Origin of the sequence: Bradyrhizobium sp. INPA03-11B (assembly GCF_040446015.1) — a bacterium.
Lineage (GTDB): Bacteria > Pseudomonadota > Alphaproteobacteria > Rhizobiales > Xanthobacteraceae > Bradyrhizobium > Bradyrhizobium macuxiense_A.
Window position 1 is genome coordinate 1 of the sequence record NZ_JASGSR010000046.1, and the last position, 57646, is coordinate 57646.

Sequence of the window (57646 nt, forward strand, 5' to 3'; positions counted from 1 at the left end):
TCTGCTACTTAACCGATCGCTGCCTAGAGGGGGCGCGATTGAATGTCCATGTACGCTGGTCGGTACAACGTAAGGACAGAGCAAGCTCTCGGCGATCCCTTCACTAGCGTTTAAAGGCTTTCAAGCCGCGAGTAATCCCATGATCACCTCAAGGTTTTGATTATTTGAGGCTGGGAACAACGATTTTTCAACCGGTGGCCAACATGAGATCTGAGCATGTCCGATAATGCCGTTACTTCTTGCTTCGAAGGCGAGAACTTGCCCGATCTAGGGTGCATCGATTGCGACATCCACCCCGCCGTGGCCGGTTTAGATTGCCTTCTGCCACACTTGGATGAACCCTGGAAAACGATGGCCATCGAACGTGGGTTAAATCGCGACAGTTGGGATAGCTCCAGCTTTCCCCCTAACGTTCCAGCTTTATGCCGCCCGGACTGGCGCACAAGTGAAGGGCAGCCAGGCTCCCGACCGGAAGACTTGATCAGGCACGGGTTGGAGCCATTTAGATCCCGAGCAGCGATATTGAATCCGGTTTACGCAGTTCAATCTATTGCTGATGAAGGAATGGCGGTCGCCTTTGGTAAGGCGTTAAATGACTGGATTGCCGAGGAGTGGTTACCATTTGATCGGCGTCTCCATGCTTCAATCGTCGTGACACCGCAGAATCCGGTTGCCGCAGCTCAGGAGATTGAGCGATTGGCTCCAAATTCACGATTTGTCCAAGTTTTGATGCTTTCGTCAAGCGGGCTGCCACTCGGAAGACAGTATTACTGGCCCATCTACGAAGTAGCCAGTAAGCACAAACTCCCAATTGCGATACATTGTGGTGGCAATTATGCCTTCCCGCCGTCATCCCTAGGTTGGCAATCTTTCTATGTTGCTGAATATGTGGATCATCCTAACATTTTCCAGGCGCAAATACTTAACATAATTACTCAGGGTGTCTTCTCGAAGTTTCCAGATCTCCAGTTTGTTTGCTCTGAGTCTGGCTTTCTGTGGCTGCCACACTTCTTGTGGCGCGCTATCAAGTCCTGGCGAGGCATGCGGTTCGAGACGCCGTGGGTTCATAAGTCCCCATCCGAAATTATTCGCGATCATTTCCGTTTCACGCTCCAACCTATCGACGCGCCTCCCACGCCGGAAATATTTGAGCGTGTGTTCGAGCAAATCCGATCCGACGAAATGATCCTCTTTTCCACTGATTACCCGCACCACCACTTCGATGGGATCCGAGCATTACCAAGTGGTATTTCACAGACACTCGCGCAAAAGATCTGCGTCGATAATCCGCTAATGACTTACCCTCGTCTGCAGGAGCTGCAACGATGAATACGCCAAACGAGCCGGGCGCTATGCGGGGCACGGCAAAGAAGAGGAAAAGGATTATCGATTGCGATATCCATCCCAGGATGAAGTCATACAGAGATTTGCATCCTTACTTGAGCCAAAGATGGAAGTCGCACCTGGAAACTTATGGTCTCCGCATGCGACAGCCGTTTGTTGATGCGCCGAGATATCCGCAGGCTGTCCCCACCTTTTCTCGACGAGACGCTTGGCCGCCGGAAGGGGGCGTGCCGGGTTCTTCATTGTCGTTCATGAAAGAACACTATCTAGATCCATGCGGAGTCGAGTATGGCATCCTTTTTCTATTACATCCCATGGGGATGAACGACAGGAATTTGGAATTTGGGACTGCTCTTTCCAATGCCGCCAATGATTGGCTGCATAATGAATGGACGCAAAAGGAAAAGCGGCTCAAGGCTAGTTTGCTCGTCAATGGAGAGGACCCTCAGGGCGCGGTCGCGGAAATCGAGCGTTGGGGTGGTAACAAAGACTTCGTCCAAATTTTCATGGCAAGTCGTGCCACCGAGGCGCTTGGTCGTCAACGTTATTGGCCTATCTATGAAGCCGCGGTTCGACATAACTTGCCGATGGGAATTCACGTCAGTGGCGAAAGCGGCTTACCTGGCGCAATGGGTTGGCCTTCATTTTATGAAGAGCATCACCATGTTCAAAGCTTTCAACATCGAGAACTTCTAACCAGCCTCGTCTTCGAAGGCGTTTTCGAGCGGTTTCCAACGCTGAGAGTTGTGCTCGTGGAGGGTGGTTTTGCGTGGATTAATTCATGGTGTTGGCGCGCTGATCGTCAGTGGACTCGCATGCGAGATGAAGTGCCGCATCTCAAGATGCCACCCTCGGAATATGTCAGACGAGCGCTCTATTTAACGTCGCAACCAATGGATGAACCTGAAAGAGCAAACGATCTGCGGGACGTGGTGACATGGTTTGGTTGGGAACGTCTGCTCTTTTCATCAGATTATCCGCACTGGGATTTTGACGACCCAAGTCAAGCCTTCAAATGCGCCCTCTCGGAGTCTGAGCGCCGGGGAATCTTCTTCGAGAATGCAGCAAAGTTATATGGGTTGGAGGCGCGGGGTGTCTAAGCATGTGATTGCGCCCGTAACCGACATCCCGGACGGTGGTCGATTGGCGACAACGGTGAAAGGACGTCCGATTGTCGTCTTCAATCGGAGTGGGCAGTTCTTCGCGCTTCTTGACAGATGCCCTCACTCCGGAGCGCGTTTAAGCGACGGATTGCTGACCGGGCTGATTGAATCGGACGGTCCCGGTTGCTCCAAATTTACGCGACTAGGGGAAATCATAAAGTGCCCTTGGCATGGTTGGGAGTTCGATATTCGTTCTGGACAATCTTATTGCAGTCCGATTTCTGTGAAAACAAAGTCTTACGATGTGACGATTGAGTCCGGCGCGGCCGTTGAGAAGGGACCCCATGTCGCAGAAACGTTTGCTGTCTCAGTTGAGAACAACTACGTCGTGCTAGAGTTGTGAGCGCGAGTGTGGAAAGAAAACACGTGAGACGGAGTTTGCATTAGGCGTGGTTCGGTCGTGAACGGCGCCTCATTTGGATCCTACAGGAACTAGCGACACATTGAGTCCAATTTGTCGCGCTTGTCTTCGAAAACGTAGAGCGTTTCCTGAAGGAACAACGTCGTGGATCTGAGACGCAGCTTGAATTTGATCGTGTTCCCGTGGCGTGGTGTATTGATGGCGAATCGCCGCCCATTTTCCGGCGGGTCGGAAGGCTCAGTCTGCCACAGCGGGTAGGTCGACGATGGGATCATCGCTCAAGGGCGCGATAGTTTCCAGCGTCATGTAGCGAGCTCGTTGAAAGGCCCATTCGTCGCTCTGCTAGAGCAGGATCGCGCCAACCAGACGAACGATGGCATCTTCATTGGGGAAGATGCCGACAACTTCGGTCCGTCGGTTGATCCGTTGAGACACTCGATCGGATTGGTCGAGTGCAGCTTGGCCCGGTGCGAGCCGGGAAGCTCATATGGGCGAGCACGTCGGGCTCAGCTTCATCCATGTAGGCGGCGAGCTTTGGCAGTTTGGGACGGACCTGATCGGCGACCTTGCGCCACTGCGCCCTGGCCGCTTCGGCATCAACCTGTGCAAACGCGGTGGCAATGAAGGCGGAGACGACGCGCAGCCCGCTTTTGCCGGCATGCGCCAGGACGTTGCGCATGAAGTGAACCCGGCAACGCTGCCAAGGGGTGTTGAGCCCCTTGATAACGCGGCCTTGATGCTCTCATGGCATCGGAGATCACGAGCTCGACGCCGCGAAGCCCGTCAAGCGCGATAAAATCCAAACGCTCACCACGATGAGCAAAAAATCTTCCCCCCCCCCAACAGGTGAAGACGCCTCCGGCATTGTCGAACTAGTCGACAAGCTACTCGACAAGCACATCCCCATTTTTGAGCCCGGGAGGATGAACGCGGCGCGACCGCCACGATGCCGCTTCACAGCCTTGCTGGTCGTGTATCTCGTCCATCGGTACGGCCTGCGCGCGCGCTATGACCGACTGCGAGATGGCGAGATGCTGACAAAAAGAGAGGCGGCTGCGCGCTCAACATTCAAGGTGGGCTGAACCTGGACTCGTCACCCGGTATGCCTACAATGCGCACTATTGCCTCCGAAATTCCTGCATCGAACCCGTCGCGCAAGCATGCAGCGATGGAAGTGCCTTGTCGATCGAGTCGCCGCCTTCAAGACGGCAATGATGCTAGCATCACTGCGCCCTGCGCTCTTGGACCTACGGCTGCTCTGCTGGCGCGTCTATCACCGCCGGTACAGACAGTGGTTCGTCAACGTGCCGCGATTGGCGGCGTGCCGTCGCCACGTGAACACTTGTTGGAGTGTTAACCCATATCGCCCGGCAAGTGGAACGACCGGGCTAGTACCAGGGTCTCCTCGACAATTCGGGCCTTGTTACCCCTGGAGAATCAGCAGCGCTTTCCTGTCTCAGTGATTACTTCCGACCGGCCCGGCGCCACGTCCTTAAGTGTATGGTCAAGCATAGACACGAGCCGATCTCTTTAAAGAGATCGTGAACCTCGCCCGTCCCTCGAGCTACGAGCCGGTAACCACGGATTTTGGAAAAGCAGGTGGCGGAAGATACCATTGTCGTAGGAAAATGCCTTTCCTCTGCAGAATTTCTGCGGCTCTGGGCCAAATTTTGTGCGCTTTAAGCGTGAAACTAGCCCTACTTTTATTTCCGGAAACGCAGAGAGCCGCCTAACGCAAAGAGCCGGCCCGACTAAGGAGGCGATATGAGTTTAGAAGACGCGCACGCGATTGCGCCGCGGATGCTTTCATCCATACAAAACCCTTACTTGGAGAAGGCGGGCCTTCGCCTTAACGGCACCATCGCTCCGAACTGGCTTGAGCGACTCAACGTTGCCTTTCAAGAGTCGTTGGGATCGCTGCTTCAGACAAGCATTTCGATCTAGGTTCGGATTAGACCGCGAGCGCGCCGCCTCCAGGGCTTTTCAATTGGGCCGCGGAGGCCGCGGTATGATCAGAGTCAGTCGAGACTCGTTCTCGGGATCTGGCGGAAGGGTCGGCGACATGACCTGGAGTAGGCGGCGATGACGAACTGAATAGATCAAAGATCGGACCGTGACCGTGAAGAGATCCTTCGGCATCGGGCTTCGCGTACGGGGGCGGCGCTTTCGAAGCCTGTAAGCGAGGTCGTAAGCGCGGTGACCTCTGCCTCTAGTACTCGAGATGAGGAGTAACTCGGGCGTGATTTCGTTCCGAGCCAATGTGGCCCCGGACGGTGTTGTGACCACCAAGAGCAGCATGAAAGCGCTTGGAAACGGCGCTCTTAACCAGTTCTTTTCTTGCTCGAACGGGCGACGACGCGCTGTTTAGCGGGAGACCTGAGTCGCTGGGACAGCTCCAGCAACGGTGGAGTTGGATGCTGAGAGGGCTGTGAAAGCGGCGCGCTACTCGGACGCGCGGGCCGCCTGAGTGGCATCAAAGCCACAAGTGTGGCATCAAAGGGAGTCAAAGAATATGTCAATCGCGTTGACCGAAATGTCAGCGACCAGCGACCAGGATCACTTCATGGAGGACATTTCTCGATTCGAGCATGTGCGACGGAAGCATGTGGGCCGCTACGTCGGCGCTGCTGTGATAGTTGCGTTTGCTGCGTGGATCGCCATGGCCTTCGCGCATGGACAGATCGAATGGGCCGTCGTTTGGCGCTTCCTCGCGGTACATCCGATCCTCACCGGCCTAGTCAACACTGTCGTGATGGCCATTCTGGCAATGTTGCTTGGCATTGCGATCGGCGTGATCGTTGCGATTATGGGGCTGTCGGCCAATCCGGTCGTCAAATGGTCGGCGGCAAGTTACGTATGGCTCTTCCGCGGCGCACCTGCACTGCTTCAGCTGTTGCTTTGGTATAATCTCGCGCTCGTATTTCCGACCATCAGCATTCCCGGGCTTTTCGAGGTGCGCACTGTCGATGTGATGACGCCGTTCGTTGCCGCGTTGCTAGGGTTAGGGATTTGCCAGGGTGCCTATACGTCGGAGGTCGTGCGCGCCGGTCTGTTATCCGTCGATCGGGGCCAGTATGAGGCCGCAAAGGCTATCGGCATGTCGCCGCTGCAGGCGCTGTGGCGGATCATTCTCCCGCAGGCTATGCGGGTGATTCTTCCGCCGATAGGCAATGAATTCATCGGTATGATCAAACTAACGTCGCTCGCGAGCGTGATCCAGTATTCAGAAATGCTGCACAACGCTGAGAATATCTACTATGCGAACAACCGCGTCATTGAACTACTGATTGTGGCGACTGTTTGGTACTTGGTCGTCGTAAGTGTGCTTTCTATGCTGCAAACGCAAGTTGAGCGGTATTTCGCGCGCGGTGCTGGTAATCCCAGGCAATTGCGATGACGGGGGATATTGACATGAATCCAATCGTCAAGGCCGTCGGCGTGCGCAAATCGTTCGGCGGATTCGAAGCGCTCAAGGGCATTGATCTAGAGATCGAGCGCGGCGAAGTGCTGTGCGTGATCGGACCATCCGGCTCAGGAAAGAGCACCTTCCTCCGTTGCATCAACCAGCTGGAGGTGACTGATGGCGGTGCCTTATGGGTGAATGGCGAACTGGTCGGCTACCGTCGTGTGGGCCGCAAACTATACGAACTGTCCGAGCGCGAGATCGCGCGACAGCGTGTTGCGACGGGAATGGTGTTCCAGCGCTTCAACTTATTTCCGCACAAGACGGCACTGCAGAATGTTGTCGAAGGACCCGCTCAAGTACTTAGGCAGGATCAGAAGCAAGCCGAGACTGATGCTCGCGAATTGCTTGCGCGCGTCGGCCTTGCCGAAAAATGCGATGCGTACCCGATTGAGCTCTCGGGTGGTCAACAACAACGTGTCGCGATCGCCCGTGCGCTTGCGATGAAGCCGTCGCTGATGCTGTTTGACGAGCCAACCTCCGCGCTCGATCCAGAGCTTGTTGGAGAAGTGCTCGCCGTCATGCGCAATCTTGCGCGAACTGGAATGACGATGATTGTCGTGACGCACGAGCTCGGTTTCGCCCGGGAAGTGGCAAACCGGGTCGTGTTCATGGATCAGGGACAAGTCATCGAACTAGGGTCTCCGGCGCAGGTTCTGAGCAATCCCAATCACGCGCGCACACGAAACTTCATTTCGGCAGTGCTAAGTTGACCCGCCACCAATTCGTTCTCTGACAGGGATTTTTAAGGAGACGTAGGCATGCTTTCAAAAACCGGACTCGCAATCTGTGCTTTCGCCTCTGCACTCATTGTTGCGGTAACTCCCATCTACGCACAAGCCACAAAGACCACTATCAATGCCGCGACTACCCCCGCGTTTGCGCCGCTTGAATACAAGGATCCAACCAGCGGCAAGGTGATAGGATTCGATATCGATCTGTTTGAGGTAGTCGCGAAAAAGATGGGAGCTAAAGTCAACTGGGTTGAAACAGACTGGCAACAGTTGACGAATTCGATCAAGACGAAACGAGCTGACGTTGTCGTGGCCGGAATGTCGGATACCCCTCAGCTGCGTGAGACTCTTAGTTTTGTGCATTACCTGAACAACGGTGCGTCATTCGTGACGCTTCGTAGCAATGCGACTCAAATTCCCGACACGAATGCGCTGTGCGGCAAACGCATCGCCAATATGCGCAATAGTCTTACAGCTCGCGCGCTCACCCAATGGAGTGACAATAATTGCACTAAGGCCGGCAAGCCCGCCGTTACCGTGTTGGAGACGCAAGGCACGGCCGACTCGCGGTTGCAGCTGAATCAGAACCGTGCAGACGCGGCCGTGCAACTCACCGTGCAGATGGGCTATCAGAACACGATCGAGGAGAATCGATATATCGTACTAGGGGAGCCTTTCTTCAACGCAGCATTTGGGATCGCCTTTTCTAAGGACGATCCGCAGTTCGGGGAGACAATCAAGAATGCGCTCGCGGCAGTAATCGCGGATGGAACCTACCAGGAGCTGCTGCGCAAGTGGAGTTTGCCGGACAATTTGGCAATTAAGCAGCCCATGATCAACGGTCAGCCCTGAGCCCAGGTGGGAGTGGTTGGTCATCAAGGAACAGAACTGCTCGAGTGAACTGTGAGTAGTTCGGGCGACGCATTTGCGGTCTTCGCAACGTTTTGCCGCTTGTGGTTCCCACCTCCTACTACAGAGTGGAAGAGGGGCTGACAAAGAGAAATAGATCGGAGACAGGGCACCGGATGAAACCGTTTCTCGTGCCGCTGCTCGGGGCGGTGTATGGTCCGCTCTCCGCTTTTCTCGCCTGTTCCCCTCAGGGGGAATTGCAAATTCGACGACCTCCGGCATCGAGGCCTTTTGGATCAGCTTAAAAACGTGCTTCAATATTCCCCCGAAGGCGATTGTGTTGCCTGGGTATTCCATTCAAAGTCAACGATCCCCTCCTGATCCGGCGCGCGCCTCGGTCGAGTTGAGCATCCCTGCGACCACGGCTAAGTGGCTCGTCTTCCTGCACACATCCGGCGTCCGGCTTGAGGAAACCGGTCACGACATCCTGCAGAACGTCGTGGCGCTCGGCGCACTAGAGACGGACTACGTCTTCTGCTTCGAGGACGGTACTGAAGAGCGCGTCGAGATCCATCGCCGCCGTCAGATCGGGCCTGTGCGTCCGTTTTATGGCGAGGGCTGCACGCACGCGGTCATAGGCAGAAAGCCGACTATCGCACCAATCTCGAGAGCGAGAAGAGGACCCTCCGTGACAGCTGGGGTGTCGGCAAACCCTGGGTTATACGGGCGATCGAGGACCTTGCAATTATCTCTGGGCATTTGATCCGCGTCCGCAACAGGCCATGACGCGGCTGCGATTTGAACCGAGAGGCGGCAACACACAAGGCAAAAAGCCGTCGTCACCCTTCCTGCTGACCATTCGGGTGACATAGATCAATCGGTGCAACACGATCTGAGCCAGGTGATTTCTGTCCGGCCGCACCTGATCTATCAAGAAGCGGAGTGGTCGAGCTCTCGGCAGAATCTGCAGCTGGCCAGGGCTGCGGCAGCGCAGGCCAATCTTCATCGTGATGATGATAGCCGCCGGGTCTGGGTGGCGCTCAAGCGGTACCTTCTTGATCGCGTCGGCTGGGACTATGGGACCGGATCGTCGGGTCAAATTGCTCGCGTTTGCCGGCGCCCGTGAGGTTGGTGTCACTCGGCTACTTCGCTCCGAAATTGAAGGCCAGCGATCTTCGGTCCAAATGAAATGATGTTGGTCCAGCGATTAGCAGGCCGCCCCGTATTGGTGTGGTGAGGCAGGAGTCTGCTGCCAAGCCGGACGCCAAAAGCGAAGAGGCGCTGCAGACCGCGGTTGTGGCTGGTCGAACGCGCCACCGCGTACGTGCAGATGCCGAAGCTAGCGGGAGTTGTCAGGGATGCTTGGCGAAGCCGCTCGGTGATTATGTAATTCGAGGGGCATCAGGCGCTGGCCTGGGAGTATCGAACCCATCACGACGAGATCGCGGCAATGCTGCGGGCCCAGCTTGGATGAAACGGTCGACATTCCACGGTCGGCTTACGACGAAGCGGTGGCGATCGAGCTACGCGCCCGCAGAATGCTGGCCAACGCCTTTTGCGATTTCGATGTGCTACTAACCTTCTCGGCGCTAGGTGCAGCGCCGGAGGTGCTCGCCTCAACCGGTGACGCGCGGTTCAACAGCCTATGGACCCTGATGGGGACGCCATGTGTCAACGTTCCGGCCATCACTACCAGTGGCGGCTTACCAGTGGGTGTCCAGGTCGTGGCCCGCTATGGCGAGGACGCGACGGCGCTGTCAGCCGCACGCTTTGTAGAGGACGCGCTGCGCCGATATTCATCATAATTCGTCAATTCGGACCGGTTTCCTGCATGAGATCGGCAGCTTCGCCGCCGTTGAAGCGCGGTGGCTTTGCGAGCTACTCGCTTACGGTTGATTCCGGACCCAGCGATTAGAGGGAACTGGCAGCAGCTTGCATAGAAGCGCGATAGTCGCCCATGAAGAACCCGTAAGGCCTTGACCGGATATTCAATATCTAGAGCGAAGTGAGCTTTAGATTGCGAGTGAATAACGCGTCATACGCCTTGCGGTTGTTTCGCAACGCGCGATCGCTGTCAGGCGCGCGCCCTTGGGGCTGATGCGCGGGTCCTTCGAACAGGTTCGATTGGCTCCCGAGAAGTGCGGCCGTACGCGGGCAGCCGCCTCGCTTCTGCAACAGCACCCACCCAATCTGCCGCCGAGGAACCGGCCGATCATCCGTGCTTGATGGGACGCACATGTACCAACAAAGATGCTCTTCGGAGGCACCGATTCTGGCCATCGAGGAGAGAAAGTCATGCCGGTAGATTCGCTGGCGTTCTTTCTCGTGCTGACGCCCGAGCTGTCGAAGAGAAGTAGTTGGTTCCGCAGGCGCTTCATCCGGCCATCGGCTTGTTCATTCTAAGCTTAGTCCGTTAGGACGCGGCACCACATATCTTCATTGATGCGGCATGCAGTGGGAAATGACTAGGAGCACGCGAAGGCTATCGACTATTGTCAGGCGAGCAAGGTGTACTTCTGCGCAGCCGGCGCTTCGGTGGAAGATTATTGACTTCGTTCTGTGCTAACACATTCATCGCGACCATGTATCGGCAAGATCGCCCAGCCCTTGGACGGCCGCTGGGTGCCGAACATTTCCGTGCCTGCGCTACGTGTTCTCTAAATGGGAATATGAATCCTGACGCCCAAGTATTCGCACTGCGAACACAGACTGGGGCAATTATCGGATTCGATTTTCGCGCTCTTGAGCGTTGCGTCACTCGCGTGTGATCGAACCAGAAAAATCACGACCGCAGGGGCGCGAACAGAGGTAATCAAGGAATGATAGATGAAATCGGGGGTTACGCGGTCCGGGCCCGATGAACTTGTCGCCTGCGTGGCACCGAAGAGTTTAAAGCTCTCGCAGCTGCGCGTGCCACTTTCCTGACGAGCCGCGAATTTGCGTCTAATGGCATTTCGAAGCTCGAGCGAGCCGCGCTCGGTCCGCAGGGCGATTCGCGCTCGCGATGATTGCCCTCCCGCGAAATTGGAAAAGGGGAGGGTAGTAGAAGTTATAATGTCGTAGCGAAGTGCGCTTCTTTGCAGATTTTCTGCGCTTCCGCGTCGAACTTTCTGGCCTTTAAGCGTGAGACTACTCCTAACTTTATCCGCGGAGACGCGGAGAGCCACCAACGCAAAGACAGTGCAAAGTTGAGCCGCCACCAACTCGTTCTCTGAACGGGCATTTTCGAGAGGTAGCATGCTTTCAAAATCAGGACTCGCAATCGGCGCTTTCGCCGCAGCACTCACCCTTATGGTAACTCCCATCTACGCGCAAGCCACAAAGACGACTATCAATGCCGCGACTATCCCGGCGTTTTCGCCGCTCGAATACAAAGACCCAACAAGCGGCAAGGTGATAGGGTTCGATATTGATCTGTTTGAGGCCATCGCCAAAAAGATGGGCGCTAAAGTCAACTGGGTTGAAACAGACTGGCAACAGTTGACGAATTCGATCAAGACGAAACGAGCTGACGTTATCGTGGCCGGAATGTCGGACACCCCTCAGCTACGTGAGAGGGTTAGCTTTGTCGATTACCTGAACAACGGCTTCTCATTTGTGACACTGCGTGATAGCGGCTCTCAATTCCCTGATACGGATGCGCTGTGCGGCAAAAGCGTGGCCAACATGCGTAATAGTCTAGCAGGTCCCGCGCTTGCGCAATGGAGCGAGGATAATTGCGTCAAGGCCGGCAAGCGTGCCGTGGCCATGTTGGAGATTCAAAGCACGTCGCGATTCACGACTGCAGCTGAATCAAAGCCGCGCAGACGCGGTCGTGCAAATGGGCTATCAGAATACGATCGAGGAGAACCGCTATGCAGTACTGGGGAAGCCCTTCTTCAGCACAACACTCGGTATCGCCTTCTCAAAAGACGATCCGCAGCTCGGGCAGGCGATCAAGGATGCGCTCGTGTCGCTTATCGCAAATGGAACCTATCAGGATCTGCTGCGCAAGTGGAAGTTTCCGGAGTATTTGGCAATTGAGCAGCCCGTGATCAACGCGCAACCTTGAGCCCAGTTGGGTGTGGGCCCGCCTCAAGAAACAGAACCGCTCGAATGAACTGTTCGGTCTATGTCTTATGCGGATTTGTTTCGCAACGTTTAGCCGTTTGCGCCCCGCGTCCCACTCCAGAGTGGAAGAGAGTAGGACAAAAGAAAAATTGGGACAGTCAAGGTGCCGGATGAAACCTTCTCTCGCGCCGCTCCTCGGTGCGGTATTCTGGCTGCTGTTCGGCGTTGCCCTCTTGGCGGTCGGTAACGGCTTATTCTCGACGTTCTTTTCGCTGCGCATGCGCATCGAAGGCTTCTCGCTCGACGCGATCGGGGTCGTGATGACCGGTTTCTATGTGGGATTGGCCTTGGGCACGCAATTTTGCGATCGGTTTGTTGAAGCCCTTGGGCGTGTGCGCGCCTATGCCGTCTTCGCCGCCGTCATCACCGCGGCGGCGCTAGGAGCGGCACTTCACGTCTCGCCCGCCTCCTGGTTCATGTTGCGCATTCTGCTTGGCTTCGGCTTCGCGGGCCTATACGTCGTTGTTGAGAGTTGGCTCAATGCACTGGCAAACGATGCGTCACGCGGGCAGTTGCTGTCGATCTACTTCGTCATCCATTACGTTGCGGCGAGCGGAGGCCAGTTACTACTCGGCTTGCGCGATCCGGCAGCATCCGATCTCTTCATCATTGTTGCTCTCTTTTACTGCCTCTCGCTGGTGCCTGTCGCTTGTCACAGCGGCGAGGCGGCTTCAGCTAGGCGGCCCCCCGGTCTGGTCATCGGCGCGCTGTGCCGCCTAGCGCCAGCCGGAGTTGCCTGCTGCGTTGCCTCCGGCCTCATGACATCCGCCTTCTACAGTCTCGCGCCTGTCTTTGCGGACGAGCGGCACTTATCGGTCGAAGATATCTCATATTTTATGAGCGCAGCGGTGTTCGGCGGCGTAGTCTTCCAATGGCCGATCGGCAGCCTTTCAGACCGTATCGACCGCCGTCTCGTGAGCATCGCCATCGCGGTTTTCGCGACTCTCGCCAGCCTCGCCCTCATTGCCGATCTCCAGCTATCGCGCGGCAGCCTCATCGCAATCGCCTTCCTCTTTGGCGGCTTCACCTTAGCGATCTATCCCATCGGCGTCGCGGCCGCCAATGACCGCCTCGCACCTGAGGAGATGGTTAAGGCGAGCGGTGCTCTTATTCTGGCTGCATCTTTAGGCTCCATGCTCGGCCCGGTAAGCGCTGCGGCTCTCATGCACCGATGCGGCCCAGGCGGCCTCTTCGTGTTCACCAGCGCGGTCGCGGCTGGGCTCGCGGCCTTCACCCTGCTGCGCCTGATAAAGCGGCCCGGCAAGTCAGCACGGGTGTTGCACCGGCCCGGCGAGCAGGTTGATTTGCAATGAGGCGGAAACATTCTGCAAGCGCTGCCTCGACGAGGCGTGTTCACCCGGATCTCGTGTCGACCACCTACAATGCGGGATATCGGTACGAGGTGAACAGGGAAGTGTACTTTGTCGCGCGGTTGTCTTACTCGTGCCAGCGCGCGTGGCTTGATGGCGCGGCGCTCTTGCATGGACATGCTCTGGAGCACCGGCCGGCACTACCCGACCTATGATAACATCAGCTTGGTCAGCCATGGCACGCTTCTGGAAGACTGCTGATCAGGCGCCAGGCTCGAGGCTCACATGCCGAACCCTTCCCAGCTACACGAGCGTGTCCGCTTGATAGCCGAGAAGCGTGAAGCGTTGCCGCTTATTGCGATCTGATGAAGAGGAGGAAGAAATTCTTCGTCATCTTCAAGTCTCGCGCGTTGACAACAGCCGTTCGTTGTCCACAAGCGACCGTCCCACGCCGTGTCCATCGGCATCTCCGTCCCGGCGCTTAGCGCTGGATTTGATGCGACCCATATGTCAATTTGTCGAATTTCTGCAGGCTAGATCGATTTCCGCGGTTTTTAGTCCTCAGCGCCGCAATATATTTCATTGGGATTGCGCGCTGAAGGCTGCGCACCACTTGATGTCTGAAATGCTTAGCTGGCCAGCTTACTCGATCGATCTTTGAACCATCACCATGAGGGTAACCGCAATGCGTTCAGCAAAAAAAATGGGTGCTATCAGTGCGCTCGCCGTCGCACTCTGTCTCGCCGCAGGCATTGTTTATGCGCAGGGCACAAGGGCCGTTATCAATGCCATCACGGATCCGGCATATCCGCCGATCGAATTCAAGGCGCCAGAAACGAATAAGCTGACGGGATTAGACATTGAACTCTTTGAAGCTATCGCTGCGAAGATGGGCGCGAAGGTTAATTGGCTCGAAGGAAGCTGGGAGCAGCTGATCCCCTCGCTCAAGACGAAGCGCGCTGATGTCATCATGGCCTCAATGGGCGACGTTCCTGCACGGCGTAGTGGTGTTAGCTTCGTCGATTACCTGAACGATGGTGCTCAAGTTGTCACGTTGCGAGCTAATGCGGCCCGCTTCCCCGAAATGGATGCGCTGTGCGGCGCACGCGTGGCCATCACGCGTAGCGACGCTGACTGGGGCACCGCATTTGCAAAATGGAACGACGAGCACTGCACGAAGGCTGGCAAACCTGCAGCCGTTGTGCTGGGTACGGCCGGCACGGCAGATTCCCGACTGCAGTTGAATCAGGGCCGTGCAGACGCGGCAGTGCAAGGTGCCGTCACTGTTGCATATCGGAACACAGTCGAAGAGAACCGCTACTTTCCGCTTGGAAAGGCCTTCTACCTTCATCCCGTGGGAATCGGTTTTTCGGCCGACGATCCGCAGCTTGGACAGGCGCTCAAGAAGGCGCTTACCGCGGTCATGGCTGACGGCACGTATCAGGCGGTACTGAAGAAGTGGAACCTGACGGATTTCGCGATCCAGCAGGTTTCGATCAACGGTGAGCCCTGAGCGGGTGGAAGGACCATACGACATCGAAGTCGCGGAGACTAACGGCAGCCATTTTGCTGATCCCGGTGTCATCAACGAGGGCGACCTGAACCGCGCGGTGGGCGGAGGTCGCCCTCAGCTACGCAAGGCAGTCTTCCGGCCCGATGAAGCAAGGCCACTACTGCCTTTGCAAAAGAAGCAGGTCGGGCCGGCGCAGGCCGGATTCCCGGATGGGGATCAGCCGGTTGCAATCTTGGACGAGATGCTGCCGCGCTATGGCCAGATCGCTAGATCATCGAGCTACGCACGTGTACACGTTCGGGCAAACGCGGCGCGGCTTGCTGGCCAGTCCGACTTTCCGACCTGGACGGGCTTAGCCTTGTCCATACAGATTGACTATCGCCTCTAACTCTTCCGGCTCATCTGGTCAGCATTGATGAAAGCACCGACGCGCTGGCTAGAAACCGCGGATTGCAGTTGCCCCAAGAGGTCACGATGGATTGTTCGCGAAAGAAGCGCTGAGCAGGATTTCGATCAGAAATGACGCCGAATCTCTGTGAGTAGGTGCAAAAATGGAATTTCTTGCACAAAAAAATACTGGCGAGACCTTAAACTGGTTGCAAGCAAAACTCGATGTACAGTGATAGACAGGTTACTTATGACGGATCGTGTTGAGGCGGAAATGAACAAGCCTAAGGGCTCCACAAACCAAGATAACAGCCGTCAACCGCTCCATGGTCTCCGGGTTGTCGATCTCACGCACGTACTAGCGGGCCCATTCTGCACTACTATCCTGGGGGACTTGGGCGCTGAAGTTACAAAGGTTGAGAGAGTCGGTGTCGGCGACATGGGCCGTAAGGTCGATCCCTTTCGTAACGGGGAAAGCTACCATTTTGCCGGTCTGCACCGAAACAAGCGCGGCGTGGCTCTTGATCTGAAGTGCGAGGCAGCCAAGCCTGTTCTCGAACAACTGATCATGCGAGCCGACGTTCTGGTGGAGAATTTTCGCCCGGGTACGCTCGAAGCGCTCGGATTTGGCTATGAACGGCTTCGCGAACTCAATCCTAGGCTTATCATTTGTTCTATCTCAGGGTTTGGGCAGAGCGGACCCTTGCGGGATCAAGCGGCGTTCGACCTCGTTGCGCAGGCTATAACTGGTCTTATGAGCCTTACCGGGGAACCGGGACGGCCGCCTCTCCGAGCTGGTGTACCGATCGGGGATATCCTTGCCGGGGTTTACGCGGCTGCCGCGATCGCATCAGCCTTGGTCGGACGCGCGAGAACCGGCTGCGGGTGCGTCATTGATATGAGCATGTTCGATTCTCTTCTCTCGACGCTTACGTACTTCGCAGGTCGCTATTTGGCCGACAGGGATCTCCTGCCGCCCGTCGGGTCCGGCGATCCGAAGGTGGTCCCTTATGGAGTTTTTCCTGCCGCCGACGGCTACATTGCTATCGCGGCCTATGGTGATCAGTTTTGGCCGCCCCTGTGCCGCGCTATTGAGCGGCCAGATCTTGCTGCCGATCCGCAGTTGACCAAGGCTGCTGGTCGCGTCGAACGACGGCAGGAAATCGAGTTGAAACTTATCGAGCGCTTGAAGGACAAGGCGGTTGCACAATGGTGCGAGATCTTTTCTGCCGTCGGAATCCCGAATGCGCCAGTCTTGAATGTTGGAGCCGCGCTCGAACATCCGCACACGGTCGCGCGTCGCCTAATCCTTGAGATCGAGCATAAGAAGTGCGGAAAGGTTATGGTGGTCGGTAGCCCGATCAATATCGACGGTGAGTGCGTCACGGCATCTGCGGCACCCGGACCCATGTTAGGAGAGCATACGGAGCAAGTACTTTCCGAACTCGGATACGACGCCGCGATGATTGCTCGCCTTCGTAGCCAGGGTGCGATCGGGTCATCATGAGACGACTTAAGTGCGTGGTTTCTAGCGCGGAAAATCAACCGTCCCTCATAGTGTGTACGGTCTGCTCGACATGTCTGATCTGGTGAGCGGTTAAGCGGGCCTATCCGAAGATCATCCGTGGAGTGAGGAGACGCGGCTCGATTATATCCCGTCCGACCTCTTTGAGCTCTATTCGATTGAGCGTTCCTCGACCTGACGCTCGATATCTCTCTCTCCCGCCGGCGATGTCGGCGAGCAACTCTGTATGTCATGTCCGCTACCTATCGAAATCGGTGGGCTAGCAGCTTTTTGCTTTTTTTGCGCGCAAGCATCTTCGCTAGCGAGAGGATGCCACGACGCAGCGGCCACAACGCGCGACCATTCTGTGATGCTCCGCATCTACGGCGACGATGCTCGGCTCACCAAGCAACCACAAGCCCCGCTTCTGTGATACCAATGTCGTGCGCAGTTTGACGAAACTCAGTTAGCATTAAAATCCGATATGATATATGATACTGCTTTTCTTAGCTGATAGCATGACGCGGCGTCAAGGGAACACTACTGATGGCAAAAACATGGGACAAACGTAGCTCAAAGCGAGACGGTACGGCGTCCAGCCGGCTTGGGGGGAGGTCTACAACACCATTTACAGGGAGCTTATGTCGCTAACGATTTGCGCCGGGAGGCAGGATTTCCGTCGACAATCTCGCGCGCGAACTCGCAGACTCCGATCCGCGAGGCGCTCTCGCTTCTCGAAGCACAAGGGCTGGTGGTGAATACCCATCTAATTGGCTACAGCGCGGCCCCACAGCTGGACCGCCGGCGTTCGGCGCACCTCTACGAACTACGCCTGCGCTGGAACCTCTTGCCGCTGGAAGGGCCGCGCAGCGTGTCGACAAGGACGCCATTGCGGCTTCTTGAAGCGATCGATAAAGAAATGCGTTCCGAGCGCCAGGGTGATGCGCGCTCTGCCTATGGCGAGTTCGCTCACAGTGACGGCGTCTTTCACGACATGATCGCGCTCCACAGCGGGAACGCGCTCATCCGCGACCACGTCCACCTATTCCGACTCTACTTCCACACTCGCGCGACGGCCGATGCCAACAAGGAACATTCTCGTATCCTTCCCGCCATCCGGAAGGGCGATGCAGAAGCCGCCGAACAAGTGATGCGCAATCATATCGAACGGTTGCGCGAGCGGTTCATCGCGATCTTCGCCGAATAGCAGGCATGCCGCTCGCGGCGTTTTCGGACGAATTTCACGAACTGGAAGCCGGTTATGCAATACGATCGAACTGACGCCCGCATCCTCGAGATTGTACAAAAGAACAACCGCCTGACCTCCGAGGTAATTGGTGAGCAGACGGGACTTTCCGCTACAGCATGTCAACGGCGACTGAAGAGGCTGCGCTCAGAAGGTGTTATCGAGGCCGATGTATCGATCCTTTCGCCGAAGGTAGCCGGGAGACCTGTTCAAATGCTTGTGCTGGTGACTCTGGAGCGGGAGTGCGCCTATACAATCGATCAGTTCAAAAAGACCATTAAATCGTCAGCAGAAGTCGCCAATGCTTTTTTTGTCACTGGCCCCGCTGACTTCGTTCTATACATTACCGCGCGAAGCATGGAAGACTATGAGCAGTTCACCCGACGGTTCTTCCATAAGAACCCGGGAATTAAGGGTTTCGAGACTTTAGTCATAATGGATCGCGTAAAAGTAGGCTTTGCAGTTCCGGTAGAGGTCGCCGATGAAAATTAGCGCGGCCCGGACGTAGATCCAGCACCGTCCCGTATCGGTCTTTCCCTTGGCCAGCGCCGGACACAGTCGGGTGAGTAGGCCAGAGGGATTTCACCTCCAGCCTTTCGCAGAACCGGGCGTGAGACTCTCGCCTCGGTGGCGTCGGCTTCCAGCTCTTCGAACGTCAGCGCCAACTGCTCGAACAGCCGCGCCGCCCTCTCCGATCGTTGCCCATAGATCTGATGCTTTAGCTTGGCGATCTGCGGCTTCTGCTGTGCAATCAGCGTCTCGTCTTCTGACGCTTTCGCGCGGGCGACGCGAGTTCGACGGCGATCTCCACCTCCTCGCGCGCTCGACCGCCAGCGCCAGCTTCAGGGCAGTAACGTCATCCGGAACAGCGTCGCGGTCGGCATCCATGCGATGCAGTGAATCACAGATTGGGCGCGATATGACTCCCAAAATGCCCGCAGCCGCAGTTTCTTCGCTCAACCCGCGCTCCGCTGCCGCCAACTCAGTTGCGGATTCCGCCAATCGATGCCCTCGAGCATATAAGCCATCTGCGCCGCAGAGATCGACACCGCGCCAGCCGACGCCGACGGCCAGATGAACTTGCCGCGATCCAGACGCTTGGCGTAGAGCGACATGCCTAATCCGTCATGCCAGAGGATTTTGACCAGATCGCCGCGGCGGCCCCGGAAGATGTAGAGATCGCCAGCGTACGGATCGCGCTTTAGAATCGCTTGAACTGTAAGAGCCAGGCTTCGCATGCCGCGACGCACGTCGGTGTGGCCAGTGGCGATCCAAACCCTGACGCTGCCCGGAATCGGGATCATCGTCACCGCAGCAGCTCAGGAAATCGCTGCGGCGCCTCAACGCCCACGTCACGGTCAACGCGAATGCGACAGCCGCCGCCAAGATCGATCTCGATGATCCCAACCCTTGCACACCGCGCAGGCGGGGAAGACGCCGGTTTATTGCGTCGCTCGAGATCGGAGCCGACACCGGCGTGATCTCGACGGGAACGAGAGCTGGCACGGAGTTTCCGCCCGGCCGACCTTGGCGCGCTTGTCGACGCCAAGTGAAAAGCAGGCTGTGAGCCATCCCGTGCCGGCGCGCGACGCCGCAGACTGTCTCATCGGCCTGCGAGGTCTCTTCGACAAGGCGGACCTTCTCGTCGTAACTCCATCGCCGCCGGCGTTCGGCGCCCAACACATTAACCTGCATTCGCCACGTGACCTTAAAGCTCGACTAAGGCAAATCCTCGGCCGCCTCTCAAAATACACAAGGCGTCCGCCGGAGGGATGCGGCCAGTTGCACGAAGGCGAACTTGCTGGTGCGATCGATTGCGGCGTAGAGGTCGCGCTTGCCTTCGGCGGTCTGAAGCTCGCCGATGTCGATGTGGAAATAGCCGATTGAATAAGCCTTGAACTGTTTCTCTTCGAAGGCTTGCCGCCTTCAACCTCCGGCAATCAACTGATGCCGTGGCGCTGGAGGCAGCGATGAGCGCGTCAGATGCGCGATGGTCGGCTGCAGGGCATAGAGGCAATCGTCAAACGGCAGCAACGTATGCCGCCGGAAAGCGAAGCGACGATGATCGCCTCCTTCTCGACGGAAACGGACTGTCGACTTGGCTTCCTTGGGGCCTGTCGAACGATCGGCGACCGTCTCGCGCTGCTTCTACTTCGCGACAGTCTTCTGGTTAATCCCGTAGCGCTTGACGAGTGCTCTCAGGCTCTCTTGACATATTTTATGTTGCTCGACGGACTGCTCCGTCGTGGTGGCGCAACCGTGTAACTTTTGTCCCATAGCGCTTTCGTCCAAGAGCTGTGCCCCCTGACCCTCGCTCGGCAGTTTGTTGGAGAGACGCACCCCTCCGTCCTTAAGGAATAGCGCAAAACTCGGCATCTCCAGGATGTAATTGAACGCCTTGGCCAAGTCATGTCCACGGGAGAGCTTGGCGAGTTGCTCCCGCATATAGACCTGAAGATCGTTGACCAGGGGCCCGCTCAGCGACCGCCGCACTTGAAGGCGCTCCTCGGATGCTTGCGGCACCGCTGGCTCGGAGGCGCAACGCGTGCCCCTGTCCGAAACCAAACGCGCCGGATGTCTGGAATCCGTCAAGCCGATTGCAAACTCGACATTGGTCTACGAACCGCAAGCGCTTCCTCTGGTAGCGCGCTGGCCCAAATCCTGCTTCGCGAAAGGTCGACGGCGCAGAGTCCACGAGCGTGGCGCTGACAAGACTGGTTGCTCGCCCCGGTTAGGAATTCGAGTCGATTTCGAGCTATCAAACCACCGAAAATGACCTGGAGGAACTATGCGGATTTGCGGTATCAAACTGACGCATGACGGAGCCGTCGCTCTTGTTGAGGACGGACGGCTTGTCTTTTGCATCGAGCAGGAGAAACAGGGCAATAATCCGCGGTATCAAACCATCGACAATCTCGATGCAATTGTTGTCGCTTTGGCAGAGCACGGTCTGGATCCCCGAGATGTTGATCAGTTCGTCATCGACGGCTGGGCTGGCGAGGTAGAGTCACAGTTTCAGGTCCTAAGTGGAGCAGCAGCTATCACTCTAAAAGGGGCTCCGTATGTTGAGCGCCATCCCGAGCGCCTCCTGACTTCGCGCGAAGACGTTGGCCTGATTCTCGACGGCAAAGATTTCCGATACAGAAGCTATCCTCATGTGGTGGGCCACTTGGCCTCCGCATACTGCACCAGTCCCTTTGCCAAAACGGGGCAACCTGCCTTCTGCCTGGTCTGGGACGGGGGCATGTTTCCACGTCTCTATCATGTAGGACGCCGGGGCGCTCGGTTCATTGAATGCCTGTTCCCGATCGTTGTATATGTCTATGGTGCCGCGGGCATTCACTTCGGACCATATGAACGGGAGGACCGCAAGCAAGATCTAGGACTTGCCGGCAAGCTGATGGCCTACATTGCGCTCGGGTCTATTGACGAAGAAATCGTGGCGGTGTTTCGGGAGTCCTATGAGGAGCGCTTTGCGGCCAACACGGAGCTTGCCCGTCGCTACCGCGCGGACATCAGCAACTGGGGGTCCCTTGTTGCGGCGGTGCATGACTTCTTCGATGCCTGTGCGCTACGATTGAAGGCTAAGCCTCCCCAAGATGTGCTCGCCTCGTTTCACGTGTTCCTCGAACGTCTCCTCATCTGCGGAATGGCAAGTGCTATGCAGCGACATTCGTCTTTTTCGACGATGCGAAATTTGTGTATCGCCGGGGGCAGCGGTCTCAATATCAAGTGGAACAGTGCGCTACGTGCCAGCGGCTTGTTCGATGCCGTCTGGGTGCCGCCTTTTCCGAATGACAGCGGCTCGGCAATCGGTGCCGCTTGTTCCGCAATGGCGGCGGATCAAGGCTTCGTACCACTGGAATGGTCGGTGTACAGTGGTCCGGCCCTGCAACGCAGCGAAGTGCCGCCCGAATTGGAGGCGGCGCCGTGCAGTATGCGTGAACTTGCAATCGTCCTCGCGAGCAACAAGCCCGTGGTATTCCTCGCCGGCCGTGCCGAGCTTGGACCGCGAGCGCTGGGAGGCAGAAGCATCCTTGCGGCCGCGACTTCGCTGGAAATGAAAGATCATCTCAACGACATCAAACGTCGCGAATATTTCCGGCCAGTGGCGCCGATATGCTTGGAGGATCGCGCGCCCGAAATCTTTAGCCCTGGAACGCCAGATCGATACATGCTGTTCGATCACCAGACACGGGTGGAATGGCGGGACAAGATCCCCGCTGTCGTACACCTTGACGGATCTGCGCGATTGCAGACTATCCCTAGGACCTCTCAGCACAAAATCGCAGAGCTGCTTGTCGAATATGAAAAGCTCACGGGCATTCCGCTGCTCTGCAATACGAGTGCCAATCTCCATGGACATGGGTTTTTTCCGAATGCCGCAGCGGCCTATCGGTGGGGACGCGTTGAAAACATATGGTGCGACGGCCTGCTCTGGACCAAGACGCTCGCAGGTTAGCGATCGCCGGTCGAACGGCTTTCTTCAGGGTACTATGAACGTATCTGATCGTAGTCACCTGCTGCAAAAAACTCGGACTATCGAACTATCGCTAAGTTCTGTATGACGGCAACGATAGTGGCCAACTATTATATGCGATGGCCGCGACAGCCAAGACGGCTCTCGGGGATCGCAACACTGAACGGCGGTGGCTGATGCCGGATGCTACAACGGTGAGACGTTGGAGGCACGCGAAGCGGGTGACGCCCCCAAAAGGCTGACACAGTCCGCAGGTGGGCACCAAACTATGAGGCCGATATCGAGCTCACTAAGTTGTTCGATGAATCTGCCGTCGATTGAGCAACAGTTGGCAATCGTTATCGGTGCTGGCGACAACACATTTCGCGCCAGAACGATTTGAAGGTCATGCCGTGAAAGGAACCCGGCGGGGGGTTCTGAGAGAGGTTTTTTAGTGGCCTCACTACGCGCTTCGGCTGTGACGAGACGGATAATTGGCGCCGCCAACAGCTTCGGGGGCGGGGATTCGAGATTGCGTCTGGCTATCTAATCATCGATCTTTGCGTTGCCAGCGCCGCGCTTCGCTGAAGCGCACAAGGGCATGATCTCGGCCGGATCATTATCGGCGAAGGCTATGAGCTTGGGCCGTCAACGAGGTCGTGTCGCAGAGCCAAGCGCTAGGTAAGGCCGAACGTTGGTAGAGACGATCTGCGAGAATTCACGATGTCGCTCAATGCCTCAAATCAGGGCAGCCAGCCTGTCATATTCCTCCCTGACTAGCTAGCAAAAGTTCCGGCAGATGCCTAAGGTGCGCGGTGGTCAGCAGCCTTGGAGTTATTCCCCTCGAAGCGTTGCGCCACAGGCAATATCGTGCGGCTTTGACCATCAAAACAGCAGGGTTCAGCCCGTACCCTCTTGGTGCCATGCTTCGTGGATCGGGAGGCGCTCCAAGGTACGACACAACACCGGAATATCCAGGGGCAGGGCGTAAGGGCGGGGATCGGTGATTGCGCTATGGTCGGAAGTCGTCGGAAGGCGCAAGTCCAGTCCTAGCCACATATCGGTGAGAGCAGGCAAATCGTGTCGGCCCGTCGCCGCTGTCGCCGTGATTCTCAACGGATGGATATGCTTAGATCTGTTGTTGATGCGTCCGATCGCTTGCTCGAGTAGCTTGGTCGGGTGCTGCAGGCGGAAGCCTTACATCGCATGATTATCGTGCGATTCGTACCGATGTGGCTCAGTTTGACCACACCTCTTCAGTGCAAGCGTGGGTTTGTCCGTTCCGTTCTAACTTCGTGCACCGAATATGACAGTAATCTGGCAGCGTGAATTTCGCGAATTGCGGAGTAGTCCGCAGTGCGCGGTCACTTGATTATCGTCTGAGGGGGCCTTCCAGATCGTGAATGATTGAGGGTGAACGTGGCTCGTCTGCCTAGAGAGCGACCACTTTGGGGTGAAATAATAGGAGGGGATTAGTATGAACGTAGCGAGGAGCCTTTTGCTCAGTTCGGTCGCCGGTCTAGTCGCTCTGGGCGGAGCACAAGCTGCCGATCTTCCGACGAAGGCAAAGGCAATAGAGTACGTCAAGGTTTGCACGCTGTATGGCCCTGGATTTTACTATGTGCCAGGAACCGACACCTGCATCAAATTGGGTGGTTATGCACGCCTTTGGGTAATGCTCAACTCCAATGCCATGGGGGTCACCCCGGACTACGGTGCAGGTGGTGCAGACAATCGCTTCAGCAACGCTTATACCGCTCGTGCTCGCCAGGCTGTGAGCATTGATACGCGAACTGCAACCGAGTACGGCGCGGTTCGGACCTTCTTTCAAGCTGCGTTTAATTGGACGACCGGTAGCTATAGCGGAGTAGCAAATGGCTCGACCGTTTACCAGTCCATCGGGGGCGTTTCAGCGCCGAACAATGCTAATCCGGGAGCTGTCGCTGGCGGAGCGTTCACGCTCTGGTATGCCTTTATCCAGTTCGCTGGCTTTACGTTCGGTAGGGCGAATTCGGCATTCGATACGCCTTGGCAAGAATACCCAGGGGGAAACTACGGCGAGCTGCCGGGCAGCTCTACTTGGGACCAAGTAAACCAGATCAGCTATACTGCTGACTTCGGTCAAGGCTTCACGGCTACCGTCTCGGCCCAAGATCAAGTGGTGCATGATACATCCTACATATGGAACATGAGCGCAGCATCGGCTGGAAGTATTGCGGCTGGTGTGTACGGTGGCAACGACATCGCAGGTACGGTCGCTCCAGACTTCATTGCGAGGGTTCGCCTGGACCAGGCATGGGGCCTCGTCCAAGCCTCGGTAGCTGCACATGACAACCATGCTGCCTACTATGGCGCGACCGAACTTACCGGGCATCCGGATGACAAATGGGGCTGGGCTGGTCAGGTCGGGCTTTCCATCAAGAACATCCCCACCGGGCCTGGCGACTCGATCAACATGTCGGGCGTATATACCTATGGCGCAAGCCGCTATAACTTCCACGATTATACAGGTACTCCCGCCGCGAGGTACGGTGGTACGACTTTGCCGGGTGCTTACCAGAGCGTCGGAATTCTTGGTGTCTCTGATACCGTGTTCGCTCCAGGCACTGGACAGGAGTTGACGACTACCTACGGTTTCAACGGGGCCTTTAACCACAATTGGGACCCTCAGTGGTCAAGCAGTATCTTCGGTGGGCTTGGCGCTGTGCGATATAGCGGCACGGCCAAGAGCTACATATGCAATGCGTTCGCCGCTAGTCTTTCGTTGTCGACTGGGATTGCCGGCTGTAACCCCGACTTCAATTATGCGGTTATCGGTACAAGAACTTCGTGGACCCCGGTCAAAAACCTGACGTTCACGGGGGAAATCGATTACAGCATGTTGGACCAAAAGTACGCGAGCGGAAGCACGGTTGTGTTGCCGCAGCAATCAGGCATCGGAAAGCCGGCTGGTCTGTATGAGCTGAAAGATCAGCGCGGCTTGACATTCCAGTTTCTAGCTCAGCGGAGTTTCTGAGTTTCTGTCAAATGGCCTATGAGAAGGAATTCCACACTCAAGTTTGACCTCCAAGAAAGAGCCTCCGGCGTGCCCGCCGGAGGCTCTCAAGTCTCTGATTCAGCTGGCTGTGGAAATCGCCGGGATCAACTAGGGGGACGTTTCTCATCGCGGGCCGCGAGGAGTGAACCCGGTCGCCGTCGACTAACAGTCTCGGCCAGATATCCAAACACGAGAGCGGCATTTTCTGCCGGTAAACCGGGCGGAGCATCTCACATGACCGGCTCACGCTGAACGTACCACCTCTTCCCATCCTGCAAGTTCCGTCCTCAGCGCCAAACCTGCCGGCTTGGCGCCAAAGCTCTGCGTTTCGTTTAGGTCTATGTCGGCGTCGGCATCGGTATGACGCTGCTAGCAGATTGGTACCGTTCGCCGCTGACCATCAGTTTCCAGGCAATCCGCGCCAGCTTGTTTGCCAACGCCATGGCCACCAGATTCGGTGGCTTATGCGCGATCATGCCTTTCAGCCAAGGCCAGGACCGACTCTCGCGTCGTCGCATATCTGCGGTCACAGCCGTCGCGCCAGCCACCAAAACGGTTCGCAACATGCCCTCACCGGCGCGTGTGATCACCGAGCCGCTTCTTTCCAGCCGTCGAGTGCTTCTTTGGTGTCAGGCCAAGCCAGGCAGCAAAGTTTCTTGCCATTGAACCCGCCTACATCCACGATCTTGATTGACAGCAGCGTCGCGCCGATCGGACCAATTCCCGGAATGGCCGCCAGTCGTTGGCTCATGTCGTTACTCCGGTGGAGATGCATGAGCTTCTTGTCGAGCTCGGCAATCTGGTCATCGACGCGCGCCAGTTCTGCCACCGACGCTTCCACCAGGTCGGGCGCTAAGTCGGGAACGGTCGCGTCGGCCCGAACATCGATCAGCAATTGCTGAAGTCGTGAAAGTCCCTTGGGCGCGCTAAAGCCGAATTCTGCGGCGTAGCCTCGGATCGAATTGGCGTGCTGGGTACGCCTGCCGATGAACTGAGTGCGCACGCGCGTCAACATCTGTCGCCCTGCTGCTCAGCACTTTGATTGGCACAAAGTTCTTGCGCGGTTTCGGCCGACTCGCCGCCTCACAAATCGCCTCAGCGTCCGCGCGTCGGATTTCCCGCGCTGCACATACGGCTTGACATGTTGCGGCGGGATCATCGCCACCTCATACCCCAGCGATCGCAGCTCCCGTGCTCGATAGTGCGATGCTCCGCAAGCCTCCACCGCGACAAGCGCAGGTGGAAAACGCCTGAAGAACTCCAGAACTTGGCCGCGCCTCAACTTGCGCCGCAAAATCGGCTGCTTCGTCCCGTCAATGCCATGCAACTGAAATACACTCTTTGCGTATCCAAGCCGATGCGAACAATCGTTTCCACGGGCGGCTCCTTCGTTTGAGGTCAGCGACGACCTCATCTTGCCACGCAGAGTGGCGGAAGGGGGCCGTCCACCCCAACACGAGAGCATGCGGGCTGATCCATTCTCGGGAGCTATCTAAGCAGATCGGATCAAGCTGGTGTTCTAGGACGGAACGGGTCTCTGCCTGTTCGCCAAGCGAGTCGAGAATGGGATCTTCCGCGGGCCTGAGATCGAGGACGGCGTCAAGCTTAGGCAACGGCCAAGCTGTTCGCCGACGAGACAACGATGCCTATGCTCGATCCGGCCGCCGGCGCACGAAGAACGGTCAGCTCTGGGCCGCCTATGCGACGGACGACGAGCCGTGGGGCGGCACCGATCCGGCCGTCGTCGCCTATGTCTATGGTCCGGATCGCAAGGCCGACCGATCGCCCTTCTGGTGGGCTTCAATGCGATCCCATAGGTCGATGGTTGCACCAGTTATAGCAAGCTCGCCGAGCGAGAGGACGTTCAGCTTGCATTCTGTTGGTCGCGTGAGCCACCGCGAATCCGATCATGCCGCCCTCGCCGGCATCAAGGATAAGCGCAGGTTTGTCGTTCAATATGGTGGCGGGCGTGTCAGCATGACATGAGCTAACTCGGTCCGCGTGCGAGTGCCTTGAAGGCCTGAGCGGCGGTGATAAGCCGTCGAGCAGCGTCTGGTCTATCGCGATGAAATCTGAGGTCTATATCCGAGCAACGTAGTGATGTGGCCTCGCTCCGAGAAGAAACCAGATGGCGAATATGACAGTAACAGCCGACGAATACGTCCCGTGAACTCGTCGCGACGAGCCCCGAGAACGCCTGGCGCACCCACGTATATTGAGTGGAGGTAACCGAGAAGGTTATCAATGCTCCAGTGATGCTCGTAATAGTGACGAAACTCTGTGATCTCACTGAAATCGGAAGCGCGAAGAACTTCCCGATCGGAGGCCGATTGTGCCGGTCGAACGACGATGGGACCTGCCGGATAGCTTTCTCCCCAGAACTCTTTGATGTCACTTAACATCGCAGTACGCCATTCTCCAGGTTCGGAACCATCCCGCTCCCGGTTGATGATTGCAACGCAGCCATCTGGCTTAAGAATTTGGGTCAGCTTTGCCAACACCGTCGCTCGATCCATGTGGAGGAAAGAGCTCGCAATTGTCGCGATGTCAAATGACAACATTGATTCGTTGAGGTCTTCCGATCTCGACACTACAAATTCTATATTCTTCACTCCTGCGACCTCCGCGCGTCGCCTGGCTTCCCGGAGCATTTCGTCGCTTGGATCGACTGAAAGCACGTGCGCAACCGAGCGCGCCAGACGAATTCCGATCATTCCTGTGCCGGCACCAAGATCGAGTACGCGACTGCTGCTAGCGAGCCTACAAACCCGTATTAATGATTGGAAAATGTCTTCTGAATAAGGTATCATGTAGCGCACGTAGTAGGGGGCTGCGCCACGATACAATTCGCTCGCTAGGGTCATGCCTGCCTCCGTAGTCTCCTAGTCATTTGCCGACGAAGTTGCTCAAGGGAAGCGAGTCCTCCAAATCTGCCGGCCACTGACCGCAAAGAGGCTAGCTGCCTCATTCCGCTGCGCGTGGCCACCGCACATAGACCCTTTGAGCGCAGCGTGCTAGGCGATCGCGCCAGCGCTTTCGCGGGAATGAAGGGTCGCGGCTGCAGCAGGCTTGAAAGCACGCGGAAGTTTTTGCAGGCGACCAATCAACGCATTGATCATAGCCGTTGGAAAGAACAGATTGTGATTGATATCGCATTTCAACCTCTTCGCAACTGACCGCTAATAAGCTAATACTTGGCATGTTTCCCATGTAGATCAATCGCTAACAATGGTAGTTGACCGAGGCGCAAACTGTTGCTGCTGCTGAAGCATCGACACAAGCGTCGGCTTGGTTCAGCTTTGCAACCAGCAGGTTGTGGCGGTGCGGAAGGGCGCTTGTGTGCTCGATATGCTCCTAGGCCGAGCAGCGCCTCGATGGCGGCCAGGTCCTGGTGTTGGATGAGGTCAATGGCCTTTGATTAGCGCCGAAGTGTTGCGCGTCTCGCTCACCAGGGCCGTAGTGCAATCGCCGGATGCCCCGAAGCGTCGACAGCACCATCGAAAGCTTCGCCAGCTCCCGGCTCGAGCTGGACACGCGCCCCACTCACTCGACCTCGGATGACCCGAGGAGCTTGGTGGCCGGTGCAGCGGCCTCGTCTATGCCGGCGAAATGCGCTCGGACTTGCCGGCTATACCACCACCGCTTTCGGCACCAATTTGGATCGGGCGCGAAGCTGGGCGCCTTGCCGGCCACCGCTGCCGCAACCTTGTATTGCCACACCTTGAGCAGCCTCCGGGTTAACGCCATTGCGCCGCGCCACCTCGGAGATGTTCGCCCCTCCTCAAGCTCTCCACCACGGTCCGGGCCTTCTCCCGTCCACCCGCCGCCGCCGCTCCGCCCTTGATTACCTCGACACGACGATAGGAGTCACCTTCCTGCCTTGGTATCAAGCATGGCATTGGCGATCGTTGTGCCTCCACCGAACGGCTCATGCCAAGACTGGCATATCGGTCTTTGCGGCATGTCGAATGGCTACAGCGGAAGAATCGTCACGACCGGTCCCGACCCAGGAGTTCGAACGAAGCTTCTCGATTTTATTGTCATAGATGGAACCCGGTTAAGGGCGGCTACTCCATTTGATAGCTTGTTCGGTCCTCAGACGCGTAACATATAACTGAAATCTAAGGGCGCGCACCGACACTCGGGACAACTCCAAAGAGGCAACGCTGGAATCTCCGCATTCTCGAACTCGCTATTTTGTCATACTCGGAGTGACGCAAAATAAATCGAAAGGATCCAATGTCCCAAAGCCAGATCGACCTGCTCGCCATTCTCGACGTCGAGCCGATTGAGATGAATTTGTTTCGCGGCAAAACTCCGAAGACCGGCTCGCAGCGGGTATTCGGCGGGCAGGTGATCGGGCAGGCAATGGTCGCGGCATGTCGCACGGTAGAGGGTCGACTGCCGCATTCGCTGCATTGCAATTTCACGCTCGCCGGGGATCCAGAGGTGTCAATCATTTATCGAGTCGAACGGCTGCGTGACGGCAAGAGCTATTCAACTCGGCGTGTCACCGCGATCCAGCATGGCAACGCGATCTCCTCCATCATGGTATCGTTGCATGCCGAAGAGGAGGGCGCTTTCGATCACCAAGATAAAATGCCAGATGTGCAGCCGCCGCGAAGACTCGCCACCGAGGAGGGATTGAACCGGACGATATTTCCCGAAAAACCGGAATTCATTCGCCACTACTATGCGATCGAGTTGAGCCCGGTCGAGACCGGCCGTTATACTGGTCAGAAGATCGAAGACGGCCGCTTTCATGTGTGGATCAAAATCGCCACAAAGTTGCCCCACGATCAAGCGCTGCATCTGTGCGCGCTGGCCTATGCCTCGGATTTCTCGCTGCTAGACGTAGCTCTTGCTCGTTACGGTTGCACTCTGTTCGACAGCTGTATGGTGACGGCAAGCCTCGACCACGCAATGTGGTTTCATCGCCCGTTCCGCGCCGACGAATGGCTGCTCTATGCCCAGGATTCGCCGAGCGCGCACGGCGGGCGCGGACTCACGCGCGGTCTGATTTTCAAGTCCGACGGCACGCTGGTTGCCTCTGTCGCGCAGGAGGGCTCGGTGCGCGAGCGGCGGTGACGATGTTTCATGCGAGGGCCAGGGGTCCCGCGCAATCGTTCTGCAACATTGTCAGCGCAATAGCCGGCGGGGAATCGGGATGATGAATTTTCCTGCGGTGACGGCTAGGATCGTGCTCCAGAGATGATCCAGAGCGCCGCATCTCCTGAATCTTGCCGTAGATCAGCGGACTTGCGCTGTAGACCAGACCTGGCCATCTTCACGATGATCGAAGGTTAGGACATTTCATCCAAAATGGACGCGCTGCGAAGCCGAAAGACTCAACCCCACTTGCTGTCCGTTCGACGTCGGGGACAAACCAACTGATGACAAGCCAGTACAGTGCGCGCTAGACCAGCGCCTCGCGGTTGCTGATCCCTGCGCCTCGCTCGCCGAAGTCGAGGTTGGCCACAGTAAAGCAATGCCGCGCAACGATCGGCGTCGGCCAGTGAAGGAGTCCTCTGGTCGTTTGACACGCGCACGCAAGACGCTAGCCACCAGGGGCCGCCTGCTGGATGAACACTGCATCTGACGCGGTAACCGAGAGGACGAGCGGAGGCGGCTTTCGTCTGGCCCTGCCGTGCAGCGATAGGGAGAAGTTACGGCTGCCTTTACAATCGCATCGACCAAAGGTCGCGAAGAAGAACTTTCGACCAGTTGGAACCGACGCCGCTAGCACGAACGGATGCTACGCTCTCTAGCCTATTTGTTTTGGTAGCTGCCCGACCGACGTAGCCATGGTTTAGTCCGTTTCAACTACGGTAGCCGATCGAACCCCGGCGTACAGAAACGCCCCAGATTGGAGCAATGGCGGCCAAGCCGCGCTCTCGTGCTGATTTATCTGAGCGACCGATCGCGTATTCTTGGCAGACGTTTTTCGCAGATCAGAATCGAGATTGAAATGCAGCAAATGAAATCCAGCAGCGGATCGCTTTCTCCGGCCGTGGCACCACTAGAGCGCTTTCAGAACAATGAGCTCGGCGCGATCGACTCCGCTGCAGGAGGCAAAGCCGCACGTTCGCCCCGCCGATCAAATGCCTGAGCAGTACGCGCGGCTCCATGGTGGCGTCCGAGGCGCAAAGGATTCAGTCGTTAATTCATGTCTCCCGATTGTTCGTTACGGGGGTGACCCCGAAGGGGCCGCTAGTTCGGAGTCTTGTGCCGTGCAAGGGCTTTGGCCTTGGTGCACAGTCAATGATCAGGCGCGCCTTTCATGCGTCTTCGTATTCAGCGGCGTGGCCAACCGGCGAATCAGCGGAAAAAAGATGGCCTTCGCAAGGAAGGGGAGGTCAGCGGTTGGTCTGAGCGCGGAGAATATTACAGAAGGAAAGTTGGGGAACGCAATGCCAGAGGCAGAAAGCCGTATCCGTTGCTTCGGTTTTCGAATCTACAGGATCGTCGTTCCGGCGAAGAAGCGGCGGTGCTATGCGTGCGGTTCTCGTACTGCCGCCAGTCACAAACGCTTGCGTATCGGTGCCGATAAGCAACGCCGCGCTCGCGGTGACCACAGGCTCACATGACCAGTTGAGAATGGTCCGGAGCATCAGCGTGGTCGGGAAGGAGCCCTCGATGGAAGCGTTATCACATTTGCGGGTTGTTGAGATCGGTAGCGCGGCCGCAACCAGCTATTGCGCGCGACTGTTTGCCGATTTTGGCGCGGATGTTCAGAAGATCGAGCCGCCGGCAGGCGATCCACTTCGTCGCAGCGCGCCACTGACGCCCGGTGGCCAGAGCGCATGGTTCGCATTCCTGAACTTCAACAAATCAAGCGTCATCTTGGAACGCGATGACCCGAACGCGATCACACGGCTGACAGCACTGATCGGGGACTGCGACATTCTAGTCGATGGCCGCAATGTTAATCGCGCGGACTGCCCGACGATTGATATTGCGGCGATCCGTAAGCGGCGCCCCGAGTTGATCTGCCTCGAAGCGAGTTGGTTCAGCCAGGAGGGGCCCTATGCGGGCTTCACCGCAACCGATTCGACCATCCGCGCGTTGGCCGGGCTCATCAAGCTGGTCGGACCGGCCGAGGGGCCGCCGTTGCACGCACCGGATTTCCAGACGGGCATCCTTACCGGCCTTTGGGGCTTCATTGCCGCAGCTTCTTCGGTAATCGCGCAAATGCACGGTGGGGCCGGGCGGTCGTGGTCGATCAGCATCTTTGAATCAACTCTCACACTCAGCGAGTATCACACGTTTGAGGCGTTTGCGCACGGCGGCGTGATGCAGCGAATTGGCATTAACCGATTCTGGCCGACCTTTCCGGCCAGCATTTACGAAACCAAAAGAGGTTGGATCGGCATCACGACAGGCACGCCAGCTCAGTGGCGCGCATTCTGCGACATGCTAGGCTTGTCCGAATTGCGTGATGATCCGGCTCTGATCCTGAGCCCTGGTCGTCTGAAGCAGATCGAGCAGATCGAGCGTCATTTCATGCCGGGGTTGAAGGCGCGGACCGCGCAGGAGTGGTTTGCGGAGGGATTGAAGCGCAAGATTCCGATCGTTTGGGTACCCGAAATATCCGATCTGCTCCAGGATTCGGAGAAGAAGGTACGCGGGGCAATTGTGCCGGTACTGTTTGGCGAAGAAGAGGGGTTGACCGCTGGCTCAATGCAGCGGCTGACGTTAACGCCGCCGCGCCGGGGTGGAAAGGTTCCGGCTCCCGGCGAGCTTCAGCCTTTGGCCAATACCCGAAGACACCTGACCGGCCCGATATTGGGGGCGTCCGGCTGCATCCATGCGGATCGGGCGCCATTGGAAGGAGTTCGCGTAATCGACTTCACGATGGGCTGGGCTGGCCCATTATGTACGCGCACACTGGCTGATCTCGGTGCCGATGTTATCAAGATCGAAGCCATTCAGTACCCGGATTGGTGGCGCGGCGTTGATCGGCGCTCTGCCTACGTCGACAGTAAGATGTACGAAATGATGCCAGGTTTCTGCATCATGAATCGCAACAAGCGCGGCATCACACTTGACCTGACGCGGGTGCAAGGTCTCGCTCTTGCCAAGCGGCTCGTAGCGGGAGCTGATATTGTCGTCGACAATTACTCGGCCGATGTGCTGCCGAAGCTCGGGCTTGGTTACGACGTACTCAGAACGCTCAGCCCGCAGCTGGTCATGATGTCGATGTCGGCATTTGGCTCCAACAGTGTCCGCCGCGATTGTCGGGCCTACGGTTCTACTCTCGAGCAAGGCTCGGGATTGCCGAGCGTGATAGGAAACGCCGACGGGCCACCCGTGATGAGCCACTTTGCTTTCGGAGATGCCGTCGGTGGGTTGAACGGCTGCGCTGCAGTTCTGGTAGCACTGATTCATGCTCGTAATACCGGACAAGGACAGTTCATTGATCTTGCGCTGATTGAGTGCATGATGCCGTTTGCGGCTCCATGGATCACTGTCCATTCGATCAGCGGTATGCCGCCGACGAGATACGGAAGTCGACATCCGCAGTTCGTGCCACATGGCTGCTTCCGATGTGCGGGCGAGGACAACTGGATCATAGTAGCCGCGACCGACGATGACATGTGGCTGAGGCTTGCGCTGGTTATTGACCGACCGGACTTGGCCACGGATGAATCGCTGAAATCTGTAACAGCTCGCCGCGGCATCGAGAATGTGATCGAGAGAGCTATCGAAGCTTGGACGCTCGCCCGCGACGCGGACCAGGCCATGTCTGAGCTGCAAGCCGCAAAGGTTGCGGCCGGCGTCGCCCGCATGCCAATTGACCTGCTCAAGGACCGGCATCTTAAGTCGCGCGCATTTCTGCAACAAGTGGAACACGCATTCATGGGCCGGCATCCGCAACCCTCGATGCCGATTCGCGACGCTATGGGGCCCAGTGCGATCCGCGCAGGGGCGCCCACGCTCGGACAGCACAACAGAGAGATCCTATCGGGGCTTCTCGGGCTCTCCGACGCCGAGATCGCAGAATTGGTGAGGGAGGGTATCATCGGTACGGGCATGCTCTCCGAAGAAGATACCGCAAGACCAAAAGCGTCGTCAGGCTGATAAGCGACGACATAGGCGAGTTCTGTCTCGGACAGATAAAGCGGCTCTTTCTGATGAGGTCGGCGGAGGAAACGAACGATCCATCGTGGCGATGGCGGGTTTGCATTGAGCGATGATTTCGCCGTCGAGCACGTAGGGGGCGGCACATAGGAGGGCGTGCCGTGACGCTGGTAGTACCGGGTGACACCCTCGATGTAGCCGAGCCCCCATAGAAAGCATGGGCTGGGTTCGTTCGGGCGCCTGAAGTTTGACAGTTCTCACCGTCGCAGAGCCCCACGGCCTTATCAGGCGGATTGAGATAGAGCCCGACCACCTCGCGCGGCGTCTTTGCCAAAGAAGGGAGCGGCCTAGAGTTTGAAGCCGACGGTACGGTGAGGCTGGAGGCCGAAGAGTCGGAATAGAACGATGAGCGGTGCTTTTGGCATTCCCGTCTCTTTGATGATGGCGCGAACGCTCCAATGGGACATGGCGTTGGCTTGCGAGCGAGTGTCTTGATAATCAGTTCGGCCACATTTTCATCCTCAACCGTGCGTGGTCCGCCAGTGTGCATCTCGTCGTAGAGACCCTCGAAGCGCTCTCCGATGAAGCGATTGCGCCATTTGCCGATCGTATGGGGGCCGACACCAAGCCGCGTCGCTACGTCGATGTTGATCAGCTCACGTTCGCAAGCCAGCACGCTCTCGGCTCGCAACGTCAGCGCCGCAGCGAGCGCGATCGTGTTATCGCCGGTCGGGCGTTCGTCGCCGGAAATCGTCAGAATCGCCTTCGGACGTCCGGTACGCATCGGTATCACCTTCGCTCAGGATACCCGAAACCGATGCAACACTAGAGAGCATGTTGTTTTTTACCGGAATCGGGATTCCCATCTGGGGGGATTTCTGATTCAAACTCCATGCTGGGGAACGGGGGCCAGCATGGATGACGCGTCCCTATTCGGAAGACATTCGCGAACGTGCACTGGCTCGAGCTGATGCTGGCGAGACGGTCCGTTCGATTGCAGAAGCGCTTCGGATAAGCCCCTCCTGTGTGACGAGGTGGAAGAACCTGAGGCGGGAGACTGATGGCGTTTCGCCTGGCAAGATCGGCGGTCACAAGAAGCCGGTTTTGTCCGGCGCCAATGCCGACTGGCTGCGCAAACGCCTTCGCTCGGGGCCGTTCACCTTGCGGAAGCTTGACACAGGAGCTGGCGGCGCGCGGGATCAAGACAGACGTACGGGCGGTATGGACGTTTGTTCACGCCGAAGGGCTGAGCTTCAAAAAAAACGATGCGGCCGGTCGAACAAGACCGCCCCGACATCGCGCGTAAACGGACGCGCTGGAAGGCCCACCAGGGCAGGATCGACGCCTCGCGCCTGGTCTTTATCGATGAGACGTGGATCAAGACCAACATGGCGCCGCTGCGCGGCTGGGGGCCGTGCGGGCAGCGTCTCCAAGCATCCGCGCCTTTCGGCCATTGGAAGACCATGACCTTCATCGCGGCGCTGCGTCATGACCGGATCAGTGCGCCGTGGGTCATCGACGGCCCCATCAATGGCGAGTTGTTCACCCTCTATGCCGAACAGGTACTGGCGCCTACCTTGGCAAAGGGTGAGCTCGTCATCCTCGACAATCTCGGCAGTCACAAGGGCAAAGCGGCCCGCAACGCCATCCGCGCCACGGGAGCGCATCTGCTCTTCCTGCCGCCCTACAGTCCCGACCTCAACCCGATCGAGCAGGTCTTCGCCAAACTCAAACACCTGATGCGAGCCGCACAGCCCCGTGACGTCGAGACGACTTGGCGAAAGGTCGGCGAACTCCTCGATCTCTTCTCCAACAAGGAATGCGCCAACTATCTCAAAAAGTCAGGCTATGTTTCCGTATAAACACAGCACGCTCTAGATTGACGAATCCCTATCTGCCGATCTGTCGATCAGAAGTCGGAGCTCCGAATCGACGGCGCCGTGGCCAGCGTGTGGAGATTTATGCGGGGGCGCAAATTACAGAAGACGACCGTTCGCAGATACTAACAGCTTTAGTAGGTCCGTTGCTTCCCCGTTCTGAGGTAAGTGGAGACCCACAGGTGTAACATCCGCCGAGACCAGTGGACGTTCCGCTCGCCGTATCTACAGCTCGACACCAGATGCCTGCTTGTTCGCTGAACTATTGTAGAGGAGACCACCATGAGCGGAGGGAATAGCGAGCGGCGCAAAATGGAAGTTCTCGCGGCCCTAGAATCAAACGTTCGCTCGTGCTGCTATTCGTTTCCAGCCACTTTCAGTCGAGCGCGCGGCTCCATTCTGTTAACGGAAACTGGTCGAAAGGTTATTGATTTCTTTGCCGGTGCCGGTGCACTCAATTATGGCCATAATAATCACGAGATCAGATCAGCTCTAACAGACTATCTCGCGGCAGACGCTGTAGTCCACGGCCTTTATATGGACACTCCCGCAAAGCTCAAATTTATGGAGACGTTTAGCTCCATCATACTGCGGGGACGCAATCTTAAACACCGATTCTACTTCACGGGGCCAACAGATGCTAATGCTGTTGATGCCGCTCTAAGGTTCTCACGCAAAATAACTGGACGTCAGAATATTATTTCATTCTCTAATGGACATCATGGGATGGCCATAAGAGCGATTGCGGAAAAAGGAAATCGTCTTTATCGCGCAGCCTGCAACGCTTCTTCATCGGCCGCAACTTCGATGCCATATGATGGCTGTCTTGGAGATACTGTTGATACCGCCGATTACCTGAGAAAAATGTTAATAGAAGAGAGCAGTGGCATCGATAGTCCAGCTGCTATTCTTGTCGAAACTGTGCGAGGGAATGGTGGTGTAAGCGTAGCTAGCAAGGAGTGGTTGCAGTCAGTTCAGGCGATCGCAAAAAATGTAGGCGCTCTTTTCATCATTGACGACATCCTGATGGGGTGTGGTCGCACAGGCGAATTCTTCAGTTTCGAGTTCGCGGCACTGTCGCCGGACATTATCATAATGTCGAAGTCGCTAAGCGCCTACGGTCTTCCGCTGTCGATGTTGCTGATCAAGGAAGAACTCGATGCGTGGCGTCCAGGAGAGCACACTGACACGTTTCCTGGAGATAACCTTGCTCTTGTATCTGCGACCGCAGCTATAAATCTTTATTGGCGTAGTCCAGCTTTTTCGGATGGCATTCAGCGTATGGGACGATTTATGCGACGCCGACTTGAGGCCATCTCCTCCGAGCAAGGTGCCAGTTGTTCTGTTCGAGGACGGGGGATGGCCCTCGGGCTTGACTGCCAAATGACCGAAATCGCAGAGGCGGCTACACGCAAGGCTTTCGAAAAAGGGCTAATGGTCGAACGATGCAGATCTGCCGACCAGGTCGTGAAGTTTTGGCCTCCACTCACGATTGATTGTGAGACGTTAAGTCAAGGCCTCGAGATATTCGAGGAATCGTTATTTGAAGCACTCAGAGAGCGCTGACTTGAGAGCGCAATTATACCCAGATCGTGAAGGAGAATAACTATGACCTACGAGACCATAAAGTATGAAGTCGCCGAGCAGATCCTTACCATCACCTTGAACCGCCCCGAGAAGCTCAACGCCTTCAGCGGTACCATGCACCGGGAGCTGATGGACGCGTTCGATTGCGCAGAGAACGACGATGATGTGCGAGCAGTTATCGTTACAGGCGAAGGTCGCGCCTTTTGCGCGGGAGCCGATCTTTCTCTGGGGGCCGATATATTCGACATCGATGCGCAGCGCGGGCCAGTGAAACGTCTATCCGATGGTACAGTGGATTACAGCGACCAGAGCGTCTGCGACGGCGGCGGCCGTCTTACGTTGCGGATCTTCAAATTCCTGAAGCCTATAATTGCGGCGGTGAATGGTCCGGCGGTCGGTATGGGCATAACCATTCCGCTCGCGATGGACATCCGCATTGCGGCCGAAACCGCGCGCTTTGGCTTTGTGTTCTCCAAGCGTGGTATTGTGCCGGAGGCTGCCTCAACTTGGTTCCTCCCGCGCATCGTCGGTGTCGCGCAGGCGCTGGAGTGGTGTTACAGTGGACGCGTTTTCCCAGCGCAGGAAGCCTTGGCTGGCCGGCTGGTTAGTAAGGTGGTTCCGCCGGAGCAACTGCTGCCCACCGCGCGCGCGCTCGCCCGCGAGTTTATCGAGAAGACCGCGCCCGTATCGATTGCCCTGATCCGGCAGATGATGTGGCGCATGCTCGGCGCTGATGATCCTATGGAGGCGCACAAGATTGACAGTCGCGCTATTTATACGCGCGGCCGTTCCGCCGACTCCAAAGAGGGGGTGATGGCGTTCTTGGAAAAACGCCCCCCGATGTTCAATGATAAGGTGTCGGTTGATATGCCGGAGTTCTTTCCATGGTGGGCGGAGCGAGTATACAAGTGATAACGACGTCTGTCCGTTTGCCTCAGCGAAGCTTGAGCCGTAGAGCCGCACTTTGCACGTTGTCGGGGTCATTCTCGAAGAACAAAGTCACATGACAATCTTGCGCTCTCACTGAGATCGATAAAGGTCGAATTCCCGCTTCTCCTCAACCCGACACTCCGAACTGGGCGAGCTGCGCCCATCAGATCAGCACCTCTTCGAGGTAGCCAGCGTTGTGCGTCGTGATCTGCGCCAGTTTTGCGACATTGAGTGTCTCAACGTCCTTCATCTGATCGGGAAAGGTGCGGTGATCCTAGCACCTCTCGACTTGCTTGATCTTGGATGGCCGCTTCGGGCTCATAGCGCCTTATTTATCGAAGACGGCTGCTCGACAAACGTTACGAAGTTCTCCAGCTGGTTCGCCGACATGATCTGCTCCGGGCAGAGGTGGTGCTCAAGAGCGATCCGCTGAATGCCGAAAACTCCAACCCTACCAGAGTAGGTGGTGTCGCGATCGTGCGTTGTTGCCGTATCATCAATAACCGGTTCGTCGCATAGACTAGCTCACCGAAAATAGGAAGGTGCGGAAATGACAAGTGCAGTTAATCCGCTACAAGTCGCACGCTTCCTTCAAGTTTATGACGATGCCGCCGCCAAAAAAGGCATCAAGCTTTCGATAGGATTCGACTTTCGCGAGTACGTCTCGACCATGCGGGCAACTCCAACAAAGGGCCAGACGTATCCAACGTTCCGGCCAGATTGCTCACCAATTGAATCGGGGCAGGGGTATTGGATCATAGGCGTCGACAAGCATGATCAGGTCGCGCTTTCAGATGCTGCGCGACTATTTGACTTATCGCACAGCAACTTCGCAGAACACTTTCAATCGCTGAAAGCGTTTTACACTGATCCGGCGTTATATGCACATGCTGAAGACCGTTGTATTTGTAGAGCACCGAGCGCAACGCAGATTACCGGGAAAGTAGCCTACCATGGCGATCTTTGGGTTCGTCCCGACTTTAGAGGACAGGGCATGGCCAAGATCGCAGCGGGAATAGCGCACGGCGTCTCTTTTGCGATGTGGGCTCCTGACTTCTTGTGCGCACTTGTAGCGCACTTTTCTCTCGATAAGGGACTCGTTGCACAGTATGAGATGCTGCATCATGAACCGGGCGGGGCAGTGCTACAATTGGCAAAAGAAAAAATTGCGGAGGAGGATTGGCTGATCTGGCTAACGGGCGAGGAGTTAAGGAGTCAGGTTGAGTCTCGGGATAGAGACGGGTTTCGTTCATCGTTATCGTCTTCGCCGGTACGATCGGCACGTATTTAAGTGGTTACGCGTATTTAAGTGGCTATATGCATCTGCGCCAATGCTAGCCCTAAAACTCGGCGCTAATCGGCGAAGACCAACCTCGTCTGCGGCGCCACACGTCGCGTCATTTACGATGGCGCCATCGCAGATAAACGCACGGAAATGCGGCGCGAGGGGCCTTACTCGAGCAATGATCATCGGAGAAAAAATGCACTGGAGTCCTCGGCGCAACCGTGGCTGCTGCCGACGGGCGACGATTCGTAGACCTCAATGGCGACTTCACAACCCTAATCCATGGTCACGTCTTCAGGCCTGTCGTAGAGGTGCTAACCCAGCAAATTCAGCGTGGAAGCTGTTTCGCAAATCCAACGGAGCGCGAGATTGAACTCGCCGAACTACTTTGCGGCCGGAGTCCGCGGATTGAGCGTGTTCGCTTCGTTAATTTGGGGACTGAGGCAGTCGGCATAATCTCGTCATCATCAAATCTATCCAAGCCGCGAAGCGAAAGACCGACGAAGAGCTGCTTTCAGATGGCGCTAGGTGGCGCAATGCTCGCGACCTAGTTGTGGATGAGGTCCTAATCGGCGGAGGTATAGATCTGCTGCCCGCCGAGCCAGGGTCGAATGATTACGTCATGAAGGAAAGGATCTCTTCCGCGGTGGGCTTTCGGGAGTAAATGAGAATAGCGTGGGCAGCCCCCTACGTTAACGAACTTCGCGAGCCACTAGTTGCGTCTTGCCCAATTACTCGAAACCGTTTCGAGTACAGGGCACTTGAGCCGGGCCCACGATGGTCTCAATCACGTTCGGGAGTTGGGACCCTCAGGTGTCCTTAGCTCCGCGGTAGCCGTCAGTGAGACCAGATTGCGACATACCGAATACTTTCTAGCGCTTTATCTCCGAGGTAATTATCGCTGAAATGCGTCTGTGATCTAATTTCTGCCCCAGAAAATTAGCTGACAAATAACGTGAGTTCTGGAGGGTGGAATCGGCGGTCGTGAAGTTGCATTTTGGTGCAGATAAGATGGCGCTTTGATGAGACGTTGGAAACGAACGATGATCGCCGGACGTCGCGTTGGGTGAGAGCGCGAAGAAGCCGTCGACCTGCTCGAACCAGGAGGTGTAGTTTGGCGTGAATGTGCCAACGCGGCCGGCGGGCGAGCCATGTCCTGACTTGCGAGGCTTCTGGCTGAGCAGCTGCCGACAACGAGATGGATCTCCAGTTGGGCCGGCACACTAGCTTCGATGTGATGCAGGTAGGCGAGGAACCGTTAATGGCGATGGCCGGGTTGCATTGAGCTATGACTGCGCCATCAAGCACGTCGAGGTCGGCAAACATGAGATGCCATGACGCCGGTAGTCGGGGTAACACCTTCGATGTAGCCGAACCCCATAGGAAGCATGGGCTGGGGTCGTTCCAGCGCCCGAAGTTGGGACACAAAGCGCCACGCCCTTGTCAGGCGGGTTGAGATCGAGCCCGACCACTTCGCGCAGCTTCTCGAAAAAGAAGGGTATCGGTCGAGAGCTTGAAGCTGCGCGTACGACGAGGCTACAGACCGAAAAGTTAGAATAGGCGATGAGCGGTGATTTTGGCAAAGTCCAGTCTCTTTGGCGATGGCGAGCACGCTCCAATAGGTCGGCCTTCGGAGCGAGTGTCTTGGTGATCAGCTCGGCCGCAGCCTCAACCGTGCGTGGCTTGCCGGTGCGGATCTCGCCGTAGAAGACCCCGACACGATTTGCGATGAAGCGATTGCGCCATTTATCGATCGTATGGGCGCCAACGCCAGGTCGCCTCGCCAAGGCGATGTTACTCGGTTCACGCTCGCAGGGCAGCACGATCGACGATCGCGGTGCCAGCGCCGCCGCGAGCCCGATCGTCTTATGGCCGTGAGCTGCGTGTGTTCGCCGCTGGATTTCCTCAGCATCGCCTTCAGGACCCACAGACCGATGCACTAATTGTACGACGAACTGGCCGGACAGAACACTGGAACAATTCATGTAGGTTGGTATTTTGGTGCGGCGTAAGGGTTTGCGCGCCAGGTAGAAGTCTGGCGCCAACGTCGATGGTTATCGTCGCTGAGCACGTGCGGCGTCCATTCGCGGAAGGAATCCGTGAGCAGGATAATCTGCCGACAGTAGCATCGACATGCGTACAGTCAGAGACGATTGACAGGTCACATCGATTTGGGCGGCGTCTGTCCCGTGAGAACGGCTTCCGGGCAGCGGCGTTATCGCTACGCTCGTTAAGAAGTCTAGTCCTATCTGATGTGGTAGCTGCCGAAGCGACGTAGCTAGTGATTTACTGATTGAACTAGGGGCGCGATTGAGCTGCCCGTGAGATCTGAACCTCCGTTCGGCCGGATATCGTCAACACCCGTTTCGTGCCAACTCAGGGACGTGCTCGGGTGCCGATGCTGGTGGATGAAATGGAGAAAGAAATGCAACAGGAAGCCCAGCTCTCCAACGAAGACAGGCCCGCCGGCCGTTTTCGGAACACCGCCTACGTAGTCAACAGGTCCAGCCCGCATTTTGACGCTGCCCACGCGGCCGGTCTCATGGCTGTCCACGGCCGTTCAACGATCGGGCGCGGCATTGCTTGGGGCACCGGTCCGCTTGATAGTCGATCGCAGGTAATTGATTTCGTTCGGTGCTCCTATCTGGGGCTCGATAATCATCCCTTCGTTGTGGCTGGGGCAATGGAGGCAATCCAGGCGCATAATTCATTGCACTGGTCCTGTGCACGAACTCGGTTGAATTTTGATCTTATAGCGGAGCTGGAAACAGCCCTCTCGGAGCTCTTCTGCGCGCGCGTGCTTGCCTTTTCCACTGTCATGCTTGCAAATTTTGGTGCTATGCCTCTTCTTGCGTCAGGCCAATTGACAGGCGGTATAAAGCCGGTCGTTGTGTTTGATCGCATCGCGCATATTTCGCTCGCCTACCACAAGCCGGTGATCGCTGATGAAACGCGGGTCGAAACGATTGCGCACAATGATATCGAAGCGCTTGAACACTTGTGCCGCGAGCATCCGGTGGTCGCGTATGTGTGCGATGGTGTTTATTCAATGGGAGGAGGGACTGCGCCCGTTAAGGAATTGCGCCGGCTCCAGGAACGGTATGGGCTCTTCCTCTATATCGACGATGCTCACGGGATATCTTTGTTCGGACGCAATGGCGAAGGATTTGCTCGCTCTCAGTTTCCGAAAGTGCTGGGTCAACGCACGATCATAGCAGCCTCGTTGGCGAAGGGCTTCGGCGCTTCGGGCGGCATGTTGATGCTTGGAACAGGCGAACACGAGGCTCTGTTACGGCGCTATTCCATTCCCTACGCATTCTCCGTGGGGCCGAACCTAGCGGCGGTTGGTGCGGCGCTTGGCTCGTGCAGAATTCACCGCTCGGAAGAACTCGGCGAACGGCAGAAGCGGTTGGCGCAACGGATCGAGGTCTTTGACCGCTATGTCTCAACCGTTGAGCAAGGCAATTCTCTTCCAATCAGAATGATCTTTGTCGGATCTGAAGCCAAAGCTATTGCGATCGCCAGAGAGCTTCTTGATGCTGGCTTCTATACGTCGGTGACTTTCTTCCCGACGGTCGCGCAAGGTATGGCAGGGATTCGGGTATGCATAACTGCCGATCACGAAGTCACCGATATAGAGCGGCTATGTCATTGCATCTTGGAAAGGGTGTCCGACGCAACAGGTAAGCAGACAGCGGCATCGGTCAGTCCTTCGATGTGATACTCGCGATTCAGTGGAGGGAATTTCATGGGCTACTGAGATATGTCCTAGTTGTCGGCCAATTCATTCGGCGAAAATATCTCGTCTTCGAAGAAATGGAAAAATCAGCGATCAGGAATGGTCGTCACGTCGGTGAAGCCGGAGGAGGCGATCGACCGCTCGATCGTTGTCTCACGCTCGAACGTTCGTCGTTCTCGATCACAACACCACTCGATCTGGTGCCCGATTGGCGCGGAATCAAATTCTCTATCGGAGCGTTCGCTCGAGTGCCATTCTCAACCATTCTAGCGTCGACCTTGTATGTGATCCCGATCTGGTGCCTCATCGGAGAAGCGCAATCCATTGTTGATCTGGAAAAGGTGATGCGCACCGGGTGGAACCGAAGATCCGACGGCTCCGGCTGGGGTTCGCTATCGCGGCCCGTCAAAATGGATCGGGGGTCGACAACGACTAGTCTCGCTGTGTATGCCGGTGGGACGCGAGTCCCGGAATCAGTCTTTGCGCCGTTTGTGACCGACGATTATGCTAAAACCTGGAAAACCAACTAGTAAAAGAGATGCGCGCGTTGCTCTTGTGACCGGGGGAGCACGTGGGATTGGACTTGAGATCGTGCGCCGATTCTTGAGCGACGGCCATCAAGTGGCGTTTTTGGCGACAAATGCAGAGCACGTGGATCGGGCGCGGGACGCTCTTCGTTGTTCGCAAGAGCAGGTCTATGCCGAGGCGGTTGATGTTACTCGACCGAATGAGGTGAGAGCACTTGTCGAGCGCATTCGTGCACGTTGGGGCGAGATTGCGATTTTGGTGAACAATGCGGGCGTCTCTCCTAAGCGCGCGGATCAGGGTGCGCCCTGGCTGCCGCAGACGAGCCTGGAGGAATGGGGCCGGGTAATCGATGTCAATCTTAATGGACCCTTCAGTCTCATACGGCTTTTAGCGCCGACGATGATTGCGACGGGCTATGGACGCATCATCAATGTCGGATCGCTCGCGGGCCGCGCCATGCCAATGATCGCAGGGCCACATTATACCGCATCGAAGGCGGGGCTGGTCGGATTAACCCGCGCTGCTGCGCGAGATCTCGCTCCGCACGGTATTACGGTCAATTGCATCGCTCCTGGGCGGGTGCTGAGTGATTTGACTGGACCACCCGAGAGCCCAGTCAATCGCTCCGCTCTCAACCGGATTCCGGTCGGCCGCTTTGGAACGGCTGAAGAGGTCGCTCACGTTGCGGCGTTTCTGGCTTCGCCGATGGCGGGCTTTATCACCGGTGCAACTATCGACATCAACGGCGGCGAGTTCGCCGCCTAAATCCTGCATCGGCATTGTTAAAGAGGCATGCGCGCCAAGTTCCTTGTGGAATATCCGAGCCGCGTTTGTCGGAGCACCCGCATTGTTGATCTTGTATGAATGGTGCACGAAGACGGAGCAAGGCGAAGCTGCTCATCTCTCGTTATGACGCCGACAATCGACTTGAGAATGAGCGATCGAGTGCTATTTCCCGGTGCGGATCTCTTACGATCGCACAATGCTGCTTGCTTGCAAGTTCGCAGTGCGAGGGTTGGTTGTGATATCGTGTCCGTCCGGGTCGCGCAGACCGGTTCGCCTGTGTCTCAGTCTCACCATGTAAAGTCTTGCTGGCGGCTTCATGCACCGAGCGGCGCAAACAAATTGCTAGCAAATGATGTATCATATGCTTGCCGATATCGAAAGCTGGGTATGGGTCCGCTGATACCCCTCCTTCTGCCGATGCACATAATCGCTATGTGGTTGGCGCACGAAAGGGCTGGTTGTCGGTGAAATCGAAGAGCGGACCGTATTCCGCTACGCCTATGACGCAAGCGTGAGATCGTTAGCTGAGATCAAGCTGACGCGATTGAAAGTCCTCCAGGACTGCATGATCAAGTCGATCGGCGTGATGAGCGCGATAGGGGCATTGCCCTTTCGAATGCGCTCGATTGTTGATTCGTTTCCGCCAACAATCCCGCCGTGATCATTAAGGGCCAGCTGTGGATGCTTCCATCCCATATCACGAGGTGCAACAATCTGCGCGCGCTCGACTACCAAGACCCATAGTTGATCTAAATAGTAGAGGCATGTCACCTATCGGCTGACGAGCATCAGCTCAATCAAGCCCCATCTGCAAGGAGGTCGGCCTGCAACACCAGCGATCTATTGTCGCCGTCGCCCCTGATCTGCAGGCCTTGCGTGCTGAAGTCCAGTCTCGATCAGCCCTGCTGCAACCAGGTTGCTCTCCTTTCGCATGGAGGTGTGCGATGGCATTCCGGCGCGGCCGTTGTGAAAAGTCTCGCATTGAGGTGCGTATGCGCGAGGATAATCAAGTCCAATCAAAAGGAGAAATGGTATGCAGCGAAATGGCGAAATGAAGCTTGGATTATTTCTCGGACAGGCGGGATATCACGAGAGTGCATGGCGAGATCCGAACGTACCAGCGAAAGGCGGGGTTGATATTGACCATTATGCTGATCTGGCGGCGCTTGCCGAGGGCGCGGCATTTCACTTCCTATTCCGCGCCGATAGTCCAAGCGTAGTAGAACCAGATCATGCAAGCCTAGCTCGTGTAAGCCGAAACGACGGGTTCGAGCCAATCACGCTTTTGTCAGCGCTTTCATCGAGGACACAAGACATCGGCCTTGTCGCGACAGCGACGACGACCTACCATCAACCTTATCATCTTGCACGCATGTTCGCCTCACTTGATCACTTGTCGCGGGGGCGTGCTGCCTGGAATATTGTCACGTCGGGATTTAAATTCGAAGCGCAGAATTTCGGCGAAGCGGAACTTCCGGATCATGATACGCGCTATGTTCGGGCTAAAGAATTTGTGGAGGTTGTCAAGGGGCTTTGGGACACTTGGGAAGACGACGCTTTCATTCGCGACAAGCAAAGTGGTATTTACGCTGACACTGCTAAGCTGCATTTACTTAACCACCGGGGAGACTACTTATCAGTCAGGGGGCCACTAAATATTGCAAGGTCGCCGCAAGGGTATCCCGTATTGGTCCAAGCTGGCGCTTCCGATGCCGGAATAGAGTTCGCTGCAGAATTCGGTGAGGTTGTGTTCACAGCCGCACCTTCTTTAGAGCAGGGGAGGCGATACTACGCAACTATCAAAGAGAAAGTGCGCGCGCTAGGGCGGGAGGACAATCAGGTACTAGTCATGCCGGGCATTGTTCCGGTCGTCGGAAAGACCAAGCAAGAAGCGTTTGAGAAGCTTCAAAGACTACAATCTTATACGCACATCGATGTTCTAATTGGAGCAGCCGAGCGTTGGCTGGGATTTGTAACCGACTTACGTTCAATCAATCTTGATGCGTTAGTCCCCGAGGCGTTGCCCGAGACGAACTTAATCCAGAGCCGCCAAAAGGTGCTCCTCGACCTAGCCGCTCGCCAAAAACTTACATGGAGGCAACTGATCCGCTCTATATCGGACAGCAAAGGCCATCTCATGGTTGTCGGAACACCGGACGAAATCTCCGACGTCATGGTTGATACATTTGATCAGCACGCGGCCGACGGATTTAACGTAATGCCCGTGACGTATCCCGGTGAACTCAAGGAGTTTGTTGAGCTCGTCGTTCCCGAATTGCGCCGAAGAGGAAAATTCAGATCTGCATATTCTGGACAAACCCTAAGGGAGAACCTCGGTCTCGCGCGCCCACTCAATCAATTCGCGCGGGCAGTATAGGTCACCTGCCTGATCTGCGTCCGGCAAATTCTTGGCTAGAGTTTTCGTCCCCGAATTCCCTCGTCGATCGAGGCGAATCGTCACCGGAAGCCCACTTCCTTGCAGCCCCTTTCAAGGCAAGCCGACCGACAATGCCTTCATGGAGGGCTTCAGCGACCGCTTCCGCGCCGAATGCGTCAACGCCCATTGGTTCCTCTGCCTTGTGGGGACGCGCAGGAAAAGTAGAGGATTGGTGCAGATACTAAAACGAACAACGGACCCATGGGGCAATCGGCAATCGACCGCCGATTTTGCTGCAAACGACGTCAGCGCAACCAACCAGCCAACGTGATAGAGGCGCAAAACTCTGGTTCTAAGTGGTCCAAACTGCGGTCTCGCTTATATATCGCGCAACAACAAACATGGTGTGGTGCAAGAAACTATGGAAGGTTATTATCTTCGCGCGACGAAGAATAGTCCGTTTTGGACTCGTACGTCCGGCACATCTTGAGACAATTAGCTCTGCGGCTCTGAAGCTATTCTACGACAGGAGAGAGTCAAATTCGCGAGCTTTACTGAATTGATAGTCTGCCGCACACTTTTGAAGTGTCTCAGAATTCTTTCAGAAATAAGTGACATGAACACGTATCAACTCCAAGACACGTGATTTGAACCGTCATGTAGGATTCACTATGAGAATATACCTACTTATGGTTGTGCGATGTGGGAGCTTCACTACCCACTATGGCTTCTGGACGTTCAGGTTGGAGGAGGATGTGACATGGTGACCACACGGGAAGTGTCTGCCGATGACGCCACAACCGTGACCGAGCTGGTTGGAGCTCTGCTTGCCGAACTGGGCGGCGATGTGCTGGCCGAGCTAGATACTCAGCTGGTTGCCGATTTGCTCGCCATGAAAGAACGCGTCTACGGTTTTCTGGCTTGCGCCAAAAAATGCCCCGTGGGCATCATCATGTTATCGGAAAGTGCCTCGTTTGTTGCACATGGAACGTACGGCATTATCACTGAAATCTACGTTGTACCGGATCAACGATCGTCCGGGGTGGCGATGCGCCTCATTGAGGCCGCCGTTGGCCTTGGGAGGGCAAAAGGCTGGAGCCAGCTTGAAGTGGGCGCGCCCAGGCAACCGGCGTGGAGCCGAAGTCCCAATTCCGCCCTGTACGTGAAGGCGGGCTTTGCAGAGATCGGCCCACGCCTCAAGTTTCCGTTGCACGTTGACTCACGAGCCCAGGGCAACGCCGTGGGCCGACCGCGTTCGGATCCCCGGCGGCGACATGGACTAAGCCGCCGCATTCCGGATTCGTCCGCTGCAAGATTTGCATGACCTTCGAAGTGCGGCCGACGGACTTGAGATCGCGCACATACAGCGTACATTACCTGCTCTTAAACATCATGCGTAGCTTACGGTCGACAAAGGTGGAATATCGGATGCTCGCTCTTCCGAGGTCATCTCCGGCCTACTGTCTTCAGGGATCCCGTTCGCGAAGACTTGGTCTTGTTTTGCGCGGGCAGCAATCTGGACGACTGTGGGACCACTAGCGCTCTCGCAGCATGCTCAGTACATCAAGACGTCAAGGGGCAACTCCGTACTCTCGCTATTGCCAAGCTCGCGGAGCCAAAAGATTCTGTGCGCTATAATGAGACAATATGTTGGGCTGCACGTGTCGCAGATCGAAACGGCGATGCGTAGTCGGCGAGATGGGACAAGGGATATTCGAAGGAAAGGTCAAATGTGATCCGGTCGCGTTGACCCGCCTGCTTCGCAAGCATGCGCCTGACGCCGAGCACATCGGATTCGAAACCGGCGCGCGAGCTGGCTGGGCATGGACTCCGAAGGGGTGATCTTCCTCTAGTCTGTATCGAGGCGCAGCCCGCGCACGTAGGCTTCAGTTCGCGAGATTGAAGACGTAGGCGTGTGGCTGACCATACGCCTGTGTCGAACGTTTCGCTGCTGGAAGTTTGTCTCGGCGGCTTCTCTTTGCCTGGCGCCACTTGAAGGCTGATACGTGACGACAGTCAAGGTACCATTCTCACCAGAATCGGTAGTGTCTCCATCCGTTGTTAATTTGTACCATCGGTTAGCAACTCGCTCTACAAGTGATGATGCGGCTCATCTGAAGGGCACCGTGGTCCGCCAACACGAAGCGGCTCCTGGCGCTCCGAAATACGTGAACGCACCGGGCCATACGTCGGGAGTTGAGGACACAAGCCTAGTCTTAGCGGTTCAGCACGGGGGCAGGATCGCTGCTATGCTCAGATTGGCTCGACATCACTCCAGAGAAACGCTCCGGCGCTCCGGAGAACCCGCGAAATGGCAGGAGCGCAAAATACAGGTGGGGGCCGGCCCGCTCAGCAGAAATGGCGAAGAAAATCGATGAGGATACCATGAACTGGGGGCTTGTAAGTTCCGATACGGGGGACGGATTTCCGAGCGTTGGGCAGAGATCTAAGGACAGCTTTGCCAGAGCGCGGCTGGTTTTCCCTGACGGAACGTCACGAGCAACCATTGAGCGAGATCCAGCCCCGCTCTATGTCGAGCGTGGGATGGGCAGCTATCTGTTCGACGTCGACGGCCGCCGGTTTCTCGACCTCAATTGTAACTTCACGACATTGATCCATGGCCATGCTTTCGCGCCCGTGGTGGAAGCTCTGACCCATCAACTCCAGCGCGGCAGCTGCTTCGCGAATCCGACAGAGAGCGAGATCGAACTCGCCGAACTCCTTTGCGGCCGCATTCCGGGGATTGATCGTGTTCGCTTCGTCAATACGGGAACTGAGGCGGTGCTGTTCGCGATCAAGGCTGCGCGGGCCTTCACCGGACGTTCGAAAATTGCGAAGCTCGAGGGCTCCTATCATGGCGCCTACGACTGGGTCGAGGTCAGTCAAGCGGCTGCACCGGACAATTGGGGTGACCCAATAGCACCCAAGTCTACGGCCTTCTATCGCGGAATGCCCACAAGTGTGCTCGATGAAGTTGTTGTGCTCCGCTTCAATGATGTTGAAGGCGTCCGCCGGTTGATGTCACTGCATGCGCACGATCTTGCCGCCATCATTTTGGATCCGATGCCAAGCCGGGGTGGTCTAGTTGCGCCGAAACCTGAATTCACTGCTGCGGTGCAGGAGGCGGGTCGTATTAACGGCATTCCGGTGATTGCTGATGAGGTGCTGAATCTTAGGCAGAGTTTCCAGGGTGCTTCAGCCCGTTACGGTCTGGTTCCGGACCTCGTCACGATGGGGAAGATCATCGGCGGCGGTTTGCCGATTGGAGCAATCGGCGGCCGCGAGGACGTGATGAAAGTCTTCGATGCTTCAGCGGGGCGGCCACTGCTTCCGCAGGGTGGTACGTTTTCGGCCAATCCTCTATCTATGACAGCGGGGCTGGCCGCAATGAGGCATCTAAATCATGCGGCTTTCGCACATCTTGAGATCCTTGGAGATATTGTCCGGGACGGGATCGGACGGGCCATCTCAATCCGGGACGCGCCGCTATGCGTGACCGGAGCCGCTTCGCTGTTTCGCGTCCATCCGCGGGCACAAACTCCGAATGACTATCGCGAGATCTATCCCACGACTGCCGGAGCAACTCTCATGAAGCAGCTCTCGCGCTTCTTTGCGGAGAATGGCATTATCCTGCCGCTTGGCGCTGCCGCTTCGATCTCGACACCGATGACGCGCGCCGACGCCGAGTTCATCGTGGATGTGTTCTCGGGCTTTCTAGACAGTCATCAAGATCTGCTAGACGCGATAGAGGTGTACAGAAAGAAGACGCAATAGCTACTCAATCTATCGGCTGCACTTTATGGGGGCATGCCCTTAAGGTGAACTTCGGCCGGAGCCGGCCGTCCGCCGTGATCCCGGCTGGTGAAGCGATTATTATGCGGAAACTCGGCTAACAGAGGGAGAACATCGGCGGTGCGATGGCGATGGTTGTGCGCACGCGTCCGGTCCGATCGAGGGTGTTACACAGAACGGCGCCACCGCAGCAAGGTGCTACTCTCGCCCCGCCTTAAAGGGCCCGCGGGTGCGCGAGGTCGAAGACCAGACCGCGACTTATTACCCGCGGATCGCATGATGATGTCAATGCAGTTTCGTCCTCGTCCCTCAGGCGGCGGCTGGACCCTGCGCTCGTATTGCCGCGAGCGAGACAGCAATCGTAGCGGTTCGGGAACACCTCGTGAATCTTGGTACTGATGTAATTGATCAAACCGGGCATTCATGCGGGATTCCTGTAGCTGTCATTCCGGGTGCGGTCTTTCGGGCCGCCCCCCGAAATGACGTGACAATTTACACGCTGCGTTTCGGCGTTTGACCAAATCGGTCCTCTTCCAGGAGAGAGGCCGTCATTGTCGGGCGTGCGGCCGAAATGACCGTAGGCCCAGGTGCGGGCGTAGATCGGGTGGTTGAGGTCGAGATGGGCGCCGATGCTGCGCGGAGCGAGATCCATGGTCTGCGCGGCGGCCGTCTCGAGCACACCCTCCGGCACCTTACTAGTGGTAAGCGGCAAAGAGACCCCGTCTGGCTGAGTGGGTTAGCGATCGGCTATCGGCTGCTGAGTTTGTGAGCCGATGTGAGCTTCTATGTCTGCGCCTAGTTCTGGAACTAGAACCTTCCATATGATCGAAGCGGTCGCCGACCGTCTTGAGGGAGCGCCGCGGCAGCTTCGTCGACGCTGGTCGGACGAGTTCAAGGCGCAAGTTGTGACGGAGGCGCTGGAGCCTGGCGCGAGCGTATCGGCGATCGCCCGCCGGATCGGCATTCACCCGTCGCAGCTGTTCGCCTGGCGCCGTGACGCTCGGGCCGAGCGGCGTTATCGCTCGCGGCACTCGAGTTGTGAGGGTGTGGTGGCGTCTGTGGCAGGCCCAGTGATCGAGATTGCCATTGGCGAGGTCGTCGTGCGCGCCGGCATGGATGTCGGCGAGGCGCACGCCGAACGGACTGCCCAGATCACCCGCTTCCAGTCCATCCCATCCACCAGCGTCGGGTAAAAGCACTGCGGCGAAGTGAATCAGCGGCCTGGAAGGGCAAGAGAAGCGGAGCAAAATGTGCTCTGGTCGAGTCAATGACGCCGCCCGATCTCAGCCTCCCGAATGACGTAGAGACGCTGAAGGCCATGGTGCTTGCCATGGCCGAGAAGGCGGCCCGCGCCGATGCTCTGGAGAGCGAGGTCGCCGATCTCAAGGCGCGCAACGCCGATGCCGATGCGCGCATCGAGCGGCTGACGCAGATCCTGAAGGCCTTCGACCGCGCCCGGTTCGGCCGACGATCGCAAAAGCTCGGCTCTGCGAACGGCGACGATGAACAGCAGGCCTTGGTCTTCGAGGAAATCGAGACCGGCATCGCTGCGATCAAGGCCCAGGTCAGCAAGAGCCGTGAGCGAGCGGACGGCAAGCGTGCACCGCGTCGGCGCAAGGGCTTTGCGCCCCATCTGGAACGGATCGAAACTGTCATTGAGCCGGAAGAGCTGGCTGAGTATGCCGTAAGCAGAAGGTGCTGATCGGCGAGGACGTGTCGGAGCGTCTCGATGTGGTGCCGGCGAAGTTCCGTGTGATTGTCACGCGCCGTCCCAAGTATGCCTTCAAGAACGCGGACGGCGTCATCCAGGCGCCGGCCCCGGCCCATATCATTGAAGGAGGCATTCCGGCGGAAGCGCTTCTGGCCCAGATCGCCGTCGCCAAATACGCCGATGGCCAGCCGCTCTACCGGCAGGAGGCCATCTACGCCCGCGACAAGGTCGAGCTCGACCGCCAGTTGATGGCGCAATGGATGGGCAAGCTCGGCTTCGAGCTCGAGATCGTGGCCGACTACATCTTCAGCGAAGTCAAGAAGGCCGAACGGGTCTTTGCCGACGAAACCACCCTGCCGACGCTCGCTCCCGGCTCCGGATCGACGAAGACGGCCTACTTATGGGCCTATGCCCGGGATGACCGAACCTTTGGCCGCAGCGGTCCTCCGATGGTGGCTTATCGCTTCGAAGACGGCCGCTCTGGCGAATGTGCTGTCCGGCATCTCAGTGGCTATCGCGGTATCCGCAGGTGGATGGCCACGCTGCCTATAACAAGTTGGCGCGACCCGATCGCGGCAATGATGGCATCACATTGGCTGGCTGCTGGTCACACAGCAGACGCAAGTTCTCTGCATGTTGCAGGGAGCTCGAGAGTGGCAACGACGACGGTCGGGCAAATGGCAAAGCTCTGGCAGGTCGAAAAAACCGTGCGCGGTCAACGCCCCGACGCTCGCGTTGCCGCGCGCCAGCAAGCCTCCGCGGCGATCGTCGCAGATCTCTTCGATCTCGGGCAGCAGACCTTGCGGCGGATCTCCAGCAAATCAAAACTGGCTGAGGCGATCCGCTATGCCGTCTCGCGCCGTGCCATCTTCGGACGCTTCCTGACCGATGGTCGCATCGAGCTCGACTCCAACATCGTCGAACGCGCCATCAGGCCACAAACAATTACGAGAAAGAATAGCCTCTTCGCGGGCAGCGACGGCGGCGGACAAACCTAGGCGACCATCGCAACACTGCTGCAGACAGCGAAAATGAACAACGTCGATCCGTTCGCCTGGCTCGCCCTAACACTTCAGCGTATCGCCAACGGCTGGCCGAGCAGCGAAATCGACGCGCTTATGCCATGGAACCACGCCGTGTGACGGCCTCAGCTTGTCGCTTACTACTAGTGTCGTGGGCGTCGATGTACATCGATAGTGGCCGTGCCAAGCCGATGGTGTAGGCGAGTTGCAGCGTGCAGTGGTCGGCGAGACCCGGCCACGACGATGTTGTTGGTGGCATAGCGGGCGACGTCGCGGCCGAGCGGGCCGAATCAGAAGCGGTTAGCACTGGAATACGCAGCTGACTTAGACTGTCTGCCAGTCGCGCAGCTTGGGAGGCGGCTAGAGGCTCTCTCGCTAATTAAGAGGGACATGAGTGTTCTCGAGTAGTTTCGCGAGTGCGAGTCGACTTGCTCCTGGCGGTGCAAGGCACCGTGCAGGTTTCGATCTATCGAGAGCGCTGGGCGCTCACCTTCCCTGCGTCCACTTCCGTAAATGGCGCGAGCACGACGCGTTATAGTTCAGCAGGCGCTCTCCAAGATCAGCTATGCGATGGCGCGGTTTCGCATTTCTGACGTATGTCAATTGCTTCCATCCGCTAACGTGTCGGAACTAACTCAGTTCTTTAGTCCCTTGTCTCAACAATTGGTTTTCTCCAGCGCCGTAGCTGGTACGATAGCTCGCTGTCTCCTGTAGTGTTCTGTCCCGAAAAATTGGCTGACAAGTCGCCCGAGTTTCTGGAGGACGGTATCGGCGGTAGCGGTCCGATTGCCCGTACCGCTGCGGTCGGGATCTCTCGCTTGCCAAGACCAAGCGGCTCCATTTTCGCACTAGTTGGGTTTCCATACCTTCAATCGCAACCAAGCGCGGATGGCTATCCTGAACTCCAATAGACCCTAGTCGCGGAAAGATATGCGGCCTCAGCGCGTCTCTAATTCAGCAGCTTGCCAACCTCATGACTTCGCAGCTTGCGTCCCCGGTCAACTCAAGCAGAGCTGTCGCCCGGTCCCGTTACGGGCCGCGCGGCATAAATTGGCTTTGCCGGGAGAAGGGCTATCTCGTCTTGCGACGTGGACGCTTCGGCTTCCGACCTTTAGGCAAGGTCTTCGGAGCCGTCGCACCTTTCGTTGGCTGAACAAAGAACTCGGATAAATGAACATCCAACGTTTCAGCGATGCGCTCGAGAAGATCAATCGTCGGGTTCTCCTTTTGCTGCTCAATGCGGCCCATATAGGAGCGGTCGATCCGAGCATCGTAAGCCAACTGCTCTTGTGGAATGCCGCGACCCACACGGATCCGGCGCACGTTCCAAGCCACAAGCGCACGAGCTTTCATGCGCTAAGGCAGCCATTCGGCTGACCATCAAACCACTGGCTATAACAATCCTATTACGGTAAGTTAGGTCAGAATACAGATGAGCCGTCTCGGGGCATAAGCTTCAATGAAAAAGCCAGTGGATCCGGATGTCGCCGATGTTACGCTAAATGAGCCGTTGCTGACGACTTATGACGAGTAGCCCCTGCTGGCGTGTTGGCGACTTCTTGACGCGGAAGGCGCCGACGCCGACCCGAATGAAGGCACCGACCGCGCTGCACGCCGATGTAGATCGTGCACCAGAAGGGAGAAAGCGAAGTTGGAAAGCGACGTGCGGACCACAATTCGATTGGCTTCCGGTTGGCTCCGGTGCCGCATTCTCTTGGCGGTGAAGCACAGCGTATCGAGCGGTTCGGCAACGGTGTTCGCGAATAGGCTTCCGAATTCCGTCAATTCGCTCCGCCGGCCCCGCCGTTCCACGAGGTCTGTACCAAAGTATTCCTGCAACACAGCCAGGTAACGGCTGACCGAACTCTGCGTTGTTCCCAACGCGGTAGCAGCGCGCGTTACGCTTCTTTCTCGCGCGATGGTCACAGACGCCCGGATTGCATTGAGCGGTACTTCATCGTGTTCGGCAGCCATCTTCCTCTCCGGTAGGATTCTGAGATGTCCGTTCGTTGCCAATGCACGCCATTGTCACAATGAATGCTGCATCACAATATTCGGTGCGTATAGCCGGATTACTACTTACCATTGATATCTCGCGCGCAAAAATCGGCTTTCGGTACGATTCGTACGGTTAGGCTCACGACTTCAATTGCTGTCGCCGGCATCTTCAAGCGCGCGAATGTAGTCGGGCGCGATCAATGTTCTCGCAGTCGACAGCGCACGACTCTCGAGCGGACAAAGCCGCTTGTTCAAATCTTTCCGATAGCACGAGGATGGCGCCGGAGCGGGAGCTCGGGCGTTGAGTGGCTTCTGGAGATCTAGCTGGTTACGAGGGTGCTAAAGACGGCGTTCAGCGAAGGAAAGCGAGCTTCAGCTTTCTGAGGGCGGAAAAGCTCTTCCGATGGTTGAATGTCCTTCGCTCTGGACTGGCCATCAGCAACGATTCGGCACAAGGGTGCCAGCATGGCCGTTGCAGCAGCGCGGATGCCCTGATTGCCTTAGGTCGTGATGCGGATATTGCGCTCCGCGTTGCTCCTCGTGCCATCGAGATTCTGCTGGCGTTCGGCACGATCACCGGCGACTCCGATCCAGTCCAGGCTCGCGAAAACCGTTCGATCTTGAATCTTCGAATCGATCAGGATCATGCCGGCGCCAGCCTCTAATTGGGTTTGCGTCCGATACAGCATTGCCGCGTTGCCATGGCCTGCGATCAACGCCTCGATGCGGGCGATGACAAGAGAATCAGGAGGCGGATCATGAGGGCATCTATCTTCCCCAGAAATCCCTCAAGCGCGGCAGTTCCTGATGCCCATCGGTAACAAGGCTCGTAGCCGTTGTGAAGACCGTGACTTCGGTGACGATGGCGCCGCCGGCACGCCGCGCCTTGCGGCTGCGAACCGCGCCACGTTCTGCTCAAGCAGAACTGTCGTCCAGTGCCTTTGCGGCCCGGCGCGCCATAAAGTGGCTCTTCTGCGAGGAGGACTATCGCTTCTTGCGAGGTGGACGCACCCTCTTACGACCTTTAGGCAAGGTCTTTGGAGCCGTCGCCTCTCTGGGGGGCCGAACAAACAGCTCAGACAGATCAACACCTAGCGCCTCGGCGATTCGGTCGAGAAGATCAATTGTCGGGTTCGCCTGTTGCCGCTCGAGACCGCCCATATAGGAGCGGTCAATCCCCGCATCGTAGGCCAATTGGTCTTGCGGAATATCGCGATCGACGCGGATCCGGCGCACATTCCAGGCCACAAGCACACGAGCTTTCATGCGTCAAAGTAGCCATTTAGCGGATAATAAAACCACTGGACATAAGCCTACTATTACGGTAAGTTTCGTTCAGAGTGCTGATGGGCGAAGTCCCGCGTAAGCTTAAATGAAAAAGATCGCATTAGATCCTGGCCGACGTCGCGCCGAACCATCAGGTGCCGACGACCCGCGATGAACAACACCTGAT

The 57646-nt window shown here is 57.0% G+C and carries 37 protein-coding genes and 13 pseudogenes; 36 read left to right on the forward strand and 14 right to left on the reverse strand.

Annotation, left to right across the window (positions count from 1 at the left end; genetic code table 11):
• Window positions 1-216 precede the first annotated feature (216 nt).
• The 3 genes from QMZ05_RS20335 to QMZ05_RS20345 are packed head-to-tail and all read left to right on the forward strand — an operon-like array spanning window position 217 to window position 2850.
• Window positions 217-1329 carry an amidohydrolase family protein gene (locus tag QMZ05_RS20335; protein ID WP_353702355.1) on the forward strand — a complete coding sequence of 371 codons (1113 nt, stop codon included), beginning with the start codon at window positions 217-219 and terminating at the stop codon, window positions 1327-1329.
• Window positions 1326-2444: an amidohydrolase family protein gene (locus QMZ05_RS20340; RefSeq protein WP_353702356.1), complete on the forward strand. Its 1119-nt coding sequence runs from the start codon at window positions 1326-1328 to the stop codon at window positions 2442-2444. Before QMZ05_RS20335 ends, QMZ05_RS20340 begins: the two co-directional genes overlap by 4 nt.
• Entirely contained in the window at window positions 2419-2850 is a 432-nt protein-coding gene (locus QMZ05_RS20345; RefSeq protein WP_353702388.1) for a Rieske (2Fe-2S) protein, read from the forward strand. The genes QMZ05_RS20340 and QMZ05_RS20345 overlap by 26 nt, the downstream gene beginning before the upstream one ends.
• 255 nt (window positions 2851-3105) lie before the next feature.
• Here the strand turns inward: QMZ05_RS20345 and QMZ05_RS20350 are convergent.
• A pseudogene (locus QMZ05_RS20350) lies at window positions 3106-3650 on the reverse strand (transposase); the annotation flags it as partial.
• Between the two features lie 1781 nt (window positions 3651-5431).
• Between QMZ05_RS20350 and QMZ05_RS20355 the strand changes: the two are divergent.
• From QMZ05_RS20355 to QMZ05_RS20410, 12 genes and pseudogenes are all read left to right on the forward strand, one after another.
• Window positions 5432-6265 carry an amino acid ABC transporter permease gene (locus QMZ05_RS20355; protein WP_353702389.1) on the forward strand — a complete coding sequence of 278 codons (834 nt, stop codon included), beginning with the start codon at window positions 5432-5434 and terminating at the stop codon, window positions 6263-6265.
• Window positions 6266-6279: 14 nt separating this feature from the next.
• Window positions 6280-7044, forward strand: a complete 765-nt coding sequence (locus QMZ05_RS20360) for an amino acid ABC transporter ATP-binding protein (protein ID WP_353702357.1) — start codon at window positions 6280-6282, stop codon at window positions 7042-7044.
• A 48-nt stretch (window positions 7045-7092) separates the two neighbouring features.
• Window positions 7093-7917 carry an ABC transporter substrate-binding protein gene (locus tag QMZ05_RS20365; protein WP_353702358.1) on the forward strand — a complete coding sequence of 275 codons (825 nt, stop codon included), beginning with the start codon at window positions 7093-7095 and terminating at the stop codon, window positions 7915-7917.
• Between the two features lie 1463 nt (window positions 7918-9380).
• Entirely contained in the window at window positions 9381-9719 is a 339-nt protein-coding gene (locus tag QMZ05_RS20370) for an amidase family protein (RefSeq protein WP_353702359.1), read from the forward strand.
• Window positions 9720-11205: 1486 nt separating this feature from the next.
• Window positions 11206-11580 (forward strand): annotated as a pseudogene (locus QMZ05_RS20375) (transporter substrate-binding domain-containing protein); the annotation flags it as partial.
• A gap of 148 nt (window positions 11581-11728) precedes the next feature.
• The gene (locus QMZ05_RS20380; protein ID WP_353702360.1) at window positions 11729-11965 is read left to right on the forward strand and encodes a transporter substrate-binding domain-containing protein; all 237 of its coding nucleotides are present in this window, start codon (window positions 11729-11731) and stop codon (window positions 11963-11965) included.
• Window positions 11966-12134: 169 nt separating this feature from the next.
• Window positions 12135-13337, forward strand: a complete 1203-nt coding sequence (locus QMZ05_RS20385; protein ID WP_353702361.1) for an MFS transporter — start codon at window positions 12135-12137, stop codon at window positions 13335-13337.
• Between the two features lie 682 nt (window positions 13338-14019).
• The gene (locus QMZ05_RS20390) at window positions 14020-14847 is read left to right on the forward strand and encodes an ABC transporter substrate-binding protein (protein WP_353702362.1); all 828 of its coding nucleotides are present in this window, start codon (window positions 14020-14022) and stop codon (window positions 14845-14847) included.
• A 4-nt stretch (window positions 14848-14851) separates the two neighbouring features.
• Window positions 14852-15235: a hypothetical protein gene (locus QMZ05_RS20395; protein WP_353702363.1), complete on the forward strand. Its 384-nt coding sequence runs from the start codon at window positions 14852-14854 to the stop codon at window positions 15233-15235.
• A gap of 273 nt (window positions 15236-15508) precedes the next feature.
• Complete coding sequence (locus tag QMZ05_RS20400; protein WP_353702364.1) at window positions 15509-16741, forward strand: CoA transferase; 1233 nt, start codon at window positions 15509-15511, stop codon at window positions 16739-16741.
• A 652-nt stretch (window positions 16742-17393) separates the two neighbouring features.
• The gene (locus QMZ05_RS20405; protein WP_353702365.1) at window positions 17394-17945 is read left to right on the forward strand and encodes an FCD domain-containing protein; all 552 of its coding nucleotides are present in this window, start codon (window positions 17394-17396) and stop codon (window positions 17943-17945) included.
• Between the two features lie 54 nt (window positions 17946-17999).
• A complete protein-coding gene (locus QMZ05_RS20410; protein ID WP_353702366.1) occupies window positions 18000-18476 on the forward strand; it encodes an Lrp/AsnC family transcriptional regulator in 477 nt (158 codons plus the stop codon).
• A gap of 131 nt (window positions 18477-18607) precedes the next feature.
• Here the strand turns inward: QMZ05_RS20410 and QMZ05_RS20415 are convergent.
• From QMZ05_RS20415 to QMZ05_RS20435, 5 genes and pseudogenes are all read right to left on the reverse strand, one after another.
• Window positions 18608-18872 (reverse strand): annotated as a pseudogene (locus QMZ05_RS20415) (transposase); the annotation flags it as partial.
• Window positions 18873-18940: 68 nt separating this feature from the next.
• Window positions 18941-19288, reverse strand: a complete 348-nt coding sequence (tnpB, locus tag QMZ05_RS20420; protein WP_353702367.1) for an IS66 family insertion sequence element accessory protein TnpB — start codon at window positions 19286-19288, stop codon at window positions 18941-18943.
• Between the two features lie 277 nt (window positions 19289-19565).
• Window positions 19566-19679, reverse strand: a pseudogene (locus QMZ05_RS20425) (IS66 family insertion sequence element accessory protein TnpB); the annotation flags it as partial.
• Between the two features lie 84 nt (window positions 19680-19763).
• A pseudogene (locus QMZ05_RS20430) lies at window positions 19764-20261 on the reverse strand (IS481 family transposase); the annotation flags it as partial.
• Window positions 20260-20498: pseudogene (locus QMZ05_RS20435) on the reverse strand (transposase); the annotation flags it as partial. The pseudogenes QMZ05_RS20435 and QMZ05_RS20430, both read right to left, overlap by 2 nt.
• Before the next feature lie 274 nt (window positions 20499-20772).
• Between QMZ05_RS20435 and nodU the strand changes: the two are divergent.
• Together nodU and QMZ05_RS20445 are read left to right on the forward strand one after the other, a co-directional pair.
• Window positions 20773-22446 (forward strand): nodulation protein NodU, encoded by a 1674-nt coding sequence (nodU, locus tag QMZ05_RS20440; RefSeq protein WP_353702368.1) that lies wholly within the window; start codon window positions 20773-20775, stop codon window positions 22444-22446.
• Window positions 22447-23920: 1474 nt separating this feature from the next.
• Window positions 23921-25459, forward strand: coding sequence for a porin (locus tag QMZ05_RS20445; RefSeq protein WP_353702369.1), 1539 nt, complete (start codon window positions 23921-23923; stop codon window positions 25457-25459).
• A 359-nt stretch (window positions 25460-25818) separates the two neighbouring features.
• Here the strand turns inward: QMZ05_RS20445 and QMZ05_RS20450 are convergent.
• Window positions 25819-26857 (reverse strand): annotated as a pseudogene (locus QMZ05_RS20450) (IS110 family transposase).
• Window positions 26858-27089: 232 nt separating this feature from the next.
• Between QMZ05_RS20450 and QMZ05_RS20455 the strand changes: the two are divergent.
• A pseudogene (locus QMZ05_RS20455) lies at window positions 27090-27366 on the forward strand (transposase); the annotation flags it as partial.
• 171 nt (window positions 27367-27537) lie between these two features.
• Here the strand turns inward: QMZ05_RS20455 and QMZ05_RS20460 are convergent.
• Window positions 27538-28344: a class I SAM-dependent methyltransferase gene (locus QMZ05_RS20460; RefSeq protein WP_353702370.1), complete on the reverse strand. Its 807-nt coding sequence runs from the start codon at window positions 28342-28344 to the stop codon at window positions 27538-27540.
• 1375 nt (window positions 28345-29719) lie between these two features.
• On the opposite strand from QMZ05_RS20460, the gene QMZ05_RS20465 reads away from it, so the two are divergent.
• The 8 genes and pseudogenes from QMZ05_RS20465 to QMZ05_RS20500 all read left to right on the forward strand — a co-directional run bounded on the left by QMZ05_RS20465 (window position 29720) and on the right by QMZ05_RS20500 (window position 40791).
• A complete protein-coding gene (locus QMZ05_RS20465; RefSeq protein WP_353702371.1) occupies window positions 29720-30568 on the forward strand; it encodes an acyl-CoA thioesterase II in 849 nt (282 codons plus the stop codon).
• Between the two features lie 808 nt (window positions 30569-31376).
• Window positions 31377-31589 carry a hypothetical protein gene (locus QMZ05_RS20470; protein ID WP_353702372.1) on the forward strand — a complete coding sequence of 71 codons (213 nt, stop codon included), beginning with the start codon at window positions 31377-31379 and terminating at the stop codon, window positions 31587-31589.
• Between the two features lie 527 nt (window positions 31590-32116).
• Window positions 32117-34561, forward strand: a complete 2445-nt coding sequence (locus tag QMZ05_RS20475) for a CoA transferase (RefSeq protein WP_353702373.1) — start codon at window positions 32117-32119, stop codon at window positions 34559-34561.
• Between the two features lie 918 nt (window positions 34562-35479).
• Window positions 35480-36423: pseudogene (locus tag QMZ05_RS20480) on the forward strand (IS630 family transposase).
• 297 nt (window positions 36424-36720) lie between these two features.
• On the forward strand, window positions 36721-38004 hold the full coding sequence (locus QMZ05_RS20485) for a diaminobutyrate--2-oxoglutarate transaminase (RefSeq protein ID WP_353702374.1): 1284 nt from the start codon (window positions 36721-36723) through the stop codon (window positions 38002-38004).
• 42 nt (window positions 38005-38046) lie between these two features.
• A complete protein-coding gene (locus QMZ05_RS20490) occupies window positions 38047-38937 on the forward strand; it encodes a crotonase/enoyl-CoA hydratase family protein (RefSeq protein WP_353702375.1) in 891 nt (296 codons plus the stop codon).
• A 568-nt stretch (window positions 38938-39505) separates the two neighbouring features.
• Window positions 39506-40246 carry a hypothetical protein gene (locus QMZ05_RS20495; protein WP_353702376.1) on the forward strand — a complete coding sequence of 247 codons (741 nt, stop codon included), beginning with the start codon at window positions 39506-39508 and terminating at the stop codon, window positions 40244-40246.
• 215 nt (window positions 40247-40461) lie between these two features.
• A complete protein-coding gene (locus tag QMZ05_RS20500; RefSeq protein ID WP_353702377.1) occupies window positions 40462-40791 on the forward strand; it encodes a hypothetical protein in 330 nt (109 codons plus the stop codon).
• 735 nt (window positions 40792-41526) lie between these two features.
• Here the strand turns inward: QMZ05_RS20500 and QMZ05_RS20505 are convergent.
• Entirely contained in the window at window positions 41527-42285 is a 759-nt protein-coding gene (locus QMZ05_RS20505; protein WP_353702378.1) for a hypothetical protein, read from the reverse strand.
• A 380-nt stretch (window positions 42286-42665) separates the two neighbouring features.
• On the opposite strand from QMZ05_RS20505, the gene QMZ05_RS20510 reads away from it, so the two are divergent.
• From QMZ05_RS20510 to QMZ05_RS20540, 7 genes and pseudogenes are all read left to right on the forward strand, one after another.
• Window positions 42666-43961: an aminotransferase class I/II-fold pyridoxal phosphate-dependent enzyme gene (locus QMZ05_RS20510; RefSeq protein WP_353702390.1), complete on the forward strand. Its 1296-nt coding sequence runs from the start codon at window positions 42666-42668 to the stop codon at window positions 43959-43961.
• A 95-nt stretch (window positions 43962-44056) separates the two neighbouring features.
• Window positions 44057-44509 (forward strand): hypothetical protein, encoded by a 453-nt coding sequence (locus QMZ05_RS20515; RefSeq protein WP_353702379.1) that lies wholly within the window; start codon window positions 44057-44059, stop codon window positions 44507-44509.
• Entirely contained in the window at window positions 44484-45272 is a 789-nt protein-coding gene (locus tag QMZ05_RS20520; RefSeq protein ID WP_353702380.1) for an SDR family NAD(P)-dependent oxidoreductase, read from the forward strand. Before QMZ05_RS20515 ends, QMZ05_RS20520 begins: the two co-directional genes overlap by 26 nt.
• Window positions 45273-46326: 1054 nt before the next feature.
• Window positions 46327-47670 carry an LLM class flavin-dependent oxidoreductase gene (locus QMZ05_RS20525; RefSeq protein ID WP_353702381.1) on the forward strand — a complete coding sequence of 448 codons (1344 nt, stop codon included), beginning with the start codon at window positions 46327-46329 and terminating at the stop codon, window positions 47668-47670.
• A gap of 115 nt (window positions 47671-47785) precedes the next feature.
• Window positions 47786-47912 (forward strand): annotated as a pseudogene (locus QMZ05_RS20530) (integrase core domain-containing protein); the annotation flags it as partial.
• 518 nt (window positions 47913-48430) lie between these two features.
• On the forward strand, window positions 48431-48994 hold the full coding sequence (locus QMZ05_RS20535) for a GNAT family N-acetyltransferase (RefSeq protein ID WP_353702382.1): 564 nt from the start codon (window positions 48431-48433) through the stop codon (window positions 48992-48994).
• Between the two features lie 1061 nt (window positions 48995-50055).
• Entirely contained in the window at window positions 50056-51444 is a 1389-nt protein-coding gene (locus QMZ05_RS20540) for an aspartate aminotransferase family protein (protein WP_353702391.1), read from the forward strand.
• A 461-nt stretch (window positions 51445-51905) separates the two neighbouring features.
• Here the strand turns inward: QMZ05_RS20540 and QMZ05_RS20545 are convergent.
• Window positions 51906-52123, reverse strand: a pseudogene (locus QMZ05_RS20545) (methionine adenosyltransferase domain-containing protein); the annotation flags it as partial.
• A 160-nt stretch (window positions 52124-52283) separates the two neighbouring features.
• Between QMZ05_RS20545 and QMZ05_RS20550 the strand changes: the two are divergent.
• Both QMZ05_RS20550 and QMZ05_RS20555 read left to right on the forward strand, forming a co-directional pair.
• Window positions 52284-52655: a transposase gene (locus QMZ05_RS20550; protein ID WP_353702383.1), complete on the forward strand. Its 372-nt coding sequence runs from the start codon at window positions 52284-52286 to the stop codon at window positions 52653-52655.
• A gap of 74 nt (window positions 52656-52729) precedes the next feature.
• A pseudogene (locus QMZ05_RS20555) lies at window positions 52730-54315 on the forward strand (IS66 family transposase).
• Between the two features lie 31 nt (window positions 54316-54346).
• Here the strand turns inward: QMZ05_RS20555 and QMZ05_RS20560 are convergent.
• The 3 genes and pseudogenes from QMZ05_RS20560 to QMZ05_RS20570 form a co-directional block, all read right to left on the reverse strand.
• Window positions 54347-54461: pseudogene (locus QMZ05_RS20560) on the reverse strand (methionine adenosyltransferase domain-containing protein); the annotation flags it as partial.
• Window positions 54462-55266: 805 nt separating this feature from the next.
• Window positions 55267-55548 carry a helix-turn-helix transcriptional regulator gene (locus QMZ05_RS20565; RefSeq protein WP_353702384.1) on the reverse strand — a complete coding sequence of 94 codons (282 nt, stop codon included), beginning with the start codon at window positions 55546-55548 and terminating at the stop codon, window positions 55267-55269.
• 168 nt (window positions 55549-55716) lie between these two features.
• The gene (locus tag QMZ05_RS20570; protein WP_353702385.1) at window positions 55717-56169 is read right to left on the reverse strand and encodes a LysR family transcriptional regulator; all 453 of its coding nucleotides are present in this window, start codon (window positions 56167-56169) and stop codon (window positions 55717-55719) included.
• 329 nt (window positions 56170-56498) lie between these two features.
• On the opposite strand from QMZ05_RS20570, the gene QMZ05_RS20575 reads away from it, so the two are divergent.
• Complete coding sequence (locus tag QMZ05_RS20575) at window positions 56499-56858, forward strand: hypothetical protein (protein ID WP_353702386.1); 360 nt, start codon at window positions 56499-56501, stop codon at window positions 56856-56858.
• A gap of 319 nt (window positions 56859-57177) precedes the next feature.
• Here the strand turns inward: QMZ05_RS20575 and QMZ05_RS20580 are convergent, their stop codons facing one another.
• Window positions 57178-57459, reverse strand: a complete 282-nt coding sequence (locus tag QMZ05_RS20580) for a helix-turn-helix transcriptional regulator (protein ID WP_353702387.1) — start codon at window positions 57457-57459, stop codon at window positions 57178-57180.
• Between the last annotated feature and the right edge of the window lie 187 nt (window positions 57460-57646).

Bases quoted from the DNA above. Each gene is read 5' to 3' on its own strand.
- QMZ05_RS20335 (WP_353702355.1), top strand. From the start codon at position 217: ATGTCCGATAATGCCGTTACTTCTTGCTTCGAAGGCGAGAACTTGCCC.
- QMZ05_RS20340 (WP_353702356.1), top strand. From the start codon at position 1,326: ATGAATACGCCAAACGAGCCGGGCGCTATGCGGGGCACGGCAAAGAAG.
- QMZ05_RS20345 (WP_353702388.1), top strand. From the start codon at position 2,419: ATGGGTTGGAGGCGCGGGGTGTCTAAGCATGTGATTGCGCCCGTAACC.
- QMZ05_RS20355 (WP_353702389.1), top strand. From the start codon at position 5,432: ATGGAGGACATTTCTCGATTCGAGCATGTGCGACGGAAGCATGTGGGC.
- QMZ05_RS20360 (WP_353702357.1), top strand. From the start codon at position 6,280: ATGAATCCAATCGTCAAGGCCGTCGGCGTGCGCAAATCGTTCGGCGGA.
- QMZ05_RS20365 (WP_353702358.1), top strand. From the start codon at position 7,093: ATGCTTTCAAAAACCGGACTCGCAATCTGTGCTTTCGCCTCTGCACTC.
- QMZ05_RS20385 (WP_353702361.1), top strand. From the start codon at position 12,135: ATGAAACCTTCTCTCGCGCCGCTCCTCGGTGCGGTATTCTGGCTGCTG.
- QMZ05_RS20390 (WP_353702362.1), top strand. From the start codon at position 14,020: ATGCGTTCAGCAAAAAAAATGGGTGCTATCAGTGCGCTCGCCGTCGCA.
- QMZ05_RS20400 (WP_353702364.1), top strand. From the start codon at position 15,509: ATGAACAAGCCTAAGGGCTCCACAAACCAAGATAACAGCCGTCAACCG.
- QMZ05_RS20410 (WP_353702366.1), top strand. From the start codon at position 18,000: ATGCAATACGATCGAACTGACGCCCGCATCCTCGAGATTGTACAAAAG.
- tnpB (WP_353702367.1), bottom strand. From the start codon at position 19,288: ATGATCCCGATTCCGGGCAGCGTCAGGGTTTGGATCGCCACTGGCCAC.
- nodU (WP_353702368.1), top strand. From the start codon at position 20,773: ATGCGGATTTGCGGTATCAAACTGACGCATGACGGAGCCGTCGCTCTT.
- QMZ05_RS20445 (WP_353702369.1), top strand. From the start codon at position 23,921: ATGAACGTAGCGAGGAGCCTTTTGCTCAGTTCGGTCGCCGGTCTAGTC.
- QMZ05_RS20460 (WP_353702370.1), bottom strand. From the start codon at position 28,344: ATGACCCTAGCGAGCGAATTGTATCGTGGCGCAGCCCCCTACTACGTG.
- QMZ05_RS20465 (WP_353702371.1), top strand. From the start codon at position 29,720: ATGTCCCAAAGCCAGATCGACCTGCTCGCCATTCTCGACGTCGAGCCG.
- QMZ05_RS20475 (WP_353702373.1), top strand. From the start codon at position 32,117: ATGGAAGCGTTATCACATTTGCGGGTTGTTGAGATCGGTAGCGCGGCC.
- QMZ05_RS20485 (WP_353702374.1), top strand. From the start codon at position 36,721: ATGAGCGGAGGGAATAGCGAGCGGCGCAAAATGGAAGTTCTCGCGGCC.
- QMZ05_RS20490 (WP_353702375.1), top strand. From the start codon at position 38,047: ATGACCTACGAGACCATAAAGTATGAAGTCGCCGAGCAGATCCTTACC.
- QMZ05_RS20495 (WP_353702376.1), top strand. From the start codon at position 39,506: ATGACAAGTGCAGTTAATCCGCTACAAGTCGCACGCTTCCTTCAAGTT.
- QMZ05_RS20510 (WP_353702390.1), top strand. From the start codon at position 42,666: ATGCAACAGGAAGCCCAGCTCTCCAACGAAGACAGGCCCGCCGGCCGT.
- QMZ05_RS20515 (WP_353702379.1), top strand. From the start codon at position 44,057: ATGGAAAAATCAGCGATCAGGAATGGTCGTCACGTCGGTGAAGCCGGA.
- QMZ05_RS20520 (WP_353702380.1), top strand. From the start codon at position 44,484: ATGCTAAAACCTGGAAAACCAACTAGTAAAAGAGATGCGCGCGTTGCT.
- QMZ05_RS20525 (WP_353702381.1), top strand. From the start codon at position 46,327: ATGCAGCGAAATGGCGAAATGAAGCTTGGATTATTTCTCGGACAGGCG.
- QMZ05_RS20535 (WP_353702382.1), top strand. From the start codon at position 48,431: ATGGTGACCACACGGGAAGTGTCTGCCGATGACGCCACAACCGTGACC.
- QMZ05_RS20540 (WP_353702391.1), top strand. From the start codon at position 50,056: ATGAACTGGGGGCTTGTAAGTTCCGATACGGGGGACGGATTTCCGAGC.
- QMZ05_RS20550 (WP_353702383.1), top strand. From the start codon at position 52,284: ATGATCGAAGCGGTCGCCGACCGTCTTGAGGGAGCGCCGCGGCAGCTT.
- QMZ05_RS20565 (WP_353702384.1), bottom strand. From the start codon at position 55,548: ATGAAAGCTCGTGCGCTTGTGGCTTGGAACGTGCGCCGGATCCGTGTG.
- QMZ05_RS20570 (WP_353702385.1), bottom strand. From the start codon at position 56,169: ATGGCTGCCGAACACGATGAAGTACCGCTCAATGCAATCCGGGCGTCT.
- QMZ05_RS20580 (WP_353702387.1), bottom strand. From the start codon at position 57,459: ATGAAAGCTCGTGTGCTTGTGGCCTGGAATGTGCGCCGGATCCGCGTC.